Source organism: Pedobacter sp. NEAU-ZC8, assembly GCF_059278965.1.
The window spans coordinates 1-55,820 of record NZ_JCAJXC010000014.1 but is presented as its reverse complement, the minus strand read 5'-3'; the positions used below and the strand labels follow the sequence as shown (position 1 = coordinate 55,820).

Below are 55,820 nucleotides of genomic sequence, written 5' to 3'. Positions count from 1 at the left end.
ACAAAACCGGGCCATTTCGAACCGCGCATAGTGGAGACAGGGCTGGAAGGTACGGAAGGAATAGCCGTTAGCTCCGGACTTCAGCCGGGCGACAAAGTGGTCATATCAGGTGCCTATTTGCTATATAGCGAATACCTGCTCAAAAAGGGAAAAGATCCAATGGCCGCAGTTCACAAAAGTTAATTTAAATACAACAATAGTTAGAATCATGAAAAAACGAAATCACTTTGCACTATTATGCTTTATCACCATACTAGCTGCAGCATGCAGCAATAACAAGCCTTCAACAGCAAATCACCAGCACGCAGATGCAGCTCAAAAACCCGTAGTTGCGGAATCTAAAAATACAGCCTCTGCTGCGCTTACCTCGACAACGATCACCTTAAAAGATCCTAATCTGGATGCAGTTTACCAGCAATATCAGGTGTTAACAAAAGCCCTGGTGGTTGAGGATGTGAACACCGCCAAGACTGCTGCGCTGGCAATTGAAACTGGTGCCCGGGAAATTAAAGGCGGCGCTTTGATGGGCCGTGCCGCTGCAGAGATCAGTAGCACAAGCGATATAAAGGAGCAACGACTTGCATTTGCAAGGCTCAATGAAGACTTGATCAAGTTGTTAAAGGATACAGGTTTGGATCAAGGGAAACTTTATGTGGCACATTGCCCGATGGCGCTGGATGATCATGGGGCATCCTGGGTAAGTACGAGCAAAGAGATCAAAAATCCGTACTTCGGCGACAGTATGCTTACTTGTGGTTCAGTTACAGAAACGCTGTAGTTAACCCCTCACTTTATACCCGGGAATCACCAACGGGGGCACCCGTTCAATGTTATGGGACATCCTTTTGAAGCCATTGGTATACGAGGCGCAAGGAGCCTTTACGGTTAGGTTTCGTGTATCAACCACTTCAGCCGAATTCAAAAGCGTTAACTGGTTCTTAGTTGATTTCTGAAAAGATCTGCTCATACTGTTCTATAATGTTTTGCTTTTCTGTAGCCTTCTCCTTGTGTATCACGAAGATAACGCTATTTTGTTTATTAACATATACATCAAACTGACGAATAAAAGTTCTTCGTAAAACCTCTGTATATATTCTAAACCGTTTGTTGTTAGTGTTTACGGTTTCATTGGGTAGGTTGGCTGCCAAGAACCCCCAGGAGGCATTCTCAAACCGATAGATATATTCCTGAATAAAGCTTTCTACTTTTGGAAATCGATTTTTTCGAATCTGTAACAATTTATATTCAAGGGATTTATCAAACATACATCTAACTAAATAGCGCCAGGTATTTACGACGCCTTTATGCAAGTACTTTTGGCTTAAGCTTGATTGCAAAATCGCAAGAGGCTCTAACTCAGATTAGCAAATTAGCGCGATCCATCCATTAAATTTTAAGTTGCGTCGTAATGGAAAGGAATCTTTCAATATTGTTAATTTTGAATTATCCAGGCTTTACAAATATTTCTACCTAATGGCCGCGATCCGAAAAATCATCCATATCGATATGGACGCCTTCTATGCTTCCGTAGAACAGCGCGACAACCCGGAACTCCGGGGTAAGCCGCTGGTGGTTGGTGGTTCACCACAGGGCAGGGGTGTGGTCGCTACAGCAAGTTATGAAGCCAGGAAGTATGGCATTCACTCGGCCATGCCTGCGCGTCAGGCCATACAACTTTGCCCGCACGCTGTCTTTGTGCGTCCCAGGTTTGAGGCCTACAAAGAAGTATCCAACAAAATAAGGGAGATCTTCCACCGCTATACCGACCTGATCGAACCCCTATCCCTGGACGAAGCCTATCTGGACGTCACGGAAGATAAACTTGGCATCGGCTCCGCTCTGGAAATCGCCGAACAGATCAAAAATGCCATCAAAGAAGAATTACAACTTACCGCATCTGCAGGGGTTTCTATAAACAAGTTTGTCGCTAAAATTGCATCTGATATCAATAAACCCGACGGACTAAAATTTATCGGACCCTCCGCTATTGAAGCTTTCATGGAGAAACTGCCTGTAGAGAAGTTCCATGGGGTAGGGAAGGTGACGGCGGAAAAGATGAAACAGATGGGCTTACATACCGGAGCTGACCTTAAGCGCCTGTCTGAAGAAACCCTGGTTTATCGCTTCGGGAAAACCGGGCACTTCTACTATAACATCGTACGGGGTATCGACAACCGCCCTGTGCAGCCACATCGTGAAACCAAGTCTCTGGCTGCGGAGGACACCTTCTCCTATGATCTTACAGAGATCACCGATATGGAGCTTAAGCTGGAGGAGCTTGCTGAAATTGTGCATGAACGCCTGAAGAAAAAGAATCTTTCGGGCAGAACTATCACCCTGAAAATCAAATACAGCGACTTCAAACAGATCACCCGGAACCGTTCGTTTGCTCAGCCTGTGGGTGATCTAAAGACCATTGTGGATACTGCAAAAAGCCTGTTGATGAGTACTGAACCCATGGGTCACAAGATTCGTCTGCTCGGCATTTCACTGTCCAACTTCGGTGAAGCGCAGCCAAAACAAAAAGCCAGCAAATACACGGGACAGCTGAGTTTATTTTAGCGGGACATTGGCTAGAGCAGTTTCGGATAGAACGCACACCAAACGCACACCAAACGCACATCACACGCACACCGACCCCACAGAACCTGTGCGTTCGATGTGCGTGTGATCTCTTTTTAACCATGCTTAGATCAGGGTTTTTCCCGAAGCGAATTTGATTTTGTTTTCTGGCTTAAGCCGCTGCATTTCAGAAGGGCCGGGTTATAGTGGAGTGGCCACAATAAATTTAAGTTAACCCCTTGATTTATAAAATGTATTCTGCTACCTTTGCAGTCCCTTTATTAGGGGTAAAGTTTTTAAAACACTTAATAGAAAACAAAAAACAATGCCAACCATTCAACAATTAGTTAGAAAAGGTAGAGTAGCACTGGAGTTCAAGAGTAAGTCTCCAGCGTTGGACAGCTGTCCACAGCGAAGAGGTGTATGTACACGTGTATATACCACTACCCCTAAAAAACCAAACTCAGCAATGCGTAAAGTTGCCCGTGTACGCTTAACCAACGGAAAAGAGGTTAACGCCTATATCCCTGGGGAAGGTCACAACTTACAGGAGCACTCCATTGTATTGATCCGTGGTGGTCGTGTTAAAGATTTACCAGGTGTACGTTACCACATCATCCGTGGTGCATTAGATACATCAGGTGTAGCTGGTCGTAACCAACGTCGTTCGAAATATGGTACTAAGCGTCCTAAACCAGGACAAGTAGCTGCGGCACCAACAAAAGGTAAAAAGAAATAATTAGGAGGAAAGAAAAATGAGAAAGTCAAAACCAAAAAAGAGAATTATCCTTCCTGATCCGAAATTTAACGATGTTATGGTGACCAGGTTTGTAAATAATATGATGTACGATGGAAAGAAATCCATCGCTTATGATATTTTTTATAACGCTGTAGAACTTGCTGAAAAAAGAGCAGGTGAAAACGGTCTTGAAGTATGGAAACGTGCTTTAACCAATGTAATGCCTGCAGTAGAGGTTAAGTCACGCCGTGTAGGTGGTGCTAACTTCCAGGTTCCAACCGAGGTTAGACCTGACCGTAAAATTGCTTTAGGTATGAAATGGTTAATTTCTTACGCACGTAAACGTGGCGAGAAAACCATGAAAGAAAAATTAGCAGGTGAGATCGTTTCAGCAGCTAAAGGTGAAGGTGCTGCAGTTAAGAAAAAAGAAGATACGCATAAAATGGCTGAGGCTAACAAAGCGTTCTCTCACTTCCGTTTCTAATATTAGATTCATAATATAATGTCAAGAGATTTAAAATACACAAGAAATATTGGTATTGCGGCTCACATTGATGCGGGTAAAACCACAACAACGGAGCGTATCCTTTATTATGCTGGGGTAAACCACAAAATTGGTGAGGTTCACGAAGGTGCATCTACCATGGACTGGATGGTACAAGAAGCGGAACGTGGGATAACCATCACATCTGCTGCGACTACTGTATTCTGGCCTTACAGAGGAAACAAATACCAGGTAAACGTTATTGATACCCCGGGACACGTGGATTTTACCGTAGAGGTAAACCGTTCATTACGTGTACTAGACGGATTGGTATTCTTGTTCTCCGCTGTTGATGGTGTTGAGCCTCAATCGGAGACCAACTGGCGTTTAGCAAACAACTATGCAGTACCACGTATTGGTTTCGTTAACAAAATGGACCGTTCTGGTGCTGACTTCTTAAAAGTTGTTAAGCAGGTAAAAGAAATGTTGGGTAGCCACGCTGTGCCTTTGCAATTGCCAATCGGTGCTGAGGATAGCTTCAAAGGTGTTGTTGATTTGATCAATAACCGTGGTATCGTTTGGAACGAGCATGATAAAGGTATGACCTTTACTGAAGTGCCAATTCCTGATGATATGGTTGAAGAGGTTGCACAATGGAGAGAGAATTTATTAGAAGCGGTTGCTGATTATGATGAGTCATTAATGGAGAAATTCTTTGATGATCCTAATTCAATCACGGAGCGCGAAATTCTTGATGCTTTGCGTGCGGCTACTTTAGATGCTAAAATCGTTCCTATGGTTTGTGGTTCATCTTTCAAAAACAAAGGTGTTCAAACCATGTTGGATCTGGTAATGGAACTATTGCCTTCGCCAATGGATGTTGAAGGTATCCAAGGTACTAACCCGAACACTGGTGAAGAGGTAACTCGTCAACCAGACATCAACGAGCCATTTGCAGCTTTAGCGTTTAAAATTGCGACTGACCCATTCGTAGGTCGTCTATGTTTTATCCGTGTATACTCAGGTAACTTAGAGGCTGGTTCATACGTGTACAATGCACGTTCTGAAAACAAAGAGCGTATCTCACGTATCTTCCAGATGCACGCAAACAAGCAAAACCCAATCCCTAATGTAGGTGCTGGTGATATTGCTGCGGTTGTAGGTTTCAAAGACATCAAAACTGGTGATACCCTTTGCGATGAGAAAAACCCAATCATCCTGGAATCTATGGACTTCCCTGAGCCGGTTATCGGTTTAGCGATTGAGCCTAAAACTCAGGCTGACGTTGATAAACTTGGTATGGGGTTAGCTAAATTGGCTGAAGAAGATCCTACCTTCCGTGTACAAACTGACGAGGAAACTGGTCAAACTGTAATCTCTGGTATGGGTGAGCTTCACTTAGATATCCTTATTGACCGCTTAAGACGTGAGTTTAAAGTAGAGGTTAACCAAGGTGCGCCACAGGTTGCTTACAAAGAAGCAATCACTGGTACTACTCAACACCGTGAGACGTATAAAAAACAAACTGGTGGTCGTGGTAAGTTCGCGGATATCCAGGTTGTTATTTCTCCAATCGATCCTGATTACGAAAAAGGTGGTTTACAATTCGTAAACGAAATTGTTGGTGGTTCAATTCCTCGTGAATTCATCCCTTCCGTTGAAAAAGGTTTTGCAGCTGCTATGTCGAATGGTGTGCTTGCAGGCTTCCCGCTTCCTGATATGAAAGTTCGTTTGATCGATGGTTCATTCCACGCAGTCGATTCAGATGCTTTATCTTTCGAGATTGCAGCTCGTTCTGCTTTCCGTGAGGCATTGCCTAAATGTAAGCCTGTATTGATGGAGCCAATCATGAAAATCGAAGTGTTAACTCCAGAAGAAAACATGGGTGATGTAATGGGTGACTTAAACCGTCGTCGTGGCCAGCTGCAAGGTATGGACACTCGTAACGGTTCTCAAGTAATCAAAGCGCTTGTGCCACTTTCTGAGATGTTCGGTTATGTAACGCAGTTACGTACCATCACTTCAGGTCGTGCAACATCTACCATGGAGTTTGATCACTACGAACCAGCTCCTAGAAACGTTCAGGATGAAGTAATTGCTAAATCAAAAGGCAAGGTTAAATCCGGAGAATAATAAAAAACAACCGGCCGACTGTTATTAATAGCTCTAACAGCCGGCCTTAATTAAATATATCATGAGCCAAAGAATCAGAATTAAATTGAAATCTTACGATTACAATTTGGTAGATAAATCTGCTGAAAAGATCGTTAAGACTGTAAAGCCTACAGGTGCAGTAGTTAGTGGTCCAATTCCATTGCCTACAGAAAAGAAAATCTTTACTGTTTTGCGTTCACCACACGTGAACAAAAAAGCAAGAGAGCAATTCCAATTGTGCGCTTACAAACGTTTGTTAGATATTTATAGCTCCAACTCAAAAACAGTTGACGCTTTAATGAAACTTGAATTGCCTAGCGGTGTTGAAGTTGAAATCAAAGTTTAATTGATATAGATACTTAATAAAAGAAAAAGGTCCTGGCATTTGCCGGGACCTTTTTCTTTTTATCGTTTTGTGGTTATCGCTTAGCTGCCAGCCTGGTTTAATATCCGCGGCTTTTGTATTCGTCCAGCTTGTTGCGCTCATCCTGTAGTTCACGCGCCAGCTTTTTCTCTTTTTCATTTGCCTTAACCTTGTAGCTCTGGTATTCGGCGGAGATCTCTTCGTAAAGGCTGCTCCGGTATTTGGCTTCATGCAGCAGCTTCGCAGAGCGTACGATGATGATGATCAGCGCCAGTGCAAGCACCAGGATGATGGTCCAGACCATCGTATTGTAGCTGCCCTTGGAAAAGGGGATACCCATAAAGGTAATCTCATCCAACTTTTGATTAGAGCTGTTCAATGCGTTCTCTTTTCCGCTAAGTTGTACTTTGAGGTCGGCAATGGCTTTCTGCTGTTCGGCAATTTGATTTTTTAGCGCTGGCAGCTGCCGGCGCTCATTACGCAGGGTGTCGTTCACACTTTTCCAGAATGAACTTAGCCGGACAGGATTCACGACTTTAAAGCCATTTAGATTTTTGCTTTTCGACAGGATGCTTTGGTATTGCCCGCGAAGGCTTGGGTCAGCATTGACCGAGTCTTTTGCAGCCTGCTGTGCAGCAGCGTGGTTCGTGTTTAATGCAAAAAACAATACGGCGGTTAGTAGGTGTATAAATTTTCTCATAGAGTCTGATTGTTCTAATTTAACATTAATATTTTAATTTTATTGTGTTTGGGGCTCAGATGTTATCTTTGCGCCGATGTCAATCCTTCTATTCACCCTTGTAATACTGCTCGGCGCTTTTCTGGCGGGCCTGGTCGGATCGCTGACCGGACTGGGTGGTGGGGTGATCATTATCCCGCTGTTAACGCTTGTGCTGGGGGTGGATATACACTATGCAATTGGTGCCTCTATCGTGTCGGTTATTGCGACCTCTTCGGGCTCTGCGGCGGCATACGTAAAGGAAGGCATCACCAATATCCGCATTGGAATGTTCCTGGAGATTGCGACAACCATCAGTGCGATCTTTGGTGCCGTGATTACGGTCTATATCAATCCAAACTATATATCAGTCATCTTTGGGGGCATCCTGTTGTTTTCCGCGGTGATGATGTTGCGGAAGAAGGTGGACCACTCCGACACGGATACGTCGGGGAAACTGGCGAACTTCTTTAAGCTGAATGGGAGTTATCCAACAGCAACCGGTGAGCAGCCTTATGCGGTGCACAACGTCGCTGGTGGTTTTCTGATGATGGCGGTTGCGGGTGTGGCATCGGGATTGCTGGGCATTGGCTCTGGTGCCTTGAAGGTGCTGGCGATGGACAACATCATGAGAATTCCATTTAAGGTTTCTACAACGACCAGTAACTTTATGATGGGGGTAACTGCAGCAGCAAGTGCGGTGGTTTACTTACACCGGGGGCAGATTGATCCCGGAATCGCCATGCCGGTTTGCCTTGGTGTGCTGATCGGTGCAAGGGCAGGATCCAAGATCCTGATTAAATCCAGACCGGAAAAGTTGAAGATGCTGTTTGCAGCAGTGGTAACTTTCCTGGCATTACAAATGATCTATAACGGGCTAAAAGGATAATGGCGGAAGCGGATAAGAAACATATGCTGAAGGACCGCGATATGCAGTTGATCATGGGCAATCTGCTTAGGGCAGGTGTGGTGCTCTCGATGACGGTGGTGTTTATTGGTGGCGTGATCTATCTAATGGGTTATGGAAAGCTACAAGCCGACTATAGCGAGTTCGTGATGGATGAAGCAGGCTTCTTTTCACTGGCCAGTATTTGGACCGGTATGTTGGAAATGAATGGTAAAGCGATCATTCAGCTGGGCATTCTGCTGTTGATCTTTACACCAATTTCCAGGGTCATTCTTGCTGTTTTCAGCTTCCTTTTAGAGCGCGACTACCTTTATGTGCTCATCGGCCTGATCATTTTGAGCATCATTTTGTTCAGTTTGAGCAATAAGCTGGCGGGCTAAACCGGGCTAAGTGCTTCAATCGCAACTTAGTTAATCGCCGGACGCAACTTCCTGAGAATAATGGTACTTATTTAAAAAATAAATAAGCTAACTGTTTGAAAATTAATAATACTTTCGTATTTTTGCCCTCCCTTAAATGGGAATTATATCCACCTTGAACGAAGCCCTACTGCTTCGATGGGTGTTAAACTTTAAAAAAGAAAATGTCAGGTATTATTGGAAAAAAAGTAGGAATGACCAGCATTTTCGATGCCGAAGGAAGAAACATTCCTTGTACGGTAATCGAAGCTGGGCCTTGTGTGGTAACACAGGTAAAGACCGTAGAGAACGACGGTTACGTTTCAGTTCAGTTAGGTTTCGACGAAGCCAAAGCTAAAAACACTACCCAGCCTCTGAAAGGCCACTTTGCGAAAGCAAACACCACCCCAAAACGTAAATTAGTAGAATTTGATCCATTCGAAGAGGCTGTTGCTCTTGGAGATACGGTTGATGTTACTATTTTCAGCGAGGGTGATTTTGTTGATGTAGTGGGTACTTCAAAAGGTAAAGGTTTCCAGGGTGTTGTAAAACGTCATGGTTTCGGTGGTGTAGGTGGACAGACTCACGGTCAGCACAACAGAATGCGTGCACCGGGTTCATTGGGTGCTGCATCTTATCCAGCTCGTGTATTTAAAGGTATGCGTATGGCGGGAAGAATGGGTGGCGACAGAGTAAAGGTTCAGAACTTACAAGTTTTGAAAGTTTATGCTGATCAAAATCTAGTTGTAGTTAGTGGTTCCGTACCAGGAGCTAAAGGTTCTTACGTAATCTTAGATAAGTAAGCAGATGGAAGTTAAAGTATTAAACATTTCAGGACAAGAAACAGGTGCCACAGTGCAACTTCCTGAGTCAGTTTTTGGCATATCACCTGTTGATCATGCTATTTATTTAGATGTAAAGCAATATTTGGCAAATCAGCGCCAGGGAACGCACAAGTCTAAACAACGTAATGAGATTGCAGGTTCTACCCGTAAGCTATACAAACAAAAAGGTACTGGTGGTGCTCGTGCCGGTAGTATTAAATCACCTTTATTTAATGGTGGTGGTCGTGTGTTTGGTCCTCAGCCACGTGATTACAGTTTTAAATTGAACAAGAAATTAAAATCTCTTGCTCGTAAGTCAGCATTGTCTTACAAAGCACAGGACAACAATGTTGTTGTATTGGAAGATTTTACTTTTGATACGATCAAGACTAAAAACTACATCAACTTGGTTAACGCGTTAAGCTTGACTAATGAAAAAACCTTGCTGGTTTTACCTTCACAGAACACTAATATTTATTTATCAAGCAGAAACATTCAGAAAGTGAAAGTTACTACTGCTGATCAGTTGAATACTTATGATGTATTAAACTGCGGCAAGCTTTTGTTAACTGCGGATTCTGTTAAAACATTGGAGGAGGCATTTGCCAAGTAATATGGAATTATTAAAGAAACCAATATTAACCGAAAAAGCTTCTGCATTAACAGAAAAGTCTAACCGCTTTACTTTTAAAGTAGAACACAAAGCAAACAAACTGCAGATTAAAGCAGCTATAGAGAAAATGTACGGTGTTAACGTTTTAGCCATCAATACCATGGTTGTTAACGGAAAACTAAAGTCCAGAAACACTAAAGGCGGTTTAGTTTCGGGTCGTAGCCCAAAATACAAGAAAGCAGTTGTAACGTTGAAAGACGGTGAAACAATTGATTATTACTCGAATATTTAATTAGAATTGAATAATTTATAACTATGGGCTTAAGAAAATTTAAACCAGTTACTCCGGGTACCCGCTTTAGAGTAGGTGCCAGCTTTTCGGAGATTACAGCAACCAAGCCCGAAAAATCATTGGTTGTATCTTCTAAAAAATCGGGAGGACGTAATAACACAGGAAAGATGACTATGCGCTATTTAGGTGGTGGTCACAAGAAATCTTACCGTTTGATTGACTTCAAACGTGATAAGTTTGATATTCCTGCAACAGTAGCTACTGTTGAGTACGATCCGAACCGTACCGCACGTATTGCATTATTACACTACGTAGATGGTGAGAAGCGTTACATTATTGCACCTGAGGGATTGCAAGTAGGACAAACAGTAGTTTCGGGAGAAACAGCTACTCCAGAGGTAGGGAACACATTGAAGTTGGCCAGTATTCCATTGGGATCTATTGTGCACAACGTAGAGATTCACCCAGGCCGTGGAGCACAGTTAGCACGTAGTGCAGGTGCTTATGCACAATTAGCTGCACGTGATGGTAAATATGCAACCTTGAAGATGCCTTCAGGAGAGACCAGATTAATTTTGGTTACCTGTTTAGCAACAATTGGCGCTGTTTCCAACTCTGATCATGCAAATGAAGTATTAGGTAAGGCAGGCCGCAAACGTTGGTTAGGTATTCGTCCTAGAACACGTCCGGTAGCCATGAACCCTGTCGATCACCCAATGGGTGGTGGTGAAGGTCGTTCATCAGGAGGTCAGCCTCGTTCAAGAAATGGTATGTATGCCAAAGGCTTCAAGACCCGTACACTTAAAAAATACTCAAATCGTTTCATCGTAGAGAAAAGGAAAAAATAATGGCTCGTTCAATTAAAAAAGGACCTTATATTGACCACAACGTAGAGAGAAAAGTAGTCTCTATGAATGATACAGGCAAAAGGACTGTAATCAAAACTTGGTCACGCAGATCAATGATCTCACCAGATTTCGTGGGTCATACATTTGCAGTACACAACGGTAACAAATTTATACCGGTATACGTAACAGAAAACATGGTTGGTCACAAACTGGGAGAGTTTGCTCCGACCAGAACATTTAGGGGTCACTCTGAAAAAAGAAAATAATTAAGAGATGGAAGCAGTAGCGAAATTAAACAATTGTCCAACCTCACCGCGTAAAATGCGTTTGGTTGTAGATCTTATCAGAGGCGAGCGTGTAGAGAAAGCATTACATATTTTGAAATTTACCAATAAAGAAGCAGCACAAAAAGTTGAGAAACTTTTGTTATCCGCTATCAAAAACTGGGAAACTAAAAATGAAGGTTCTCGTCCTGAAGAAAACCAACTATATGTTAAAACCATCATGGTTGGTGGTGGCCGTCAGCTTAAACGCTTAAGACCGGCACCTCAAGGCCGCGGTTTCAGAATTCGCAAGCGTTCTAACCACGTAACTTTGATAGTAGATAGTAAAATCGTTGAAACTCAAACTAATTAACAGAAATGGGACAAAAAGCACATCCAATAGGTAACAGGTTAGGAATCATCAAAGGTTGGGATTCTAACTGGTTCGGTGGCAACAACTATGCTGATAAATTAGTTGAGGACGAAAAAATAAGAAAATACCTTTCTGCACGTATCGCTAAAGGCGGCGTGGCGAAAGTTGTTATCGAGCGTACATTAAAGCGCATCACTGTTACCATTCACACTGCCCGTCCGGGTATTGTAATTGGTAAAGCAGGACAAGAGGTTGACAAGATTAAAGAAGAGCTGAAACAACTTACTAAAAAAGAGATTCAGATCAACATTTTCGAGATCAAACGTCCTGAGTTAGATGCACAATTAGTGGCAGAAGGCGTTGCTAAGCAATTAGAGGCAAGGATCTCTTTCCGTAGAGCAATGAAATCTACCATCGCATCAACGATGCGTATGGGCGCTGAAGGTATCAAGATCATGACTTCAGGTCGTTTAGGTGGTGCAGAGATGGCACGTAGCGAGCAGTACAAAGAAGGAAGAATTCCTTTGCATACTTTCCGTGCGGACATTGACTATGCACTAGCTGAAGCTTTGACTACTTATGGTAAAATAGGTGTTAAAGTTTGGATCTGCAAAGGTGAAGTTTACGGTAAACGTGATCTTTCTCCAAACATCGGTTCGACCAGCAATGCACCTGGTAAAGGTGGCAGACCTGAAGGCGCATTCGGTGGCGGCAGAGACAGAGACAACAGAGGCGGTGGCGAAAGACGTAACGATAACCGCGGTGGTGGTAATCGTGGCGGAAGAGGCCCGGGTCAAGGTGGTCCTGGAGCAGGAAGAGATAACAGAGGCGGAAACACTCCTAACAGAGGTCCTCGTAAATAATTAGTTAACAAATCGTTTTACGATAATATTAAGATAAAATGTTACAGCCAAAAAGAACGAAGTTCAGAAAGATGCAAAAAGGCAGAATGAAAGGTTTAGCTACACGTGGAGCTGAACTATCATTCGGATCTTTCGGGATCAAATCTCTAGAGTCGACCTGGATCACCAGCCGTCAGATAGAGGCAGCCCGTATCGCGGTAACTCGTTTCATGAAACGTGAAGGCCAGGTGTGGATTAGAATTTTCCCGGACAAACCGGTAACTAAGAAACCTGCTGAAGTACGTATGGGTAAAGGTAAAGGTGCTCCTGAATACTGGGTAGCTGTTGTTAGACCCGGACGTATTATTTTTGAAGCAGAAGGTGTACCTTTGGAAGTTGCCAAAGAAGCCATGAGATTAGCCGCTCAGAAATTACCAATCCAGACAAAATTTGTAGTACGTAGAGATTACGTAGAAGCATAAAAAAGTATTGGGTTGCATGTTGTAAGTAACTTGTTATTATAACCTCTAGACCCAACACATTAAAATTAATAAAATGAAGAACTCAGAAATCACAGGGCTTTCACAGGAAGAACTAGTAGCCAGGATTGCAGAAGAAAAAGAAAACTTAGTTAAGTTAAAATTTGCGCATACTATTTCGGCTATCGAAAATCCTTCCCGCATCACAAAGGTAAGAAGGAATATTGCCCAATTAAATACTGAACTGACTAAGCGCAAGGCTGTGTCTGCTAGTGAAACTAAATAACTTTAGAGTCGAAATGGAAAGACAATTAAGAAAAACAAGAACCGGGTTAGTGGTAAGCAACAAGATGGATAAATCTGTTGTGGTAGCAGTAGAACGTAAAGTGAAACACCCGATCTATGGTAAGTTCGTAAAGAAAACTACCAAATTTATGGCTCATGACGAGAAAAACGATTGCGGTATTGGTGATACAGTACTGATCATGGAGACTCGTCCGCTGAGTAAAAACAAGAACTGGAGATTAGTGGAAATTTTAGAAAGGGCTAAATAACATGGTACAACAGGAATCAAGATTAAACGTAGCCGATAATAGCGGCGCAAAAGAAGTATTGGTTATCCGTGTACTTGGTGGTACTGGAAAGCGATATGCTTCTATTGGTGACAAGATCGTTGTTACCGTGAAAAGCGCATTACCTTCTGGAAACATTAAGAAAGGAACAGTTTCTAAAGCAGTTGTTGTAAGAACAAAGAAAGAGATCAGACGTAAAGATGGTTCTTACATCCGTTTCGACGACAATGCAGCAGTATTATTGAATGCACAAGATGAGCCGCGCGGTACTCGTATTTTCGGCCCGGTAGCGAGAGAACTGCGTGAAAAACAATTCATGAAAATTGTATCATTAGCACCGGAGGTATTATAATATGAAAAATAAAGTAACGACACCAAAAATAAAGATCCGTAAAGGAGATTTAGTAAAGGTTATAGCCGGCGATTCAAAAGGCCAGCAAGGTAATGTACTAGCGGTACAAACTGATAAAAACAGAGTATTGGTAGAAGGCATTAACCTTGTTTCAAAACATACAAAACCAAATGCTGCTACTCCAAATGGTGGTATCATTAAAAAAGAAGCTGCTCTTCACATTTCTAACGTGATGTTGGTTGATCCAAAATCTGGTGAAACAACCCGCGTTGGCAGAAAGCTAAACGCTGATGGGAAATTAGTTAGGGTTGCTAAAAAATCAGGAGAGGAGATCAAATAATGGCTTACGTACCAAGATTAAAAAGTAAATATAAAGAGGAAATTGTAAATAATCTTAAAGATAAGTTTAATTACAAGAGCGTAATGCAGGTTCCTAAATTAGAGAAGATCGCTATCAACCAGGGTGTTGGACGTTTCTCTGTAACTGACAAGAAGATTATGGACAGCTCTATTTTAGAGATGACTACCATTTCTGGTCAGCAGGCTGTAGGTGCGAAATCTAAAAAAGATATCTCAAACTTTAAATTACGTAAAGGTATGCCAGTAGGTGTACGTGTAACTTTACGTGATAACAACATGTATGAGTTTTTAGATCGTTTAATTTCCGTAGCTTTGCCACGTATCCGTGATTTCAAAGGTATCAATGATAAAGGCTTTGATGGTAAAGGCAATTACACTTTAGGTGTAACTGAGCAAATCATCTTCCCTGAGATCAACATCGACAAGATCAACAAGATCTTGGGTATGGATATTACGTTTGTAACTACCGCTACCAACGACGTTGAAGCAATGGAACTTTTAAAACAATTTGGACTACCATTTAAAAATCAAAACCCAACAAATCAGTAATGGCAAGAGAAGGTGTAAAAGCACGCGAAGTTAAGCGCCAAAGATTGGTAGCTAAATACGCAGACAAACGTGCAGAATTAAAAGCTGCAGGTGATTACGAAGGACTTGATAAGTTACCTAAAAACTCCTCAGCAGTTCGTTTGCACAACCGTTGTAAATTAACTGGCCGCCCACGTGGTTACATGCGTACCTTTGGTATTTCCAGGGTTACGTTCCGCGAAATGGCATTAGCTGGTAAGATTCCGGGAGTAAGAAAAGCGAGCTGGTAGAAATACCCAGTATACATTAGAAGATCTGCTTATGCAGGACTTCTAATGTATTTGCGTTAAAAAGAATATTAACCGATGGAAGGTCGTCCCGAATGGATCGGGAAGGAAACCGCTGTCACAATCATATCAAAATGAATACAGATCCAATAGCAGATTATCTTACAAGAGTAAGAAATGCCATTAAGGCAAATCACAGAATTGTAGAGATTCCTGCATCGAACCTTAAAAAGGAAATGACAAAAGTACTTTTTGACAAAGGTTACATTGCCAACTACAAATTCGAGGACACTACTGCACAAGGCATCATTAAAATTGCTTTGAAGTACAACCCGATTACTAAAGTTCCTGCAATCCGCACGTTGATGCGCATTAGCAAACCAGGTTTAAGGCAATATGCTGGCGTAGGGAATATGCCAAGAGTATTAAACGGTTTAGGTATCGCAATCTTGTCTACTTCTAAAGGAGTGATGACAGATAAAGAAGCAGCTAAACTTAACATTGGTGGCGAAGTTTTGTGTCACGTTTATTAATTAAAGGAGGATAACAAAATGTCAAGAATAGGAAAAGCCCCAATTAATGTTCCTGCTGGAGTAACGATTACCGTATCTAAAGATAACGTTGTAACCGTTGCAGGTCCAAAAGGACAGTTAACCCAAGCAGTTGATTCAGATATCACTGTAAGTTTAGAAGACAATGTACTTACTGTACTACGTCCGACTGAGCAAAAGAGACACAAAGCATTGCACGGCTTATACCGTTCATTGTTGAATAATATGGTTATCGGTGTTACAGAAGGATACAAGCTACAACAGGAATTGGTTGGTGTGGGTTACCGTGCAACCAATACAGGAAATACCCTGGATCTTGTTTTAGGATTCTCTCACCACTATGTGTTCCAGTTACCAGAAGAGATTAAAGTAACAACATCTTCGGAAAAAGGACAGACTCCTAAGATCATTTTAGAGAGTATCGACAAACAACTTATTGGTCAGGTAGCAGCAAAAATCCGCTCATTACGTGCACCAGAGCCATATAAAGGTAAAGGTATCAAGTTTGTAGGCGAAGTGTTAAGAAGAAAAGCAGGTAAATCAGCTTCTAAAAAATAATCATCATGGCAGGAAAAAAATTATCTCGTAGAGATCGTATAAAAAAAGGAATCAGAAAAAGACTTACCGGTTCTGAAAGCCGTCCACGTTTATCAGTTTACAGAAGCAATAAAGGGATTTATGCTCAAATTATTAACGACGTAACCGGAAATACATTAGTTTCAGCATCTTCTTTATCGAAAGATTTTACTGGTACTGGTACCAAAATGGAGCAATCTATTGCTGTAGGTAAATCAATCGCAGAGAAAGCTATCGCAGCTGGCGTAAAACAAGTTGTTTTCGATAGAAATGGCTATTTATACCACGGTCGTGTTAAATCATTGGCTGACGGTGCCCGTGAAGCTGGTTTAGAATTTTAATCTGATAAATAGAGAAGAATGTCAACTATCAATATAAAAAGAGTTAAGACTAGCGAGATCGAGTTAAAAGATCGTTTAGTTAGTATACAACGTGTTGCCAAAGTGACCAAAGGTGGTCGTACCTTCAGCTTTTCCGCTATCGTAGTGGTAGGTGATGAGAACGGTATCGTAGGTTACGGTCTTGGTAAAGCGAAAGAGGTTACCGAAGCAATTGCAAAAGGTATCGATGACGCTAAAAAGAACCTGGTAAAAGTTCCATTGTTGAACGGAACCGTTCCTCATGAGCAAATCGGTAAATTTTCAGGTGGTTTTGTTTTAATCAAACCAGCTGCAGTAGGTACCGGAGTTATTGCTGGTGGTGCGATGCGTGCAGTACTGGAGAGTGCTGGTGTACACAACGTACTTGCAAAATCAAAAGGTTCATCTAACCCACACAACGTGGTAAAAGCAACAGTAGATGCTTTGACCAAAATGCGTGATGCTTATACTGTCGCTCAGCAACGTGGTGTTGATTTAAACAAAGTTTTTAACGGATAACATTATGGCTAGGATTAAAATAACCCAGATAAAAAGCGTTATCGATAGAAGCGAACGCCAAAAGAGAACTATGCAGGCATTAGGTTTAACTAAAATGAACCAGTCTGTAGAAGTTGAAGCGAACAATGCAATTATCGGCATGGTACGTAAAGTAAACCACCTGGTTGCAATCGAGCAAATCTAATTTAATGGCGGTTGCAAATGCGGAATATAATTCTACATTTGCAACCTCTGTCTATTTTTTAACCGTTGTCCCTGATTAGTGAAAGCGAAGGGCAACACAATGAGTTTCTAAAAATGAACTTAAGTAATTTAAAACCTGCATCAGGTTCAATCAAAAGCAGCAAAAGAATTGGTCGTGGTACTGGTTCAGGTCGTGGTGGAACATCTACCCGTGGTCATAAAGGTGCTGGTTCCCGTTCAGGTCACAAAAACAAAATCGGATTTGAAGGTGGTCAAATGCCTTTACAACGTCGTGTTCCTAAAGTTGGTTTCAAATCGATCAACCGTGTAGAATATGTTGGCGTTAACTTAGACGTTATCCAGGCGCTTGCTGAAAAATTCAATTTAACTACCATCACATTTGCTGATTTCCAGGCTCATGGTTTAGCATCTAAAAATGATCTAGTGAAAGTATTGGGTCGTGGCGAGGTTACATCGAAAATAGAAGTTAAAGCCCATGCTTTTTCTGCAACTGCACAAAAGGCTATTGAAGCTGTTGGTGGCTCAATTGAAAAACTGTAATTAATGAAGAAGCTGTTTACTACTTTAAGTAATATCTGGAAAATAGAAGAATTGAGAGAGCGTATCGTTTTTACGCTCATCATTCTTTTGGTCTATAGATTTGTATCACATGTGGTTCTTCCGGGTGTCGATGCAACCGCATTAGACACGAATGAACAATCTGGCCTGTTAGGTTTGATAGACATGTTTGCCGGTGGATCTTTCTCCCGCGTATCTATTTTAGCCCTTGGTGTAATGCCATATATTTCAGCGTCTATTGTAGTTCAGTTACTCGGTATTGCTGTACCTTCTTTCCAGAAAATGCAGAAAGAAGGCGAGAGCGGCAGAAATAAGCTTAACCAAATTACCAGATATCTGACTGTTGCTATCACCGCTGTTCAGGCAGTTGGTTACATCAAAACGCAGGTGCCTGTTGAAGCAATTCTGATCGACCGTACGTTATTCTACGTGCTGTCTACGTTTGTTTTAGCTGCAGGAACCTTGTTCGTGATGTGGCTTGGTGAGAAAATCACAGATAAAGGTATCGGAAATGGTGTTTCACTAATCATCATGGTTGGTATCATCGCACGTTTGCCAATGGCCCTACAACAGGAGATCAGCTCCAGGTTTGTGGGTGATGGCGGTTTAATCGGACTTGTACTTGAAATCGTTGCTTTATTTGCAGTGGTGATGTTCACCATCCTGATCGTTCAGGGTGTACGTAAAGTGCCTGTTCAGTATGCAAAACGTATTGTTGGTAACAGACAATTTGGTGGTGTAAGACAGTATATCCCTTTAAAGGTTAATGCTGCTGGTGTTATGCCGATCATCTTTGCTCAGGCCTTGATGTTCATTCCGATGACGCTCACCTCATTTTTTCCTTCATTGCAAAACACCTGGTTAATCCAGTTCAGTGATTATACTTCACTTACGTACTGCTTAACTTTCGCGTTCTTAATCATTGCCTTTACTTTCTTCTATACTGCTATCACCGTAAATCCTACGCAAATGGCTGATGATATGAAGAAGAACGGCGGGTTTATTCCAAGCGTTAAACCAGGACTTGCAACTTCATCTTTTATAGATGATGTTATTTCTAAGATCACTTTCCCAGGCTCTATTTTCCTGGCGATCATTGCGATCCTTCCTGCGATTGCGGTTAAATTCGGTATCAAATCTGAGTTTGCGCATTTCTATGGTGGTACTTCGCTTTTGATTCTTGTTGGTGTGGTATTAGATACCCTTCAGCAAATTGAAAGTTATTTATTGATGCGTCATTATGATGGATTGATGAAAACCGGTAGAGTGACCGGCCGCACAGGGATTCCTGCTGCAACCGGAAGTAATGCCGTGATATAAGTCATGTCAAAAATTTATTATAAATCGGCAGAGGAGATTGAGCTGATCCGGGAGAGTTCCATGTTGGTGTCGCAGACACTTGCAGAAGTGGCCAAAGTTATTGGCCCGGGAATCACGACCATGAGCTTAAACAAACTTGCCGAGACTTTTATTAAAGATCAGGGTGCCGTTCCGGCATTCCTGAACTATAATGGCTTCCCATATTCATTATGTATTTCTCCGAATGAACAGGTTGTACATGGCTTTCCGAGTGACTATGTTATTCAGGAAGGTGATCTGATCTCGGTAGACTGCGGTGTAATTAAGAACAACTATTTCGGGGACTCCGCTTACACTTTCGCCATTGGTGAGATTGATGCGGAGAAACAAAAGTTGGTTGATGTAACCAAAGCATGCCTGGTAGCCGGTGTGGAGAAAGCAGTATCCGGTTCCCGGATCGGGGATGTGGGATATGCCATTCAAAAGATTGCTGAAGATAACGGTTTTGGTGTAGTAAGGGAATTGGTAGGACATGGGGTAGGCGTTAAGCTACATGAAAAACCAGAGGTACCGAACTATGGCCAGAGAGGCCGCGGGATTAAGTTAGAAGAAGGTATGGTGATTGCCATCGAGCCTATGATTAATGCCGGCACAGCGGGTGTTAAATTTTGGTCAGACGGCTGGACTGTAACGAGTAAGGATAATAAACCATCTGCACATTTCGAACATACGATCGCGGTTAAAAAGGGGAAAGCAGATGTTTTGTCGACGTTTACGTTGATTGAAGAAGTTTTAGAGAAAAAGCATAAATAATTAAATTATTTTAATTAATTTTGCAACCCTGTTTAATAGCAGCTAATTAAGTAAAAATCAATAATATATGGCTAAACAAGCCTCAATTGAACAAGACGGAGTAATAAGGGAAGCATTATCGAATGCAATGTTCCGGGTAGAACTGGAGAATGGGCATGAGATTATCGCTCACATTTCTGGTAAGATGCGGATGCACTACATCAAGATATTACCAGGGGATAAAGTTAAATTAGAGATGTCGCCTTACGACTTATCGAAGGGCAGGATTACTTATAGATATAAATAAAATGAAAGTTAGGTCATCAATTAAAAAGCGTAGCGCTGATTGCAAAATTATACGTCGTAAGGGGAAACTTTACGTTATCAACAAAAAGAACCCTAAGTTCAAGCAGCGTCAAGGTTAAGAAATTATTTAAGTGTGATTGGATTGGATGTACAGGTTATTCAATCTGTCATTTAATCAAATAATCAAACATTTAGTACAAATATGGCAAGGATATCAGGTATTGATTTACCAAGAAACAAAAGAGGCGAAATTGGTCTAACGTACATCTTCGGTGTAGGTAGATCTACTGCTCAACGTATTTTAACGGAAGCAGGTATCGATTTTAGCAAAAAAGTACAAGACTGGTCTGATGAAGAGTTATCAGCGATTCGTACGATCATCAACGACGGAATTAAAGTTGAAGGTGCTTTACGTTCAGAGGTTCAATTGAACATCAAACGTTTAATGGATATCGGTTGCTACCGTGGCTTACGTCATAGAAAAGGTTTGCCGGTTCGTGGACAACGTACGAAAAACAACTCCAGAACTCGTAAAGGCAAGAGAAAAACAGTTGCTAACAAGAAAAAAGCTACTAAATAAAATTAGTATCAAACAATAATTATGGCTAAGAGTAAAAAAGTAACTAAAAAGCGTATTGTTGTAATTGAGCCTGTTGGTCAGGCACACATCAATGCGACTTTTAACAATATCATTGTTACCCTAACAAACAACAACGGTCAGACCATTTCATGGTCGTCTGCAGGTAAAATGGGCTTCAAAGGTTCTAAAAAGAACACCCCATATGCAGCAGGTCAAGCGGCTTCAGACTGTGGTAAGGTAGCATATGATTTAGGTTTACGTAAGGTTGAAGTATTTGTAAAAGGTCCTGGATCTGGTCGTGAATCAGCAATCAGAACTTTACAAGTTGCAGGTATCGAAGTGACTTCGATTAAAGACATCACCCCGCTTCCACACAATGGTTGCCGTCCACCTAAGAAAAGAAGAGTTTAATTTATAATTTTTAAAGCTAAGAGTCTGCAGCTACAGGTTGCACGATACTTTAAAACAAAGCACAATGGCAAGATATACAGGACCAAAGTCCAAAATCGCGCGTAAATTCAGAGAGCCAATTTTCGGCCCTGATAAAGTTTTAGACAGAAAAAACTATCCTCCTGGCCAACATGGCGTTTCTAAAAGAAGAGGAAAACAATCTGAATATGCTGTTCAGTTAATGGAAAAACAAAAAGTGAAATACACTTACGGTGTATTGGAGCGTCAGTTCCGTAACTTGTTTACCAAAGCATCTTCACGTCAGGGTATTACCGGTGACAACTTATTACAATTATTAGAAGCTCGTTTAGATAATACCGTATATAGATTAGGTATTGCTACAACCCGTTCAGCTGCCCGCCAGTTAGTTAGCCATAAACACGTAACAGTGAACGGTGAAGTGGTAAACATTCCTTCTTATCAATTGAAAGCCGGTGATGTAATTGCTGTTCGTGAGAAATCAAAGACATTAGAATCCATCACTAATTCTGTTGCTGGAAGAGTAATCAATAAATTCAATTGGTTAGACTGGAATGCAAGTGAATTGTCTGGAAAGTTTTTAGCTTATCCAAATCGTGATGAGATCCCAGAAAACATCAAAGAAAACCTTATAGTAGAGTTGTACTCTAAGTAATGAATTGATTCTAACTGCCCTTTATCCAAAGGGCGGTTAGTTTTTTTTGCGTTACAATTTTTAACAAACGATCTAAAAACATTATAAATGGCAATTTTAGCATTTCAGAAACCCGATAAGGTAATCATGCAGAAATCTACTGATTTCGATGGCATATTTGAATTTCGTCCTTTAGAGCCCGGTTTCGGTGTAACAATTGGTAATGCCCTTAGAAGAATTTTACTTTCTTCCTTGGAAGGTTATGCAATTACAAGTATCCGTTTTTCTGGTGTTTCTCACGAATTTTCTACCATCAAAGGTGTTGTAGAAGACTTGACTGAAATCATCCTGAATTTAAAACAAGTTCGTTTTAAGAAAGTTGGTGACACTGGTGATTCTGAAAAAGTATTCATCATTGTAAATGGTCAGGATCAGTTTCTTGCAGGAGACATTACTAAATTCTCAAACAACTTTGAGGTTTTAAACCCGGATTTTGTGATTTGCAATATGGAAAAAACAGTGACTTTAGAGGTGGAATTAACCATCAATAAAGGCCGCGGTTATGTTCCTGCTGAAGAAAATAAAGTAAGTGATGCTGTTGTTGGTGTGATCGCGATTGACTCGATCTTTACACCAATGAAAAATGTTAAGTACACGATTGAAAACTATCGTGTTGAACAAAAAACAGATTACGAAAAATTAATCCTTGAGATTTCTACCGACGGATCTATTCATCCTGAAGAGGCATTGAAAGAATCTGCGAAGATTTTAATCCAACACTTTATGCTGTTCTCTGATGAGAACCTGGTATTGGAGTCGCAGGCTAAAGAAGAGACTAAAGAAGTTGATGAGGAAATCTTACACATGCGTAAGATCCTTAAAACGGAATTGGTTGATCTTGATCTTTCTGTACGTGCATTAAACTGCTTAAAAGCAGCTGACATCCGTACCTTGGCTGATCTAGTGTCTTACGACGTTGCTGATATGTTAAAGTTCAGAAACTTCGGTAAAAAATCCCTGACTGAAATCCAGGAACTGGTTAAATCTAAGAGCTTATCTTTTGGAATGAACCTGTCTAAATTCAAGTTAGACGAAGAATAATAACAAATATAACTATTGTTAATCGTGCATAATTCCCTCGCAAAGAGACGGTATGCACTGAATAAAATCAAAAATGAGACACGGTAAAAAAATTAACCATTTAGGAAGAACAGATTCACATCGTAAGGCGATGTTGGCTAACATGGCTTCATCATTAATCAAGCACAAAAGAATTACCACGACTTTAGCGAAAGCAAAAGCATTGCGTATGTACGTTGAGCCGATGATTACTAAATCTAAAACCGATACTACACACTCTCGTCGTATTGTTTTTAGCTACTTACAAGATAAAGAAACTGTAACTGAATTGTTCCGTGACGTAGCTGCTAAGGTTGCTAACCGTCCGGGTGGTTACACCAGAATTATCAAATTAAACAATCGTTTAGGTGATAATGCGGAGATGGCATTGATCGAATTGGTTGACTACAACGAAGTATACGGTAAAGATACTGACGCTGCAGAGAAGAAAACTACCCGTCGTGGTAGAAGCAGAAGCAAAAAAGCTGATGCACCTGCTGCTGAAGCGACTACTGCTACTGAAGCAACCACCGAAGCGCCTGTTGAAGAAGCTGCTGCACCTGCTGAAGGTGAAGAAGCTAAAGAAGCATAAGCCTTTCATAAGGATAAAAGAAGCCCTGTTGATTTTTTCAGCAGGGCTTTTTTCATAATTCAATTTTAACTTTTGCATATGAATGCATCTAATCAGCCGGAGGTCTTTTTAGAAAAGGTAAAAGAAGCCTTGGCTTCTGGTTCCTTTCTGAAAGTTACACTTTCGAATTATACTGGTGCTGAACCCGAGCTAAAGAATATTTATCTGCGCTTGGTTGAAATCAAGCGGCAGCCTAAACTTTCTTTTACTTTCCGGTATAAGACCAGGGATATCGTCAAGAATTTTGACCTGCCAGAAGGGGAGGTCATGTTAGGGAAATATGTTCAGGAGGAGTTTAGCGCAGCGACGCTATTTAGCACTACTGCCGACTGGTCCTTACAACGTAAAGGTGATGGATGGTCCATTAAGCAGCTTGCGCCATCAATGACCAAGCCCGAGGGTAGTCTCTCCCATGATAAAACGAAAGCGCGTAAGATTACGAGTACGGGTAAGCAATATCTAGTTGATCTTGGGCTAACCGATGCCTCGGGTACGGTGTTTAAGAATGCTCAGGACAAATACAAGCAGATCAATCAGTATATCGAAATATTAAGTCCTTTGATTGCTTCGCTTCCGGCAGGAAGTATTAAAAAGGTGGCTGATATGGGTTCCGGGAAAGGGTACCTCACCTTTGCGCTTTATGATTATCTGGTTAATACCCTTAAGCAAGACGTACAGGTTACCGGCGTAGAGTTTAGGGAAGATATGGTTGGCTTATGCAATCAGATCGCCAGCAATGCTGGATTTACGGGCCTGGACTTTGCACAAGGCACCATTGATGCCTATGACACCGCAGGTGTGGACATGTTAATTGCACTACATGCCTGTGATACCGCCACCGACGATGCCATTTACAAAGGGATCCAGGCGGGTGCCCAGCTGATTGTTACTGCCCCCTGCTGCCACAAGCAGATCAGGAAGGAGATCGTCAAGGGCAAACAGCCAAACGCACTGGACTTTATTACCCAGCATGGTATTTTCCTGGAACGACAGGCTGAGATGGTGACCGACGGTCTCCGCGCTTTGATCATGGAGTATTTTGGTTACCAGACCAGGATCATGCAATTCATTTCTGATCAGCATACACCGAAAAACGTGCTGATCATTGGCGTGCGTAAACCTATCGCGGAAGCGCGTAAAGTTGAAATCCTGGAGCAGATCAGGTCCACTAAAGCATTCTTCGGAATAGGTTACCATCATCTGGAAAAACTCAGCGGGCTTAGTGGTTAATATGTCAATTTGGCATTTTGACAGCTGGTCATGCAGCGTAATATCGGTCGCTATTTACCTCAGTCTTTGCCATTAACTGCCAAATTACAATTGGCACAACCCTTGTTTAAAGGGAAATATCGAATTAGTAAAACATTAAAATAATAATAAAATGGGAAAAATTATTGGTATAGACTTAGGAACAACAAATTCTTGCGTAGCCGTAATGGAGGGTAACGAGCCTGTAGTTATAGCCAACAGTGAGGGTAAGCGTACAACACCATCTATCGTTGCATTTGCAGAGAATGGTGAGCGTAAAGTTGGTGAGCCGGCTAAACGTCAGGCGATCACTAACCCTACAAAAACGATCTCTTCTATCAAACGTTTCATGGGTAGCAGCTTTGCTGAAGTGAGCAAGGAAGCTGGTCGTGTACCTTATAGCGTAGTTAAAGGTGACAACAACACACCACGTGTGGAAATTGATGACCGTAAATATACGCCGCAAGAACTTTCTGCGATGATCTTGCAGAAAATGAAAAAAACAGCAGAAGACTTTTTAGGTCAGGAAGTTACAGAAGCAGTTATTACTGTTCCTGCATATTTTAACGATGCACAACGTCAGGCTACTAAAGAAGCTGGCGAAATTGCTGGTTTAACTGTTAAACGTATCATCAACGAGCCTACTGCAGCTGCTTTGGCTTACGGTCTGGATAAAGCACACAAAGACATGAAAATTGTCGTGTTTGACTGTGGTGGTGGTACGCATGACGTTTCCGTATTGGAATTAGGAGACGGTGTATTTGAAGTAAAATCTACTGACGGTGATACACACCTGGGTGGAGATGACTTTGACCACATCATTATCGAGTGGTTAGCTGCTGAATTCAAAAACGAGAATGGTATGGACCTTCACCAGGATCCAATGGCCTTACAACGTTTGAAAGAAGCTGCTGAGAAAGCTAAAATCGAGTTATCAAGCACAACTTCTACAGAGATCAACTTGCCTTACATTACTGCTGATGCAACTGGTCCTAAACACTTGGTAAGAACTTTAAGCCGTGCTAAATTCGAGCAATTGGCTTCAGATCTAATTAACCGTACTATTGAACCATGTAAATCTGCATTGAGAAATGCTGGTTTAAAAACTTCTGATATCGATGAGATTATCTTAGTAGGTGGTTCTACCCGTATCCCTGCCATCCAGGATGCTGTTAAAGCTTTCTTTGGTAAAGAGCCTTCTAAAGGTGTAAACCCTGACGAGGTTGTAGCTATTGGTGCTGCTATCCAAGGTGGTGTATTAACCGGTGAGGTTAAAGATGTATTATTATTAGATGTTACCCCACTTTCTTTAGGTATCGAAACTATGGGTGGTGTAATGACTAAATTAATTGAAGCTAATACAACCATTCCATCTAAAAAAGCAGAGACTTTCTCTACAGCTGCTGATAACCAACCATCTGTTGAAATCCACATTTTACAAGGTGAGCGTCCTATGGCTGCTCAGAACCGTACAATTGGACGTTTCATTCTAGACGGTATTCCACCAGCACCTCGTGGTGTGCCTCAAATCGAAGTTGCTTTTGACATCGATGCAAACGGTATCTTACATGTAAGTGCGAAAGATAAAGCTACTGGTAAAGAGCAAAAGATCCGTATCGAAGCATCTTCTGGTTTAACTGATGAAGAAATCAAGAGAATGAAAGAAGAAGCGGAGAAAAACGCTGACGCAGATAGAGCTGCTAAAGAAGAAGCAGAAAAAATCAATGCTGCTGATGCTTTAATCTTCTCTACAGAGAAACAACTGAAAGAATTCGGTGATAAGATCTCTGCGGAAAAGAAAGCTCCAATCGAAGAAGGTCTGACAAAATTGAAAGAAGCTCATGCTTCAAGAAACTTTGCTGACATCGATACTGCACAAGCTGCTTTACAAGCTGCATGGAACGAAGCATCTGAAGAAATGTACAAAGCTGGTGCTGATGGATCACAGCCACAACAAGGCGGTCCTCAGGCTGGTGAGCAAGCTCCAAGCGGAGATAACGTTACTGATGTAGACTTCGAAGAAGTAAAAGACGACAAGAAATAATCTTGTTCTAATATAAAGGAAAAGGCTGCCCAAAAGGCAGCCTTTTTTATGCAGGAAGCTTTGCTGATAAGTAGTGCTTCTTGCTGATTAGTACTACTTAAGGATTATCAAAGCTTGAAAACGCCCGTTTAAAGTGCTGAACAAATAAGAAGGCCTCTTTGCATACGCTAAGAGGCCTTCTTGATGGCAGATTTATTTTACGTAATTTATTTTATGCCCAAAGGTTTTCAGGGTATGTACCATCTTTTACAAGTTGGTCAATACTTTCCTGTACAATCGGCTTATCTTCTTTATAGGTAACACCGAACCACTGGCTGCTTGTAGGGATCACCTTAACCACTGCTTTATTGGTTCTGATCAGATGGTCACCCACCAAAGGAATAAAGAACTCCGCTTTAGGGTTATCTTTGTTAGCGTGTGCAAACTCTTTAAACAGTTCTAAGCTGATGTTAAAGATTTCTGGTGTAAAGCCCCAGAAGTTCATAGAAACGCGCGTATCGAACTCTAATGGATGTTTGTGGTCATTTTCTTCGTAAACAATAACATCAAACTCTTTGTAAACGTTTGTACGTTCAACAATCTCTTCCAGGTTACCAGCGGCATCAACTTTACAAACACCACGGGATACCGATCCGTGTTCAGATAAAGTTTTACCAATTTCGTAGCCGATCATGGAGAATGTGCTGCCGTTTGCTTCCTTTGTTAAGAAGTCGTTCATCTTTTGGAAGGCATCCAAACCATAGAAATCATCCGCATTGATCACCGCAAATGGTTCTTTAACCACGTGTCTTGCAGCAAGTACCGCATGAGCAGTACCCCAAGGTTTTGCACGTTCGATCTCTAATTCAACACCGTACTGTTTGATGTCGAAGTTTTGAAACACATAGTCAGTCTCAATTTTGCCATTTAACTTAGGTTCAAAGATGGATTTGAAGTTATCTACAAATTCCTCTTTGATGATGAATACAACCTTGCCAAATCCGGCTTTGATTGCATCATGAATAGAATAGTCAATAATGGTTTCGCCGTTCGGGCCAAATCCATCAATTTGTTTCATGCTTCCATAGCGGCTTGCCATCCCGGCAGCTAAAATCAGTAAAGTAGGTTTCATAATAGTTTATATAAACAAATGGAATATTTTTCTTGTTAAGTTTAACGGTTTATGCCGTTTGAACAATAATATAAATTAAGGCTAAATTGTTTGCCTATCTTGAATATTTAAAGTCGTGGTTATTGGTAATGTTTAGTAACGCGTGATAGATCAAGCTGATCACATTATCCACATCTTCCTTGTGAATCATTTCCACGGTCGTATGCATGTAGCGCAATGGCAGTGAAATCAATGCCGATGGCACACCGCCATTGGAGTAAGCAAAAGCATCCGTGTCTGTTCCGGTAGACCTTGAAGAAGCCTGGCGTTGGAACGGGATGTTATTCTGCTGTGCCGTTTCAATCAATAGCCTGTTCAGGTTGGTTTGTACGGCAGGTGCATAAGACACCACAGGGCCCTTTCCGCAGGCAAGGTCGCCCTGAGTAATCTTGTTGATCATTGGGGTAGAAGTGTCATGCGTTACATCGGTGATGATGGCCACGTTTGGCTTTATGCGATGTGCAATCATTTCTGCGCCACGAAGGCCAATCTCTTCCTGTACCGAGTTCACGATATACAAGCCAAAAGGAAGTTCGTTCTTGTTCTCATGTAGCAAGCGTGCAACCTCGGCGATCATAAAACCACCTGCACGGTTATCCAGTGCACGACCAACGTAGTAACGGTCGTTAAGCACCATGAACTCATCTTCGTAGGTGATCACACAGCCCACATGAATACCTAAAGCTTCAACCTCTTCTTTAGTGGTACATCCGCAATCCAGAAAGATATTTTTCAAGGCTGGTGCTTCTTCTTTTTCGCCATTGCGGGTATGAATTGCTGGCCAGCCAAATACAGCCTTTACCAAACCTTTATCCGTATGGATATTAACGCGCTTGGAAGGTGCGATCTGATGATCTGAACCTCCGTTACGGATCACGTAAATTAAGCCGTCTGAGGTGATGTAATTCACAAACCAGGAGATCTCGTCAGCATGTGCTTCGATAACTACCTTGAACTCCGCATCCGGATTGATCACACCTACTGCGGTACCGTAGTTGTCGATGAAGCTATCGTGGATGTAAGGCTTAAGATAATCCAGCCATAATTTCTGGCCTGGATATTCAAAGCCCGTCGGAGAGGGGTTGTTAATATATGTTTCAAAGAAACGTACAGATTGCTCCGTAACTACGGGAACATGTTTTTTTTCTTCTTCTTGTTCTGACATGGTTAAACTTGTTTTAATTATGATATATCGAGGCGGTAATTATTGCCTCTTTTACTTACAATTTAAGGTTCTTAAAATGCTAGGCCAGTTCAGGCTGCTGTCGCTGTTTATAAAAGTAATAGATCAGGATGTTGGTGCTAATCACTAAACCCGAGCCGAGGCAAAACATTGGCCAGTGCCCCAGATCCCAAAGCCATAAGCCCGCTGCCGAGCCCACCGATGCACCCACAAAGCTCACGGACATAAACACGGTGTTTAGCCGGTTACGAGCCTCCGGAATCAAAGCATAGATCCTGGTCTGGTTCGTTACATGGATCGCCTGCTGACCAATATCCAGCAGTATAATCCCGGCAACGAATAGGAACAGATGACTCTGCGTAAAATAGAAGGCAATGATGCTGATTAATTGTAGCACCAGCCCGATCAACAGATTCCTTCTTGGGTCACGGGCGTCACTTAACTTACCTACCAGCGGGGCAGCAAGTGCACCTGCTGCACCAGCAATGCCGAACAAACCAATCTGCAAAGATTGGAAATTGAAAGGCGGACTCGCCAGATACAACACCATCGTGGTCCAGAATGCACTTAGTGTCGCAAAAGCAAGGAAGTTAATTAAAGAGGTTTCTCTTAATACAGGCTGCGTTTTGATGTATCCGAACATGGATCCCATCAGCTGTCTATAGTTCCCTTTGAAGCCTGGTAAACTTGCAGGAAAGCGTTTAGCCATCAGCAGGACCAGCAATAGGCATATGCCGGCAGCAATCAGGAACATGGAACGCCAGCCCCAGAGGTATCCAATGGTGCCGCTAACGGACCTGGAGCCCAGGATTCCAATCAGCAAACCGCTCATGATAATACCAATGGTGTGTCCGCGGTTTTCATCTGAAGATAGGTTTGCAGCCATGGGTAGGATAAGCTGTGGCACAATAGAACTGGCGCCGATGAGTACGCAGGCCACCTGCAACACACCGAAAGAATGAGAAAATCCTGCCAGTAGTAAAGATAGAATGGCCAGTCCGGTAATCACCAGGATCTGTTTCTTACGTTCGAACATATCACCAAGTGGTACCAGCAGCAACAGCCCGATCGCATAACCTGCCTGGGTAAGGTAGGTCGCTCGGCCTGCAACACTCTCCGAAATATGAAACTCTCTTGCGATCAGGATAATGAGCGGTTGGCAATAGTAAATGTTTGCTACAATCAGACCCGTACAAAAGGCCATTAGCAGTACGTCTGCACGACTTAACTTCATTTATAATGGTATGTTCCCGTGTTTTTTTCTTGGGTTGTTTACAACTTTGTTTTCCAGCATCTTAAACGCTTTAATTAGCTTGTTACGCGTCTGCGAAGGTTCAATCACCTCATCAACAAATCCACGTTCTGCAGCCCGGTAAGGGTTCGCGAAAATCTCTGCATACAGCTGCTCCTTTTCCTGCAATTTCTGTTCCGGGTTTTCAGCCGTACTGATTTCTTTCTTGAAGATGATCTCTGCAGCACCTTTTGCCCCCATAACTGCGATTTCAGCACTCGGCCAGGCATAGTTCAGGTCCGCACCAATATGTTTGGAATTCATCACATCGTAGGCGCCGCCATAAGCTTTACGGGTAATGACCGTAATCCGCGGAACGGTTGCTTCGCTAAATGCATATAATAGTTTCGCGCCATTGCTGATGATGCCGTTCCATTCCTGATCAGTACCCGGTAGGAAGCCAGGAACATCCTCCAATACCAGCAGGGGAATGTTGAAGCAATCGCAAAACCGCACAAAACGTGCAGCCTTAATCGAGGCGTGGTTATCCAGAACCCCTGCAAGGTACGCCGGCTGGTTGCCTACGATGCCGATGCTTCTGCCCGCAAGGCGTGCAAAGCCGACCACAATATTCTCCGCAAAATCTTTATGTACTTCCAGAAAGCTGTCTGCATCTGCAATGGAGGCAATTACCTCGCGCATGTCGTAAGGCTGACTGGAGCTTTCTGGTAAAAGGCTGTTCAGCGCTGGTCTGCTTTCATCTTCTGGCGTATATGGCAACTGTGTAGGGATCTCCTCACAGTTCTGCGGCATATAGCTCAGCAGCTTTCTGATATGGTTAATGGCGTCCAGCTCGTTCACGCAGGAGAAATGCGTTACACCAGATTTGGTTGCATGCGTAGACGCGCCGCCCAGTTCTTCGGATGTAACCTGTTCGTGTGTCACCGTTTTCACCACATTAGGGCCGGTAACAAACATGTAAGATGTGTTCTCCACCATAAGCACAAAATCGGTGATGGCAGGAGAATATACTGCACCTCCCGCGCAGGGACCCATGATTGCGGAAAGCTGAGGAACCACACCCGAGGCCTGTACGTTCTTGTAGAAGATATCAGCATAGCCGCCCAAAGACACTACGCCTTCCTGAATTCTGGCACCTCCACTATCGTTCAAGCCAATCAAAGGTGCGCCATTCTTCATGGCCATATCCATTACCTTACAGATCTTCTCCGCATGGGTCTCTGAAAGGGAACCACCAAAAACGGTGAAATCCTGCGAGAACACGTAAACCAGGCGACCCGCTATAGTACCATAACCGGTCACCACACCATCCCCATAGTACTTTTCTTTCTCCATGCCGAAGTCAGTGCTACGGTGGGTCACCAACATGCCAATTTCTTCAAAGGAATTTTCATCCAGCAAGAAATGTAGTCGTTCCCGGGCAGTCAGTTTACCTTTTTTATGCTGACTGGCAATTCTGGCCTCACCACCAGCTGCCATGGCCTGTTGTACTTTATCCTTTAATAGCGCTAACTTATTTTCCATTTCCAAAATATACTATTCAGGCTAAATTACATTTAAAGCTCAATTTTACCCTATAACTGTGTTGTTTTGATTATAATTTTGTGAAGTTCCCAAATGCAATCAGCGTTAATTACAAATTTTTTACATGACTGATGATGTAAATTATCATTGGGGTATTATTTTTGGACGAGAATAAAAAATATTCAGCTTAAAATGTCCAGAAAGAAGTACCAGTTTTTTGTAGCAATCATTTTTCTAAGCGTGTTCTGCGCGAAGATGGTGATCTCCGCTGCACCTGTATTTCTGCAGAAAATGGACAAGGAGTTGGTCAACTCTGTAATCATGCAGGTTGAATTGGAACATGGATCAGACAATGAAACCGGTAAGACGGTGAAGTATGTGGATTTTAAGATCATCAACCATACTTACAACACTTACATTCCTGTGGTTTATGATTTCATGTTAACCAATAGCTTTCTAAAACATTCCAAGCGATATGTAAATCCATATCATCCTTCGGTGCCTACACCGCCACCGAACTTTTCATAACAATAACTAATCCGCTGTAATCACGGCGCGAACATCTAGTTTAATTTCCATTAAAGATCTTGGTTATACCTGTGCATCAGGTGCATTTAATTTCTTTGAATAATATTGTTTATGAAAAATGAGAAATCAACCCTATCAGGGTTGGGATTAAAAAAGTACTTTCTTAAAAAGAATTTAAAACACGATTTACCGGCGAGTATCGTTGTTTTCTTAGTAGCCTTGCCATTATGTTTAGGTATTGCTATGGCGTCAGGTGCGCCACTCTTCGCCGGATTAATCACGGGTATTGTCGGTGGTATCGTCGTAGGTGCCCTTAGCGGTTCTCAGCTTAGCGTAAGTGGACCAGCAGCTGGTTTAACGGTGATTGTATTAGGTGCAATTGCCAGTCTCGGCAGCTACCAGACCTTTATCCTTGCAGTAATGCTTGCCGGGGTAATGCAGTTTGCCTTAGGTCTCGCTAAAGCGGGCACCATTGGTAACTACTTCCCTTCCAGCGTAATTGAAGGTATGCTTGCCGCGATCGGTATCATACTGATCTTGAAACAACTCCCACATGCTTTAGGCGTCGATTCAGACTTCCCAGGAGACGAGGCTTTCGTCCAAAACGATCAGCAGAATACTTTTTCCGCACTTGAAAACGCTTTAGGGCAGTTTAGTGTTGCTGCCATTGTCATCAGTGTACTTTCTATCGCTGTATTATTGATCTGGCCGAAATTCAAGAAATTAGCCCTTGTGCCTGCGCCCCTTGTGGTTGTAATCATCGGTATTGTGTTAACAATCGTATTCAGTAACACTGGCCTTGCATTGAGACCAGATCAAATGGTTTCTATTCCTATCGTTAATGGATGGAACGAGTTTACCGGCTTGTTTACCACGCCCGATTTTTCCCAGATCACCAATAAAAATGTTTGGATCGTAGCAGGTACCATCGCTATTGTCGCAAGTTTGGAAACCCTGTTAAGTATTGAAGCGATTGATAAGATCGACCCGATCAAACGTGTATCACCAACCAACCGTGAGTTGATGGCACAGGGTGCTGGTAACATGGTGAGTGGATTTCTAGGTGGCTTACCGATGACTTCCGTTATTGTACGTAGCTCGGCAAACGTTGGTGCTGGTGGACGGACCAAAATGTCTGCAATCTTCCACGGTACCTGGCTATTACTTTCGCTCCTGTTTATACCATTTGTGATCAACCTTATTCCGCTTGCCTGTCTTGCAGCAGTGCTGATCGTAACGGGATATAAACTGGCCAGGGTAGACCTGTTCAAACACATGTACCACAAAGGCTGGGACCAATTCGTGCCATTTGCGGTAACGGTGCTGGCGGTAATCTTTACCGACCTGTTAAAAGGTGTTGCATTGGGTATGGTAGTATCTATTTTCTACCTGCTACGTACCAATATGCGTAACTCTTTCTTTTACAGAATCACACATGATGACAAAAAGAAGAACATCAGGATCAAACTTGCAGAGGAAGTATCCTTCCTGAACAAGGCTGCAATCCAGGTGATGCTAACGAAGATACCGAAAGAGACCAATGTCGTCATTGATGGAACCAATGCCCGTTATATCGATCCTGACGTATTGGAGATCATCAATAACTTCAAACACAACGCCTATACAAAAGGAATCATTGTTCAATTGGAGAACATCAAAAAGAATTATACCGTGCCAAAGATAGACACCCGTGTAATGGAAGATATCAACAACTAATTATAACCTAAAACAACCATAAAAAATAATTCATATGTGCGCATTACATGAAGAACAACACGCTCAAATTACATACGAAAGCTTATTAGCAGGTAATAAAGAATGGGTAGCAAAAACCCTTGAAGAAAATCCTGATTTCTTCAACAAGCTTGCTAAAGGCCAAAAACCACCTGTATTATGGATCGGCTGCTCAGATAGCCGTGTGCCGGCAAACCAGATCACGAATACCAATCCTGGCGACATCTTCGTATTGAGAAACATCGCTAACGTTGTTGTACACACCGATATGAGCATGCTTAGCGTGCTGGATTATGCTGTGAACGTATTAGGCGTAGAACACGTGATTGTATGTGGTCACTACGGCTGTGGTGGGGTAGAAGCTGCTTTAGGTAATAAGCAGTTCGGTATTATTGATAACTGGCTACGTGCTATCAAAGATACTTACCGTTTACACCATGATGAGATGGAAAGTATTACCGATCATAAAGAAAGATGCAACAGACTCGTGGAACTAAATGTTGCAGAAAGTGTGTATAACCTTTCAAAAACATCTATCGTTCAGAACAAGTGGGCTAACGGTGCAAAGCTTAGCGTTCATGGCTGGGTGTACAGCATTGAAACCGGCTTAATTACGGACCTTGGATTAAGCTCAGCCGGACCGGACAACCTTTCCCCGGTATTCAGGGTGAGTGAAGCACCAAAAGTTGCACAGTAAGCCGCGACTTTTGAATCAATACTGTTTTTAGTTTAATAATGAAAAAGCTCCTGGTATTTCCAGGAGCTTTTCATTTAGGCGAAATTTCAAGGTAAATACCGCTTAGTCTTCTGCTAAGAATGGATAGCGGTAGTCTTTCGCTGGTGCAAATGTTTCTTTGATCGCACGTGGAGATACCCAACGCAGCAAGTTGATCATTGATCCCGCCTTGTCGTTTGTACCTGAACCCCTTGCACCACCAAATGGCTGTTGACCAACCACAGCGCCGGTACATTTATCATTGATATAGAAGTTACCAGCAGCATTACGAAGTCCTATGGATGCTTTTTCAATAGAGTAGCGATCTTGTGCAATGATTGATCCTGTTAAAGCATAGATGGAAGTAGTGTCAATGATTTTGATCACTTCATCAAAATCTGCATCCTCGTATGCATAAACGGTCAATACCGGACCGAATAGCTCCTCACACATGGTCACGTATCTAGGGTCTTTAACCACAATTACTGTAGGCTCAATAAAGTAACCTTTAGATTTGTCGTAACCACCACCGGCAATAATTTCCAATGCTGGATCTTCCTTAGCTGCGTCGATGTATTTAGCCAGTTTATCGAACGAGTTCTCGTCGATCACTGCATTGATGAAATTGCTGAAATCTTCCGTTCCACCCATTTTGAAGGTCGCCAGATCACGAACCATAAGTTCTTTAATCTGCGGCCAAACGCTTTGCGCAACATAAACCCTTGAAGCTGCAGAACATTTCTGTCCCTGATATTCAAATGCGCCTCTTACAATGGCAGTCGCTGATGCTTCCACATCTGCAGAACCATGAACCAGAATAAAGTCCTTTCCACCAGTTTCACCAACAATACGTGGATAAGTTTTGTATTTGTGAATGTTTGTACCAATGGTTTTCCAGATGTCCTGGAATACGCCTGTTGATCCGGTGAAGTGGATACCGGCGAAATCTGCATGGTTGAAGATCACATCTCCCGCAACCGGACCAGATACATAGATCAGGTTGATTACACCATCAGGTAAACCAGCTTCTTTGAAGATCTCCATCAACAGGTTGGCAGCATAGATCTGCGTATTTGCAGGTTTCCAAACCACAACGTTACCCATCATGGCTACAGAAGTCGGTAAGTTACCAGCAATTGCAGTAAAGTTGAAAGGAGTCAAAGCGAATACAAACCCTTCTAAGGGGCGTTGTTCAACCCTGTTCCAGGTACCTTTGCTGGATACCGGAGGCTGTTGCTTGTAGATATCCGACATGTAGCTTACGTTGAAACGTAAGAAATCGATCAGCTCACAGGCAGAATCAATCTCCGCCTGGTAGGCGTTTTTGGATTGACCCAGCATGGTTGCTGCGTTCAGTTTATAACGGTAAGGACCAGCAATCAGGTCAGCCGCTTTCAGGAAGATCGAAGCGCGGTGTTCCCAGGCCAGGTTCTCCCAATCCGCTTTTGCAGCCAAGGCTGCATCAATGGCTTGCTGCACATGGCTGCTATCACCTTTACTGTATTTCGCTAATATATGTTGATGATCATGTGGAGGGGTTACATTCCCTTTTTGATCAGTATGTACGGCCTTGCCACCAATATGCATTGGTATATCAAGCTGCTTTGAACGTGCTTCAGCGATCGCTGCCTTTAGCAACTGACGCTCTTTGCTGCCTGGTGCATACTCTAATATGGTTTCGTTGACAGGGGTAGGTACGTTAAAAAATCCTTTAAGCATAGTTTAATGTTAATGTTTATACAAATATACGGATTTTTCAAAGCCAATCGTGGCTGGAGGCAAGCCTGGACGTCATGCGCTGGTAAACCATTTAATATTTGTTATTTTTGAATGCAGGCATGATAAAATACATACGACCATTACTCTTTCCCTTCGCAATCTTGTACGGCATTATCGTGATTATACGAAATAAGTGTTATGACTGGGGCATCTTTAAAAGCCGCCAATTTGACTTGCCAGTGATATGCGTCGGTAACCTCGCCGTTGGCGGAAGCGGTAAAACGCCTGTAACCGAATACCTTGTGCGACTGCTAAGCCAGTACAGGGTTGCAATCCTCAGTCGCGGTTATGGCCGGGAAACCAAAGGTTTTATCCTGGCGGATGCTGCTGCAACAGCCAAAAGCATCGGTGATGAACCCCTGCAGTATTACCAGAAATTTCCGCAGGTTACTGTCGCCGTGTGCGAGGACCGCATCACCGGAATCGAACGACTACAGGCGGACCATGACCTGATCATCCTTGATGACGCTTTTCAACACCGGAAAGTAAAACCTGGTTATTCTATTTTGTTGTTCGAATATGAAAAGATGCGCAGACCGCAATGGCTGCTGCCAACGGGCGATCTTAGGGAGCCTTTCCCAGGCTACAAAAGAGCAGAACAGATTTTAATCACCAAAAGTCCGATAATTGTTGATGAACCTACGAAGCAGCAGATTAAGCGCAAATTCAACGCCCTGAATCCTGAAAAGATCGCTTATGCGAGTATTCAATACAACAGTTTACAACCGGTATATGCAACTACCCCGGAAAAAACGACGATAGGGCCGGCTCAAACCGTATTTCTCTTAACGGGGATCGCCAATACAAAACCTTTGTTGCAATACCTGGAGGGCGAATACCGGCAGGTCATACAACATACTTATCCCGATCATCATAAGTTCAGCACGTCGGAAATCAAGTCCCTGGTGCAGGCATTTAATTCCTGTCCGGATAGAGAAAAACTGATCATAACAACAGAAAAGGATGCCCAGCGTTTATTAGATGCAAGTATCAAAGATTTACTACTAAATTTGCCTGTATTTTTTCTGCCAATAAAGGTGGATATTCATGCAGCCGACCAACTAAAATTTAATCAAGAGATTCTAACATATGTATCAAAGCATACAAGAGACCGTTCAATACATCAAGCAAAGAACAAGTAATTTCGAACCGGAAATAGGCATCGTACTCGGTACAGGTCTTGGCGGTTTGGTGACAGAAATTGAAGTGGCGTTTAGTTTGATGTATTCCAACATACCAAACTTCCCCATCTCCACCTTGGAGTTCCACTCCGGAAAACTCATCTTCGGCACACTGAATGGCAAGAAAGTAGTTGCAATGCAAGGCCGTCTGCACTACTATGAAGGTTATTCCATGCAACAGATCACTTTCCCGATTAGAGTAATGAAAGCCCTGGGCATACAGTGGCTTTTTGTATCTAACGCTGCAGGCTCCCTAAACCCAGCGTTCAAGAAAGGTGACCTCATGGTCATTAACGACCACATCAACCTTCAGCCAGAAAGCCCGCTGCGTGGCCGCAATGATGCGGACATGGGGCCGCGTTTCCCGGATATGAGTGCGCCCTACAATAAAGACCTTATCGGGAAAGCATTGGAGATTGCAAAAGCGAATGACATCACCTGTCATCAGGGGGTATACGTGTCTGTAACCGGGCCAAACCTGGAAACCAGAGCAGAATACAAGTACCTAAGGATTATTGGTGGCGACGCTGTTGGTATGAGTACCGTACCGGAAGTTATCGTTGCCAATCACATGTCGGTGCCGGTATTCGCAATTTCCGTACTCACCGATGAAGGATTCCCGGAAGACCTTCAGCCAACAAGCCTGGAAGATATCATTGAGACGGCAAAACATGCCGAACCTAAAATGACGCACATATTAAGTCAGTTAATCTCTGCATTATAATGTTTAAAACCCCATTACTCCTGGTTTTACTTACCTGTTTTTGTGCATTCGGTGCTGCAGCACAGGATCTTAAAACTACTGTTACCGATAATAAAGAACTGGATTCACTAAGGAACAAACTGGAGAATGCGGGAGATTCGGTGGTATTCACCTCTAAATATGTTCGCTTTACGACCCTACGGTTAACCAGAGACAGCATCCAGACGCTGCCACTGGATACCAGTTTGCGTGGTTTTCAGAATTACAGCCAGCTCTATCAGCCGCGCCGACCGACGATAAACCTCGGTAACCTCGGACTAGCGGCAAGGGACATGCTTTTTTCCCCAACCAAAACCATAGGCTTTGATCCGGGTTTTCATGCCCTGGATTATTATGCCATGACCCACGATGATGTGATCTATTACCAGGCCCGGTCACCATTCAGCAATCTGTATTACGTGAGTGGCGGACAAGCGGAACAGGTGTTCAAAGCGACGCATTCACAGAACATCAAACCTAATTGGAACTTTGGTGCCAACTATAATCGTATCGGTGCAAACGGCCTCTATGCCCGGCAGCGTGGTGATCACTTAAATGGGGTGTTTTTCACTTGGTACCAATCGCCCAGCAAGCGTTACAACCTTTGGGCCAATGCGGTGTTCAACACACTCAAAGCACAGGAAAATGGTTCCGTTCAAAACGACAACATTTTCACCAGTGAGGAGAATGCATTCTCCAGAGAGGCAGAGAACATCCGATTAAGCAGTGCCAGACAGCTGTGGCGCCAAAAGTCATACATGCTGAAACAGAACTATTTCGTTGGGCGGATAGATACTCTACAACAGGAGATTACCGCCAAAGTATTGCCAACGAACAAGATCTCACATACATTGGTGTATGAAACCAAATCGTTCAACTTTACCAAAAATGAAGCGGATGATAATACCGTACTGGCGCCCGGGATCCTGGATGCCAACTATACCAATGACTCCACCATGGTTACGCACCTGCAGAATGAGTTTATTTATAGCTTCTTTCTACGCGGAAAGGGCAGTACCATCATCAAGAACGAGCTTAAGCTGAATGTTGGCCTTCGAAACGACATCTATAACTACGAACAGTTCCGCGCCAACTCCCAGACAGAAACCGGCGTCAGGGAATATAAAAGCAATGTGAATAATACCACGTTGCTGGGATCACTTGGCTACCGTTTCAGCAATCGTATTGACCTGAATGTAGACGTACAGCAGATCTTTCAAGGCAGGCAGATCGGGGATTTTCTATATGAGGCAAAAAGTAACGTGCTGTTGAGCAATAACATCGGCCGCATTGAACTGGGTGCTTATATGCAGAATAAATCACCGGAACAAATTTACATTCAGCATATCGGAAACCACGATGAGTGGAGAAACCAAAGTTTTGATCGCACCAAGATCATCAACCTATCTTTCAACTACCTGAATGACAGGTTGCGGCTTGAAGCCGGTGCGCAGTACTATCTGGTGAACGACTACCTGTATTTTGCGCCTAAGAGCGCGGAAGAGGCGCTGGCAATCAGACCAATGCAAAACCCGGATGCCATCAGCCTGCTTAAACTCACCTTGGGTAAAAAGTTCGTGTTCGGTAAATTCAACTTTGAAACCTATGTAGTGTACCAAAAAACCGATCAGCAGAACATCCTGAGAACACCGGAGGTCTATACTTTCAACACCTTTTTCTTCAACCAGACATTCTTCAAAGTGCTTCGTACCAACCTGGGTTTCGACGTAAGATACAACACACCCTTCCAGTCTTACTCTTACTCCCCATCAACCAGTCAGTTTTACCTGGGTAATGGCGGTCAGCTGAATACCGAGCCGGTTGTGGATGTATGGTTAAGGGCAAGCTTGCGCAAGGCAAATATCTTTGTGAAGTACGACTACGCCAATCAGGGTTTGTTCTCCAAAGGCTTTTACACCACCAGCCGGTATCCGATGCCAGACAGCATGCTGAAGTTTGGCGTAAGCTGGAACTTCTACGATTAACATGCCTGTTTAAGGGAGCTGCAGGTGCTATTTAATTCCATTTACATGGGAATCAATTGATTTTACTAAATTTGACATTTAAACATACAAATATGAGCAAAGCGATAATAAAGACAGCAAAAGGCGACATGACTGTTGAATTTTATGATAACGATGCGCCGAACACCGTAGCTAACTTTAAGAAATTAGCTAGTGAAGGATTTTACGATGGTGTAACATTCCACCGCGTGATCCCTGATTTCGTAATTCAAGGTGGTTGCCCGAACTCTAAAGACCCAGCAAAAGCACACCTTGCAGGTACTGGTGGCCCGGGTTACAAAATAGATTGCGAATTGACTGGCGAAAATCAGTATCACGATCGTGGCGTATTGTCTATGGCTCACGCTGGAAGAAACACTGGCGGTTCTCAGTTCTTCATCTGCCACAGCAGAAACAATACAGCTCACCTGGATAGAAACCACACTTGCTTCGGTAAAGTGGTAGAAAACGTTGATATCGTTGATGACATCAAAGCAGGCGACAAGATTTTAACAATTGAAGTTATTGAAGGTTAATTCTTCGCTTCTATAAAATTATATAATATGAATTTAAGAGGAATTGTTGCGGTTTCAGGGAGACCGGGATTATTTAAGCTTGTTGGTCAGAATAAGGCAGGATATGTATTGGAAAGCCTTGATGCCCAGAAAGTGAAAATTGTTGCTAATATTTCGAACACCAAATTAGCTTCATTGGAAGACATCACCGTTTATGGTGAGGATGATGACATCAAACTTAGCGATGTACTTGCAAAAATTGCAGCACAGGCGGACAATGTACCAGATACCAAAGCAGATGCAGCAAAGTTGAAATCTTTCTTCCTTGAAGTTGCACCAAATCACGATCAGGAGAAGGTATATGTTTCTGATATGAAGAAGATCATCAGCTGGTACAACATCCTTAAAGATCAGCCTTTATTTACAGAAGAAGCGCCGGAATTAGATCCTCAGCAGGAAGCAGTAAAAGCAGACCTTGAAAAGAAGTCTAAAGCAGCAGCTGCAGCAGCGGTAAAACCTGCTAACGCAAAAGCGCCAAGCAAGACTAGTCAGCCTGCTAAAAAGGTAAGTATGACCTCTAAAAAAGGTGTATAATTAAAGCCATTATAAGGAAAGCCGGATCAATGATCCGGCTTTTTTTTGTGTTTTCTATAAAAAATACCAGATAACCACGAAGGCTATTACTGAAATGATGATCGCCAGCCAGTAACTGCCCCGGTTCGCACTGGTATCGCTTTTATAATTGTACTTTCTTTTAAAATCTCCAAATTGCATATTTACTCCTTTCTTTTACGATGTAGAAAAGCTCGATTTTCCACATGCCATAATCACTATTCATGATGATAGGGCTCACCCTTCAGGATACTGAATGCCCGGTATAACTGTTCAATAAAAAACAGGCGCACCATCTGATGTGAAAACGTCATCTCCGACAAGCTCAGACTTGAGTTTGCACGCTTGTAGACAGATTCATCGAAACCGTAGGGCCCGCCAATTACAAATACCAGATGCTGAACACTCCCGATCATCTGTTTGTTCAGATAATTTGAAAATGATACCGAGGTGTATTTCCGGCCTTTCTCGTCCAGCAGTACCACCACATCCAGGTTGCTGACCTGCTTCAAAATGCTTTCCGCTTCCTTGCTTTTCTGCTGTGCTTCTGTTAGGTTTTTAGTGTTCTTTAACTCCGGGATCACCACCATATTGAAGGTGATATAATGTTTTAAGCGGTTCAGGTATTTCTCCATGCCCTCGATCAAATATCTATCCTCCGTTTTTCCCACCACCAGTAACGTAATCTTCATCCTTTATTCCTCATTTTCTATGTATCCTGACCAGGAGATCACCGGATTACATATATTTATAATTTTCAGCTTTAATCCAAAGATATGGTAAAAACAAAAGATAGCATTTTATTGGCCTACCAAAATGCTGCGGCAGCGCAGTCGTCCATCATAAAAACACTTAAAGAGAACCTGAATAAAGTATCGCTGTCGCGCTTGGGTGTTTTTCTGCTGGAGATCCTGCTTGTGGCCTTGATCATCAGTTTCGGTTTTAGTATGGTGTACACGATCCTGATGATCATACCTGTCTTTTTGTTTGTGGCGCTGGTTAAAAAGCAAACCAGATTACAGCGCGAGCTCGGTTATGCCAACCAGCTGCTGTGGGTATATGAAAATGAGATCCAGCTTATTGAACACCGGAAAAACGGGTATCAGGATGGTGAAATCTACGAGGATGAAAACCATCCTTATGTTTCTGACCTGGATATCTTTGGACCGGCATCATTATATGTATTGACCAATCGCTGCAGCAGCAGGGAAGGCATGGACCAGCTTGCAGCAAAGTTGCATACCGCCAGCAGCCGCGAGACCATCCTTGCCCGTCAGCAGGCCATCCGGGAGGTTCAAAGTCATATGGAAGCCACCTACCACTTCCGTGCGGAGCTGAAAAGCCACGGACCGGATCAACTGGCAATGATCAAAGATAAACTCTCCCGGCAGTTGCCAGAGGAGCTTAAATTCACGCACAAACCTTTCCTGCGGTTATATACCCGTATTGCACCTTTCTTGAGTATTGGAACATTATTACTCGGCAGTTTTGTTGGCGGCTGGACCTGGGACCTGCTGGCCGCTGTAGCCATTTTCAACTTTGCCTTCAACTACTTACACCTCAAATCCATCAGTGCTGTATATGACGGTTTCAGCGGCAGCGCCGAAGTATTGAGCTCCTTTGCGAACGTCATCCGGTGGATGGAAGATATCCAGTGGAAAAGCCCCTACATTCTGGACCTTTTCAAACAGGAACATCCGGAGACAAAGGGCAGTGAACAGATTAAACAGCTTGCCGGGATCATCCAGGCCTTTGATGCCAGGCTGAACATGATTGTTGGTGCAGTCTTAAACATTTTCTTTGTATGGGACCTGCGCTGTTCTGTACGCCTGGATCAATGGCATCAAACCGCATCCAATGACCTGGTACATGGGTTACAGCGTATCAGTGACTTTGAAGAGCTGATCTCCTTTGCAACCTTAACGCAGAACCATCCGGAATGGATATTCCCGGAGATCCTGCCGGAATTTGGGTTAAACACCAGCAGCATGGGACATCCATTAATTCCGGAAGACAAACGTATTCCCAATGATTATGCACTGGAGCAGGGCCCGACGGTAGACATCGTGACCGGGTCGAATATGGCCGGTAAGAGCACCTTTCTACGTACCGTGGGGATCAACATGGTGCTGGCATTCGCTGGTGCACCTGTCTGCGCGAAAAGCTTCCAGAGCTCCATCTTCTCCCTGGTTACCTACATGCGGATCAAAGATTCCCTGAATGACCAGACCTCCACCTTTAAAGCGGAGTTGAACCGCTTGAAAATGATTCTGGAGATGGTATCGAAAGTACCCGATTCCTTGGTGCTTATTGATGAGATGCTTCGGGGAACGAACAGCAAGGATAAATACCAAGGCTCAAAAGCTTTCATCGAGCGACTGATCGCACAGCATACACCCGCTTTATTCGCCACCCATGACCTTCAACTCTCCGAGATGGAGCAAGATTATCCGCAACAGCTGCGGAACTACCACTTCGATATTCAACTTAGCGAGGGCGAGATGAACTTCGACTATAAACTTAAACATGGTGCCTGCCGTACCTTCAATGCCGCGATCCTCTTAAAGCAAATTGGCTTGCGCATGTAATTGCTAGGAGCAGCCTGTAAAGCATAAAAAAACCTCCTGTGTTTAGCAGGAGGTTTTTTTGTTATCTGTAAGTTGATACGATCTTATGCACCAACTTGTTTTCTGATGATGTTTAGTGCGCCACCAGCTTTGAACCACTCAATTTGCTGAGAGTTGTAGCTGTGGTTTACAGAAATCTCGTCTTTAGTACCATCAGCGTGGTTTAACACCACTGTTAATGGAACGTTAGGCGTAAATTCCGTTAAACCAACAATATCAATTACATCGTCTTCAAGAATTCTGTCGTAATCTTCTTTGTTCACGAAGGTTAAAGCCAACATACCTTGTTTCTTAAGGTTGGTTTCGTGAATCCTTGCGAATGATTTTACAAGAACCGCTCTAACACCCAAGTGACGAGGCTCCATCGCTGCGTGCTCCCGGCTAGATCCTTCACCGTAGTTTTCATCACCAACAACGACAGAACCAATGCCTTGTGCTTTGTACGCACGTGCAGTAGCTGGTACCGGGCCGTACTCGCCAGTTAACTGGTTCTTAACGGTATCCGTTTTTTCGTTGTAGTTGTTCACTGCACCGATAAGCATGTTGTTAGAAATGTTATCTAAGTGACCACGGAATTTCAACCATGGACCAGCCATAGAAATATGGTCAGTAGTACATTTTCCTTTAGCCTTGATCAACAGTCTTAAGCCAGTAAGGTTGGTACCTTCCCATGCTGGGAATGGATCCAACAGCTGTAAACGGTGAGAGGTAGGAGATACCGCAACCTGCACGTGACTTCCGTCAGCAGCTGGTTCCTGGTAACCGGCATCTTCAACCGCGAAACCACGGATCGGCAATTCGAAACCTGAAGGTGGATCAAGTTTCACCTGCTCGCCTTTATCGTTAGTTAAAGTATCTGTTAGTGGGTTAAAGCCAAGATCTCCGGCAATTGCCATTGCAGTTACCAGTTCAGGAGAACCTACAAAAGCAAAAGTGTTCGGGTTACCATCAGCACGTTTCGCGAAGTTCCTGTTGAAAGAGTGAACGATGGTGTTTTTCTCTTGTTTCTCAGAACCTACACGATCCCACATACCGATACATGGACCACATGCATTGGTGAAGATCTTTGCACCAATGTTTTTGAAAGTATCCAGGTAACCATCACGCTCTACCGTGTAACGGATTTGCTCGGAACCTGGGTTAATGCAATATTGAGCAGCAGTTTTCAAGCCTTTTTCTTCAACTTGTTTTGCTACGCTCACCGCACGCGAAATATCTTCGTAAGAAGAGTTGGTACATGAACCAATCAAACCTACTTCGATTTTCATTGGCCAGCCGTTTTCTGCAGCTACCTCTTTCATTTTAGAAATCGGCGTAGCCAAATCCGGAGTGAAAGGACCGTTCAGGTAAGGCTCAAGCTCAGAAAGGTTGATCTCGATCAGTTGATCAAAATACTGCTCTGGATTAGCGTAAACTTCAGGGTCACCGGTAAGGTGTTCTTTGATGGCATTTGCCGCATCAGCGATGTCTGCGCGGTTTGTTGCACGTAGGTAACGCTCCATGCTATCATCGTAACCGAAAGTAGAAGTGGTTGCACCAACTTCAGCACCCATGTTACAAATGGTACCTTTACCAGTACAGCTTAGGTTTTCTGCACCTTCGCCAAAATATTCGATAATTGCTCCGGTACCACCTTTTACAGTAAGGATACCAGCAACTTTTAAGATTACATCTTTAGGGGCAGTCCAGCCGCTTAATTTACCAGTTAATTTAACACCAACCAGTTTAGGGAATTTAAGCTCCCAAGGTAAGCCAGCCATAACGTCGCAGGCATCAGCACCACCAACACCAATTGCGATCATACCTAAACCACCCGCATTAACGGTGTGCGAATCGGTACCGATCATTAAACCACCTGGGAAAGCATAGTTTTCCAATACCACCTGGTGAATAATACCAGCACCTGGTTTCCAGAAGCCGATACCATATTTATTTGAAACTGAAGCAAGAAAATCAAATACCTCTTTACTTTCTGTATTTGCAGCAGGTAAATCGAACTCTGCACCATCTTTCGCAGTGATCAGGTGATCACAGTGAACCGTTGATGGAACAGCAACTTTAGGCCTGCCAGCCTGCATAAATTGCAATAATGCCATTTGTGCAGTTGCATCCTGCATTGCAACCCTGTCCGGAGCGAAATCTACATAATCAGTACCTCTTACGAAAGCCTTATCTGTATTCTGTTCCCATAAGTGGGTGTATAAAATTTTCTCTGAGAGCGTTAAAGGTCTGCCGACAACTTTACGAGCCGCTTCGATGCGCGGACCAAAGTTAGCATACACCTTTTTTATCATTTCTATGTCGAATGCCATTGAACTATTGGTTAAAAGGTAATAAGTCTAAATAATTGAGCGAATTTACAAAAAAAAGAAACCAGGGGCGATCATCTTTAAATCATTATATTATTTATAAATGTTCTAAATTGACCGCTATATAACAATTCAATGTGGATTAGGTTTGCTTCAAACCCAAACCAAGTTTGCCGCCCAGATTACCGGGGCCTTGACAGGGGGTTAACAAGGGGTTGACAGGGCCTTGACAAGGCTAGCGACAGCTCAACTCCATGTCAAGCCCTTGTTAAAGGCAGGTATACGCCTTATAAGGTCCTGAACTCGTATCCCTTAAACTTCAAATCAGCTATACTACGTGGAAGTGCATACTTTAAACGGTCAAATGCTTTTAAACTATCGTGAAAAACGATGATCGATCCGTTCTCCACATACTTATTAACATTGTGGTAACAACCTTCGGGGGAGAGCTGCAGATCAAAGTCGCCGCTGAGTACATCCCACATCACGATGTTCATGTCTGGATACCTTTCACGGATCAGGCGTACCTGTGATTTTTTGATCCTTCCGTACGGTGGACGGAAAAGCCTTGAGGCGGTTAGCTTTTGGCATTGCTCGAAATTCTCCAGGTATGTTGCATCATCGGTTTTCCAGCCTTTAAGGTGGTTGAAGGTGTGATTGCCCACTTTATGCCCCTCCTCCAGGAGTTGTTGAAATAAATGCGGATGTTTACGTATGTTGTCGCCAATACAAAAGAAGGTAGCCTTAACTTGCTGATCTCTTAAAGTTTTTAAAACAAATTCTGTAACATCGGGTATAGGTCCGTCGTCAAAGGTTAAATAAATTGCTTTTTCAGCGCGGGACTTGTGCCAGGTAAGTGAAGGATAATACCATTTCAGCAGCAGGGGGGATTTTACCAGATACATATCCAAAAGTACTAAAAACTGCTTGCTGCAGTTGGATTTGAAAGGGTAATTTGGCGTTTAACAAAATTGAAAATAATAAAGTATGAAAATTTTTACCAATCATGGTTTGTTCTCCCGGTTAGGCTGTCTTGTGGCGGCGGGCTGCATCAGCATGTGCTTCAGTGCTACCGCCCAGGCCCAGGAAGTGATCACCATCAAACAGGCCGTAGAAAGGATGCTTCAAAATAATATCAACGTCAAACAAAGCGCTCTTGATGTTGCCACAGCTGATGTAAACCTTAGCCAGTCGCGTGCAGCACTGTTCCCAACCTTAAACGCAGGGGCTTCCAGCGACCTGAGTTTTGGTCGTTCACTGGATCAAACAACCTTCCAGATCCGTAACCAGGCGTTGTCGGTAACCAATGGACGCTTGTCAACCGGTGTGGATTTGTTCGGAGGTCTGGTGAAGATGAATCAGATCCGCCAGAATAAGATCTTATTGGAGGCAGGTAAAAGTGCTTTGGAACGTACTAAAAATGATCTGGTCCTACAGGTGGTAACCTCATACTTTCAGGTTGTCTTTAATGATGATTTGTTGAAGGCTTCCCAGGAACAGCTTATTGTAGCCCAGCAGACTTTAGAGCGTGAAAATGCTTTGATGGATGCCGGAAATAAAACGATGGCTGATATCTCTCAAGCGAAGGCGCAAGTAGCCACTGCAGAGCTAAATGTTACCAACGCACAGAATCAGCTGACGATCTCTTACCTTACCTTGGCTCAGCTGATGGAAATGCAGGCCGACAATGCCAACTTTAAGGTGGTTGCGCCAACGATCGAAGACATCAACTACGCACAAAAAAGCTACAATGTAAACGAGGTGTTTACAGAGGCACTAACACGCTACCCGAATATTAAACAGGCACAACTGAACCGTCAGGCGGCAGAGGTTGGTGTAAAGGTCGCCAAAGGTTTCCAGTATCCGACCTTATCGCTTAATGCAGGACTTGGTTCATCTTATTCTTACGTGTTTGATGATGATGACAACCAACCTTTTTCGGATCAGATCAATCAACGTTTCAACCAGTTTGTAGGGTTAAGCTTACAGATCCCGATATTCAACGGATTAACCGCAAAATCGAATGTTAAGCGTGCGAAGATCCAGTACCAGGGTTTTATCAATCAGGAACAACTGGAAAAAAACAACCTGAACAAAGTTATCGCACAGGCGGTTGCCGATCTGCGTGCTGCGGATGCCCGCTATGGTTCAACGGAGAAAACCTTTAATGCCCAAAATGATGCCTTTATGGTTATTGAGGAACGCTATAATGTAGGCCTTGTAAACTCGCTGGACTATAACACCGCAAGAACTAACCGCAATCGTGCAGAGATTGACTTCATTCAGGCAAAATACGACCTGCTATTCCGTTCTAAAGTCATAGATTTTTATCTTGGCAAAGAAATAACCTTCTAATCCTTAATCAGCATATAAAAGCCATTTTTAAAACAGCAAACAAACGAACAAAATGAAATTAAAACACATACTTATTGCAGTTGGAGGATTGATAGTCTTGCTGCTTATACTGAAAGTTACCGGTGTAATCGGAGGAGAGAAGATCGAGCAGATTACCGTTGACAAAGCTGCCGACCGCACGGTTGTAGAAACCGTAACGGCGAGTGGTAAAATACAGCCTGAAACTGAGGTGAAGTTAAGCTCGGAGGTTTCTGGAGAGGTAACGGAACTACTGGTTAAAGAAGGTGACATCGTTAAAAAAGGTCAACTGTTATGTAAGGTTCGTCCGGACGTGTTGAAATCTGGTTATGACCGCGCTCGTGCATCCTATAGCTCACAAAAAGCTGCAGTTGCGGCTTCTGAGCAACAACTGAAGCAAACACAAGCCAACTTCGTAAACGCTGAAGCAACATACAAACGTAATGTGGAGCTATACAAGAAAAAAGTGATTTCGCAGGCGGAATTTGATTCTGCTAAGGCGGCATTCTTAACTGCACAAACCAACCTGGAAGCGGCAAAACAAAACCTGGTAGGTGCGAGGTTTGGCTTGGAGCAGTCTGGAGCAAACGTACAGGAGGCTAGTGCCAACCTGGCGAAAGCAACGATCTACGCACCAGTTGATGGTGTGATCTCTAAATTGTCCGTAGAGCTGGGCGACCGTATTCTTGGTACTGCACAATTTGCAGGTACGGAGATCATGCGTATCTCTAACCTGAACTCCATGGAAGTAAACGTGGATGTGAATGAGAACGACATCAACCGTGTAAACGTAGGGGACAGTGCAATGATTGAGGTCGACGCTTTTGCAGACCGTAAGTTCAAAGGTATTGTTACCGAGATTGCAAGTTCTTCTAAAGATGTGGGTACAACCACAACTTCGGTAGACCAGGTAACCAACTTTGTAGTGAAGATCAGAATTCTTGCGGAGTCTTATACCGATGTTAAAGGTGGTGCCAAAGATTTGCCTTCACCATTCCGCCCGGGTTTGTCGGCAACAGTAGACATCATGAGTGAATCTGTTAAAGGACTGTCCGTTCCGATTCAGGCAGTATATACCGGAGATAAGAGCAAAGCCGGAGCAGGTGCTGAAGTTAAAGATGCGCCACCTGCTGCAGAAGGCTCATCAGATAAACAGAAGTCGAAACTGGAGGATAAAAGCATTAAGCAATATGTGTTCGCGTTTGAGAATGGCACCGTCAAACAAGTGGAGGTTACCACCGGCATTCAGAACGACCAGTTCATCATTGTGAAGTCTGGCCTTAAAGCAGGAACAGAAGTGGTGAGCGGTCCGTATTCTGCAATTCAGAACCGTTTGAAAGATGGAATGAAGGTAGAAAAGACCACTAAAGATCAGCTCTTTGCTGCACCAGGCAAAAAGTAAGAAGCTCCTAATCATAATATTTGAGTAAATTGTCCCGGTTTTAAAAAGAACCGGGATTTTTTATTTACAGACTATGCTGGCAAAAGTTGCTATGATTGGTGGGGGTAGCTGGGCTACGGCTATCATTAAAATGCTCTCAAATAATATCAAAGAAAAAGAGATCTTTTGGTGGATGCGCAACACGGATGCTATCGAGCACATCAAGAAATATCATCACAATCCGAACTACCTGAGTGCTGCGGAAGTGAATATTCCTTCCACAAACATCTCCGATAACATCTGCGAAATTATCCATGCTGCAAACTACATCATCCTGAATGTGCCTGCAGCTTTCCTTAAGGATACGCTGAAAGATGTAAAGCCCGAAGATTTTAAAGGCAAAAAGATCATATCCGCGATCAAAGGTATCGTACCGGATGAGAATCAGATCATAGCAGAGTTTCTGCACGAGAAATTCGAAGTGCCTTTAGAAGATATTTTGGTGATCAGCGGACCTTGTCATGCAGAAGAAGTTGCCCTGGAGAAGTTATCCTACATTACCATCGCTTCGATTGATGTTGAGGCTGCGACTTACTTCGCTTCGCTGTTAAATACCCGTTATCTGAAAACCAATGTCTCCGATGATATCTTCGGAACTGAATATGCTGCAGTGTTGAAAAATATTTATGCTGTTGCCAGTGGCATCTGCCATGGGGTAGGGTATGGCGACAATTTCCAGGCGGTACTAATTTCAAATGCCATCAGAGAGATCAACCGTTTCGTGAATGCGGTTCACCCAATCAGCAGGGATATTAAGGAGTCAGCATATCTGGGCGATCTGCTGGTAACGGCCTACTCTCAATTTAGCCGCAACCGTACCTTCGGAAACATGATTGGGAAAGGCTATACCGTTAAATCCGCACAACTGGAGATGAACATGATCGCTGAAGGTTACTATGCAGCTAGCTGTATGCACGTGATCAATAAAAAGTATAAAGTGGACATGCCCATCAGTCGTGCCGTATATGCGGTGTTGTATGAAAAACATGCGCCGCAAATGGAGATGGCGCTGCTTACGGAGCAGCTAAGCTAAACACCACATTGAAGTTCAGGTGTTTACCGCAGGTCATTTGAGTATAAAATAGACTACTCGTTCAGTAGGATAAAATTGCAAATAGCTATATTTGCGCACATTTCTGGTGGATACCAGAGATAGGTTTTACTTAGCTTATTTTATATGAAAATTAAACTTTACCTGTTCATTCTACTCTGCTGCAGTGTGGGCTTGTCGGCCCAGGCGCAAGTGATCCGCGGGGAAGTCCGCGACAGTAGTCAGACCATTACCGGTGCTACGGTTTCCGTAGTCGGGCAACAGCTACGCATTGGAACAGATGCGAATGGCAGATATGAAATCAAACTACCCGCTCCAGGTACCTATCAGGTAACCGTAAGTTACATCGGCTACCAGACCCAACAAAAAAGCGTTACCGTTGCTGCAGAGGAACTGAAGCAGCTGGACTTTGACCTGATCAATGCCGGTGGAAATAACCTCGAAAATGTGGTGGTACTGGGTTCCCGTAGTGCACCACGCTCGCGCATGGATACTCCGGTTCCGGTGGATGTGGTGGATATTCAGAAACTGACCGCGAATGTGGCGCAGGTATCGGTAAACCAGATCCTGAATTTCGTGGCCCCTTCCTTTACTTCTAACGTGATGAGCTTAACCGATGCAACGGATCACATCGACCCTGCATCCCTGCGTGGTCTTGGTCCAGATCAGGTGTTAGTGCTGATCAACGGAAAAAGAAGACATACCACTTCCGTAATCAACATCAACGGAAGTTTGGGTAAAGGTTCCGTAGGTACGGATTTAAATGCCATTCCAACCGCTGCAATAAAAAGAATTGAGATACTGCGTGATGGTGCATCTGCACAGTACGGGTCCGACGCGATCGCGGGCGTTATCAACATCATCCTGAATTCTGATGTGAATAAACTTAATGCCAGCGTATCCGGTGGTGGTTTTGCGGGCAAACATTCCGACGGACTGGATGGAGAAACCGTACAGGCCAACGTTAACTATGGTGTTGCACTAAATGATAAAGGCGGTTTTCTGAACCTTTCAGGTTCCTTCGATTTTCGTGATTTTGCTTCCAGAACAACACCTTACCGTGGTGTGATCTTCACGGATTTTAACAATCCGGAGTTATATCCTAATCCAACAGGTGTGGATATCACCGATGAGGAGTTGGTAAGAAGAGGCCTTGACCGTGGCGACTTCGTGCCGAATATCGGTCAGTCCAAAAACCGTGGTGGTTCCTTATTTTTCAACAGTATTATTCCGGTAGCGGAAGAAGCGGAGATCTATGCCTTCGGTGGTTTGAACTACCGTAATGGTACCTCTACTGCATTTTACCGTACCCCACGTCAGCTTACACAGAACAATGCAACCATTTACCCGAATGGTTTCCTTCCGGAGATTAACACCAATAACCTGGATCAGTCTTTTGCAGTGGGTATCCGCGGTAATTTAGGGGAGTGGAAAGCAGACTTCAGTAATAGCTTTGGCCGCAATGCGGTGGAATTTGCGACCCGGAATACACTGAATGCCTCTATGCTGAACTCGTCTCCAACATCATTCGAGTCTGGCGGTTATGACTTTACACAGAACACTACCAACCTGGACTTCTCGAGATTTTTTGAAGGCCCATTAAGTGGTATCAACGTTGCTTTTGGTTTTGAAAATCGTTTTGAGAAGTACAAGATCAATCCGGGGGAAGAAGCTTCCTATGTGAATTATGGTAATGCCATCAATGCAGGAACACCGGAGAACCCGGTTTATATTCCCTCGCCAACAGGTAATATTCCAACCCGCTTTGCGGCAAACGGATCACCTTATGCTGGTGGTGCACAGGGGTTCCCAGGCATCAGTGCAGATAACTTAACCAACGAAACGCGTACTTCTATAGCAGGTTATGCAGATGTTGAGGTCAATGTTACCGACAAATTCCTGGTAGATGGAGCGGTGCGGTTTGAGAACTATTCTGACTTTGGTTCTACCTTGAATGGAAAGCTGGCTGCCCGATACAAGTTTTCTGATGCATTCTTATTGCGTGGTGCAGTGAACACCGGTTTCAGAGCACCATCTTTACACCAGCGTTATTTTAACTCTACTTCAACCGTGTTTATTGACGGTGCCTTTGTGGAGTCTGGTACTTTCGCGAACGACAGCCGTGTAGCACAGCTTTTGGGTATTCCAAAGTTGAAAGAGGAAACCTCAGATAGTTATAGCCTTGGTTTCACCAGCAACCTGGGTAAGTTCAAGATCACAGTGGATGGTTACCTGGTAAACATCAACGACCGAGTGATTTATACTGGTCAGTTTAGCGGAAGCAATGCGCCGGATGCCACACCACAGGATAGAGAGCTTTATGATCTATTGCGTTTAGCCAATGCGACTACTGCGAGGTTCTTCGCCAATGCCGTTGATACCAGAACTATGGGTATTGATGCGGTATTCAGTTACAGTACACCGCTGGGTAATGGTATTTTCAGGGCAGATCTTGCAAATACATTCACCAAGACCGAGATCGTAGGTGATGTACACGCTTCACCGCTGTTGGTTGGTAAAGAGAGTACCTACCTGGATCAGGCAAGCCGAATTTTAATTGAGCGTGTTACGCCAAGAATTAAAACCAACCTGAGTTTGGATTACTCCTGGAACAAATGGAATGCATTTGTAAGGAACGTTTACTTTGGAGAGATTCAGCAGCCGACCAACGTGGAGGCTAACCGCCAAACCTTGCCAGGCCGCGTGGTAACGGATCTGGGGGCTGGTTATAACCTAACCAAAAACCTGAAGCTTACCGTTGGTGCAAACAACGTGTTTGATGTTTACCCAGCACAGCTGTTGTTAAGCAGTCAGGGGACTTCCGGTATTCTGTATCCAAATCAGGCACCGCAGTTTGGTTTCCTTGGAAGGTACGTATTTACCAGACTGGCGCTGAATTTCTAGACACTTCCAAACATACTGTTGAAAAGTATGTGCATAAAAAAAGGTACTGTTATAAATTGCAAACATTTTAGACAAAAAAGTATTTTTGTATTTCAAAGAAGTTCGACTATGGAACTATCTAGCGTAGTCTCAACTTTCGGGTTGGGACTACTTAGTTTATAGCCCTCAATGAACTCCGTATCATTCTTCCATAAAGTATAGATCAATATTAATAGCTTTCTTTGAATGGCAACTTGTCCAATCATCTTTGAGGGTTTGTTTTGATTGATTCTTGTATACATTTCTTTTAGACCAGGATTGAATCTGCAAGCGACCATTGCCGGGAAGTACAATGCATTTCTGATGTACCGATTGCCTTTTTTAGAGATTCTGGTCTTGCCTTTTATGGAGGTTCCTGATTCTCTTTGCACGACATCATAGCCTGAATAACTTACCAGTTGTTTAGCATTCCTGAAATGCTCAAATCCCATAGTTTCGGCCAGGATAGTAGCTATGGTAATCAAACCTACTCCCTTTATGGTGAGCAGCTTTGTTATTCTTTCTTTCAGGTTGCTGTCTGTTTCTATAAGCCTTTTTATCTCTTTTAACGTTTTTGCAATTTCTTTGTCGATATCTTCAATCAACTTTTTATTACTCTTGAGAATGAAGCTTTGAACATCGTGCGAAGCGTCCTTACTGTGCTTGATGTTGCCAAGGCTAGTTTTTTGTTCTTGTAGCTGAACATAATATCTGGTTAGATTCCTCAGCTGTAATAAGGCGGCAGGAGGTGGAGTCCAAAGCTTATGAGTCCGCTCTACTCCAAGCTGACTTAAGATCCTTGCATCAACAGCATCTGTCTTGGTCTTGATGTTTAAGCTCGAAAAGTAGTGTTTAGAGGTGTTAGGAAGCACCACATGAACCCTTTTCTTTACTTTATGTAAATGGTGTGCCAAATTTTCGTAATAAACACCCGTGGCTTCCATTAGAAACACAAGCTCTGGTCCGATGGCGATAGCGCCCTTGGCCCAGCGAAGCATTTGGTTAAAACCTTTAGTATCATTGCCAAAGGTTACTACTTTTGAGAACGCTAATTCGCCATTCTCTGCACGCTGACACAGACATACTGTAAATGTAGCTTGTGAGATATCTATCCCAACTGATTGTTTTGTAATAGCCATAATCAAGAATTTAGATCGTATCGACTTAATTCCCCTTCGTCTATCCTTTTGTTTTATCCAGGCTCCTAGTTATGGCCTTAAGTACTGTTCAGACTCCTGAGAATAAAATCGTGTCGTTCAACCTTTTTTACGGTATAACATATAGCCTACCTAGCCCGATCTGAACTGACACGAACAGCCAACACATTTTGCATAACAACAATATATTGACCTTTTTAAAATTCTCAGTAAA

At 43.1% G+C, this 55,820-nt stretch carries 63 protein-coding genes (1 of these 63 running past the window's edge); 53 read left to right on the top strand and 10 right to left on the bottom strand.

The genetic code is table 11. The annotated features are described in order from the left end of the window. The 7 genes from AC5WJX_RS12370 to rpsJ form a co-directional block, all read left to right on the top strand. A protein-coding gene (locus AC5WJX_RS12370) for an efflux RND transporter periplasmic adaptor subunit (protein ID WP_494484748.1) crosses the window boundary here: on the top strand, window positions 1-183 show its final stretch. It extends 1,023 nt beyond the left edge of the window; the window shows 183 of its 1,206 coding nt (coding positions 1,024-1,206); its start codon lies off the left edge, out of view; the stop codon is at window positions 181-183. A gap of 25 nt (window positions 184-208) precedes the next feature. Then, entirely contained in the window at window positions 209-778 is a 570-nt protein-coding gene (locus tag AC5WJX_RS12365) for a DUF3347 domain-containing protein (RefSeq protein WP_494484747.1), read from the top strand. A 695-nt stretch (window positions 779-1,473) separates the two neighbouring features. Next, window positions 1,474-2,562: a DNA polymerase IV gene (gene dinB, locus AC5WJX_RS12360; RefSeq protein ID WP_494484746.1), complete on the top strand. Its 1,089-nt coding sequence runs from the start codon at window positions 1,474-1,476 to the stop codon at window positions 2,560-2,562. Between the two features lie 325 nt (window positions 2,563-2,887). After that, complete coding sequence (rpsL, locus tag AC5WJX_RS12355) at window positions 2,888-3,301, top strand: 30S ribosomal protein S12 (protein WP_008244597.1); 414 nt, start codon at window positions 2,888-2,890, stop codon at window positions 3,299-3,301. A 16-nt stretch (window positions 3,302-3,317) separates the two neighbouring features. Then, complete coding sequence (rpsG, locus tag AC5WJX_RS12350) at window positions 3,318-3,785, top strand: 30S ribosomal protein S7 (RefSeq protein ID WP_440428083.1); 468 nt, start codon at window positions 3,318-3,320, stop codon at window positions 3,783-3,785. Between the two features lie 18 nt (window positions 3,786-3,803). Then, on the top strand, window positions 3,804-5,918 hold the full coding sequence (gene fusA / locus AC5WJX_RS12345; RefSeq protein ID WP_494484745.1) for an elongation factor G: 2,115 nt from the start codon (window positions 3,804-3,806) through the stop codon (window positions 5,916-5,918). A 61-nt stretch (window positions 5,919-5,979) separates the two neighbouring features. Beyond that, the gene (gene rpsJ / locus AC5WJX_RS12340; RefSeq protein ID WP_008244591.1) at window positions 5,980-6,285 is read left to right on the top strand and encodes a 30S ribosomal protein S10; all 306 of its coding nucleotides are present in this window, start codon (window positions 5,980-5,982) and stop codon (window positions 6,283-6,285) included. A 97-nt stretch (window positions 6,286-6,382) separates the two neighbouring features. Here the strand turns inward: rpsJ and AC5WJX_RS12335 are convergent, their stop codons facing one another. Continuing rightward, window positions 6,383-7,003 (bottom strand): hypothetical protein, encoded by a 621-nt coding sequence (locus AC5WJX_RS12335; RefSeq protein WP_494484744.1) that lies wholly within the window; start codon window positions 7,001-7,003, stop codon window positions 6,383-6,385. Between the two features lie 76 nt (window positions 7,004-7,079). Between AC5WJX_RS12335 and AC5WJX_RS12330 the strand changes: the two genes are divergently transcribed. The 33 genes from AC5WJX_RS12330 (at window position 7,080) to dnaK (ending at window position 26,808) form a co-directional block, all read left to right on the top strand. Further along, window positions 7,080-7,910 (top strand): sulfite exporter TauE/SafE family protein, encoded by an 831-nt coding sequence (locus AC5WJX_RS12330; protein ID WP_494484743.1) that lies wholly within the window; start codon window positions 7,080-7,082, stop codon window positions 7,908-7,910. Next, a complete protein-coding gene (locus AC5WJX_RS12325) occupies window positions 7,910-8,308 on the top strand; it encodes a DUF1634 domain-containing protein (RefSeq protein WP_494484742.1) in 399 nt (132 codons plus the stop codon). Before AC5WJX_RS12330 ends, AC5WJX_RS12325 begins: the two co-directional genes overlap by 1 nt. A 203-nt stretch (window positions 8,309-8,511) precedes the next feature. Further along, window positions 8,512-9,129 carry a 50S ribosomal protein L3 gene (gene rplC / locus AC5WJX_RS12320; protein ID WP_440428078.1) on the top strand — a complete coding sequence of 206 codons (618 nt, stop codon included), beginning with the start codon at window positions 8,512-8,514 and terminating at the stop codon, window positions 9,127-9,129. Window positions 9,130-9,133: 4 nt separating this feature from the next. Continuing rightward, window positions 9,134-9,763 (top strand): 50S ribosomal protein L4, encoded by a 630-nt coding sequence (gene rplD, locus AC5WJX_RS12315; protein WP_494484741.1) that lies wholly within the window; start codon window positions 9,134-9,136, stop codon window positions 9,761-9,763. A 1-nt stretch (window position 9,764) separates the two neighbouring features. After that, complete coding sequence (rplW, locus tag AC5WJX_RS12310; RefSeq protein WP_440428076.1) at window positions 9,765-10,055, top strand: 50S ribosomal protein L23; 291 nt, start codon at window positions 9,765-9,767, stop codon at window positions 10,053-10,055. Window positions 10,056-10,078: 23 nt separating this feature from the next. After that, window positions 10,079-10,903: a 50S ribosomal protein L2 gene (gene rplB / locus AC5WJX_RS12305; protein ID WP_494484740.1), complete on the top strand. Its 825-nt coding sequence runs from the start codon at window positions 10,079-10,081 to the stop codon at window positions 10,901-10,903. Beyond that, window positions 10,903-11,169: a 30S ribosomal protein S19 gene (rpsS, locus tag AC5WJX_RS12300; RefSeq protein ID WP_440428074.1), complete on the top strand. Its 267-nt coding sequence runs from the start codon at window positions 10,903-10,905 to the stop codon at window positions 11,167-11,169. The genes rplB and rpsS overlap by 1 nt, the downstream gene beginning before the upstream one ends. Window positions 11,170-11,176: 7 nt before the next feature. Continuing rightward, the gene (gene rplV, locus AC5WJX_RS12295; RefSeq protein WP_440428073.1) at window positions 11,177-11,539 is read left to right on the top strand and encodes a 50S ribosomal protein L22; all 363 of its coding nucleotides are present in this window, start codon (window positions 11,177-11,179) and stop codon (window positions 11,537-11,539) included. Between the two features lie 5 nt (window positions 11,540-11,544). Further along, a complete protein-coding gene (gene rpsC, locus AC5WJX_RS12290) occupies window positions 11,545-12,402 on the top strand; it encodes a 30S ribosomal protein S3 (RefSeq protein ID WP_440428072.1) in 858 nt (285 codons plus the stop codon). Between the two features lie 38 nt (window positions 12,403-12,440). Further along, window positions 12,441-12,863 carry a 50S ribosomal protein L16 gene (gene rplP / locus AC5WJX_RS12285; RefSeq protein ID WP_048907441.1) on the top strand — a complete coding sequence of 141 codons (423 nt, stop codon included), beginning with the start codon at window positions 12,441-12,443 and terminating at the stop codon, window positions 12,861-12,863. Between the two features lie 73 nt (window positions 12,864-12,936). Beyond that, window positions 12,937-13,146, top strand: a complete 210-nt coding sequence (rpmC, locus tag AC5WJX_RS12280) for a 50S ribosomal protein L29 (RefSeq protein WP_188626197.1) — start codon at window positions 12,937-12,939, stop codon at window positions 13,144-13,146. A gap of 13 nt (window positions 13,147-13,159) precedes the next feature. After that, entirely contained in the window at window positions 13,160-13,414 is a 255-nt protein-coding gene (rpsQ, locus tag AC5WJX_RS12275; protein ID WP_037442595.1) for a 30S ribosomal protein S17, read from the top strand. A 1-nt stretch (window position 13,415) separates the two neighbouring features. Further along, on the top strand, window positions 13,416-13,784 hold the full coding sequence (gene rplN / locus AC5WJX_RS12270; RefSeq protein WP_008244575.1) for a 50S ribosomal protein L14: 369 nt from the start codon (window positions 13,416-13,418) through the stop codon (window positions 13,782-13,784). A 1-nt stretch (window position 13,785) separates the two neighbouring features. Next, on the top strand, window positions 13,786-14,124 hold the full coding sequence (gene rplX / locus AC5WJX_RS12265; RefSeq protein ID WP_229663551.1) for a 50S ribosomal protein L24: 339 nt from the start codon (window positions 13,786-13,788) through the stop codon (window positions 14,122-14,124). Next, window positions 14,124-14,693, top strand: a complete 570-nt coding sequence (gene rplE / locus AC5WJX_RS12260) for a 50S ribosomal protein L5 (protein ID WP_440428071.1) — start codon at window positions 14,124-14,126, stop codon at window positions 14,691-14,693. The genes rplX and rplE overlap by 1 nt, the downstream gene beginning before the upstream one ends. Then, a complete protein-coding gene (gene rpsN, locus AC5WJX_RS12255; protein ID WP_440428070.1) occupies window positions 14,693-14,962 on the top strand; it encodes a 30S ribosomal protein S14 in 270 nt (89 codons plus the stop codon). Before rplE ends, rpsN begins: the two co-directional genes overlap by 1 nt. A 131-nt stretch (window positions 14,963-15,093) precedes the next feature. Continuing rightward, complete coding sequence (gene rpsH / locus AC5WJX_RS12250) at window positions 15,094-15,492, top strand: 30S ribosomal protein S8 (RefSeq protein ID WP_440428069.1); 399 nt, start codon at window positions 15,094-15,096, stop codon at window positions 15,490-15,492. An 18-nt stretch (window positions 15,493-15,510) separates the two neighbouring features. After that, complete coding sequence (gene rplF / locus AC5WJX_RS12245; RefSeq protein ID WP_440428068.1) at window positions 15,511-16,068, top strand: 50S ribosomal protein L6; 558 nt, start codon at window positions 15,511-15,513, stop codon at window positions 16,066-16,068. 5 nt (window positions 16,069-16,073) lie between these two features. Beyond that, window positions 16,074-16,427, top strand: coding sequence for a 50S ribosomal protein L18 (rplR, locus tag AC5WJX_RS12240; protein WP_440428067.1), 354 nt, complete (start codon window positions 16,074-16,076; stop codon window positions 16,425-16,427). A gap of 18 nt (window positions 16,428-16,445) precedes the next feature. Further along, window positions 16,446-16,964, top strand: coding sequence for a 30S ribosomal protein S5 (rpsE, locus tag AC5WJX_RS12235; protein WP_008244566.1), 519 nt, complete (start codon window positions 16,446-16,448; stop codon window positions 16,962-16,964). 4 nt (window positions 16,965-16,968) lie between these two features. Then, window positions 16,969-17,148 carry a 50S ribosomal protein L30 gene (gene rpmD / locus AC5WJX_RS12230; RefSeq protein ID WP_440428066.1) on the top strand — a complete coding sequence of 60 codons (180 nt, stop codon included), beginning with the start codon at window positions 16,969-16,971 and terminating at the stop codon, window positions 17,146-17,148. Between the two features lie 113 nt (window positions 17,149-17,261). Then, window positions 17,262-17,708 (top strand): 50S ribosomal protein L15, encoded by a 447-nt coding sequence (gene rplO, locus AC5WJX_RS12225; protein WP_440428065.1) that lies wholly within the window; start codon window positions 17,262-17,264, stop codon window positions 17,706-17,708. Window positions 17,709-17,711: 3 nt separating this feature from the next. Continuing rightward, window positions 17,712-19,046 carry a preprotein translocase subunit SecY gene (gene secY / locus AC5WJX_RS12220; protein ID WP_440428064.1) on the top strand — a complete coding sequence of 445 codons (1,335 nt, stop codon included), beginning with the start codon at window positions 17,712-17,714 and terminating at the stop codon, window positions 19,044-19,046. A gap of 3 nt (window positions 19,047-19,049) precedes the next feature. Continuing rightward, window positions 19,050-19,838 carry a type I methionyl aminopeptidase gene (gene map, locus AC5WJX_RS12215; RefSeq protein ID WP_440428063.1) on the top strand — a complete coding sequence of 263 codons (789 nt, stop codon included), beginning with the start codon at window positions 19,050-19,052 and terminating at the stop codon, window positions 19,836-19,838. A gap of 67 nt (window positions 19,839-19,905) precedes the next feature. After that, window positions 19,906-20,124 carry a translation initiation factor IF-1 gene (gene infA, locus AC5WJX_RS12210; RefSeq protein ID WP_008244555.1) on the top strand — a complete coding sequence of 73 codons (219 nt, stop codon included), beginning with the start codon at window positions 19,906-19,908 and terminating at the stop codon, window positions 20,122-20,124. A gap of 1 nt (window position 20,125) precedes the next feature. Further along, a complete protein-coding gene (ykgO, locus tag AC5WJX_RS12205) occupies window positions 20,126-20,242 on the top strand; it encodes a type B 50S ribosomal protein L36 (protein ID WP_082434884.1) in 117 nt (38 codons plus the stop codon). Between the two features lie 83 nt (window positions 20,243-20,325). Next, window positions 20,326-20,703 carry a 30S ribosomal protein S13 gene (gene rpsM, locus AC5WJX_RS12200; protein ID WP_068403475.1) on the top strand — a complete coding sequence of 126 codons (378 nt, stop codon included), beginning with the start codon at window positions 20,326-20,328 and terminating at the stop codon, window positions 20,701-20,703. A gap of 21 nt (window positions 20,704-20,724) precedes the next feature. After that, window positions 20,725-21,114: a 30S ribosomal protein S11 gene (gene rpsK / locus AC5WJX_RS12195; RefSeq protein ID WP_330145807.1), complete on the top strand. Its 390-nt coding sequence runs from the start codon at window positions 20,725-20,727 to the stop codon at window positions 21,112-21,114. A gap of 64 nt (window positions 21,115-21,178) precedes the next feature. Then, complete coding sequence (gene rpsD / locus AC5WJX_RS12190) at window positions 21,179-21,787, top strand: 30S ribosomal protein S4 (protein WP_440428062.1); 609 nt, start codon at window positions 21,179-21,181, stop codon at window positions 21,785-21,787. A gap of 87 nt (window positions 21,788-21,874) precedes the next feature. Continuing rightward, the gene (locus AC5WJX_RS12185; protein ID WP_440428061.1) at window positions 21,875-22,867 is read left to right on the top strand and encodes a DNA-directed RNA polymerase subunit alpha; all 993 of its coding nucleotides are present in this window, start codon (window positions 21,875-21,877) and stop codon (window positions 22,865-22,867) included. A 73-nt stretch (window positions 22,868-22,940) separates the two neighbouring features. Beyond that, on the top strand, window positions 22,941-23,477 hold the full coding sequence (gene rplQ / locus AC5WJX_RS12180; protein WP_494484739.1) for a 50S ribosomal protein L17: 537 nt from the start codon (window positions 22,941-22,943) through the stop codon (window positions 23,475-23,477). A 78-nt stretch (window positions 23,478-23,555) separates the two neighbouring features. Then, window positions 23,556-24,746: a class I SAM-dependent methyltransferase gene (locus tag AC5WJX_RS12175; protein WP_494484738.1), complete on the top strand. Its 1,191-nt coding sequence runs from the start codon at window positions 23,556-23,558 to the stop codon at window positions 24,744-24,746. A gap of 151 nt (window positions 24,747-24,897) precedes the next feature. After that, the gene (dnaK, locus tag AC5WJX_RS12170; RefSeq protein WP_440428058.1) at window positions 24,898-26,808 is read left to right on the top strand and encodes a molecular chaperone DnaK; all 1,911 of its coding nucleotides are present in this window, start codon (window positions 24,898-24,900) and stop codon (window positions 26,806-26,808) included. A gap of 211 nt (window positions 26,809-27,019) precedes the next feature. Here the strand turns inward: dnaK and AC5WJX_RS12165 are convergent, their stop codons facing one another. From AC5WJX_RS12165 to AC5WJX_RS12150, 4 genes are all read right to left on the bottom strand, one after another. Then, complete coding sequence (locus AC5WJX_RS12165) at window positions 27,020-27,919, bottom strand: sugar phosphate nucleotidyltransferase (RefSeq protein ID WP_494484737.1); 900 nt, start codon at window positions 27,917-27,919, stop codon at window positions 27,020-27,022. Between the two features lie 94 nt (window positions 27,920-28,013). Beyond that, window positions 28,014-29,123 (bottom strand): M42 family metallopeptidase, encoded by a 1,110-nt coding sequence (locus tag AC5WJX_RS12160; RefSeq protein WP_494484736.1) that lies wholly within the window; start codon window positions 29,121-29,123, stop codon window positions 28,014-28,016. A 79-nt stretch (window positions 29,124-29,202) separates the two neighbouring features. Next, complete coding sequence (locus AC5WJX_RS12155; RefSeq protein WP_440428055.1) at window positions 29,203-30,375, bottom strand: MFS transporter; 1,173 nt, start codon at window positions 30,373-30,375, stop codon at window positions 29,203-29,205. After that, the gene (locus tag AC5WJX_RS12150) at window positions 30,376-31,917 is read right to left on the bottom strand and encodes an acyl-CoA carboxylase subunit beta (RefSeq protein WP_494484735.1); all 1,542 of its coding nucleotides are present in this window, start codon (window positions 31,915-31,917) and stop codon (window positions 30,376-30,378) included. 192 nt (window positions 31,918-32,109) lie between these two features. On the opposite strand from AC5WJX_RS12150, the gene AC5WJX_RS12145 reads away from it, so the two are divergent. The 3 genes from AC5WJX_RS12145 (at window position 32,110) to AC5WJX_RS12135 (ending at window position 34,876) form a co-directional block, all read left to right on the top strand. Continuing rightward, the gene (locus AC5WJX_RS12145) at window positions 32,110-32,445 is read left to right on the top strand and encodes a hypothetical protein (RefSeq protein ID WP_494484734.1); all 336 of its coding nucleotides are present in this window, start codon (window positions 32,110-32,112) and stop codon (window positions 32,443-32,445) included. 111 nt (window positions 32,446-32,556) lie between these two features. Further along, the gene (locus AC5WJX_RS12140) at window positions 32,557-34,161 is read left to right on the top strand and encodes a SulP family inorganic anion transporter (RefSeq protein ID WP_494484733.1); all 1,605 of its coding nucleotides are present in this window, start codon (window positions 32,557-32,559) and stop codon (window positions 34,159-34,161) included. 34 nt (window positions 34,162-34,195) lie between these two features. Beyond that, complete coding sequence (locus AC5WJX_RS12135; protein WP_494484732.1) at window positions 34,196-34,876, top strand: carbonic anhydrase; 681 nt, start codon at window positions 34,196-34,198, stop codon at window positions 34,874-34,876. Window positions 34,877-34,978: 102 nt separating this feature from the next. Here AC5WJX_RS12135 and pruA read toward each other — a convergent pair whose 3' ends face one another. After that, window positions 34,979-36,613 carry an L-glutamate gamma-semialdehyde dehydrogenase gene (gene pruA / locus AC5WJX_RS12130; RefSeq protein WP_494484731.1) on the bottom strand — a complete coding sequence of 545 codons (1,635 nt, stop codon included), beginning with the start codon at window positions 36,611-36,613 and terminating at the stop codon, window positions 34,979-34,981. Between the two features lie 119 nt (window positions 36,614-36,732). Here pruA and lpxK point away from each other — a divergent pair, with 119 nt between their 5' ends. The 5 genes from lpxK (at window position 36,733) to AC5WJX_RS12105 (ending at window position 41,708) form a co-directional block, all read left to right on the top strand. Further along, entirely contained in the window at window positions 36,733-37,815 is a 1,083-nt protein-coding gene (lpxK, locus tag AC5WJX_RS12125) for a tetraacyldisaccharide 4'-kinase (protein ID WP_494484730.1), read from the top strand. Continuing rightward, window positions 37,763-38,578 carry a purine-nucleoside phosphorylase gene (locus AC5WJX_RS12120; protein WP_494484729.1) on the top strand — a complete coding sequence of 272 codons (816 nt, stop codon included), beginning with the start codon at window positions 37,763-37,765 and terminating at the stop codon, window positions 38,576-38,578. Before lpxK ends, AC5WJX_RS12120 begins: the two co-directional genes overlap by 53 nt. Further along, the gene (locus AC5WJX_RS12115; RefSeq protein WP_494484728.1) at window positions 38,578-40,581 is read left to right on the top strand and encodes a putative porin; all 2,004 of its coding nucleotides are present in this window, start codon (window positions 38,578-38,580) and stop codon (window positions 40,579-40,581) included. The genes AC5WJX_RS12120 and AC5WJX_RS12115 overlap by 1 nt, the downstream gene beginning before the upstream one ends. A gap of 92 nt (window positions 40,582-40,673) precedes the next feature. Further along, window positions 40,674-41,135 carry a peptidylprolyl isomerase gene (locus AC5WJX_RS12110; RefSeq protein ID WP_440428046.1) on the top strand — a complete coding sequence of 154 codons (462 nt, stop codon included), beginning with the start codon at window positions 40,674-40,676 and terminating at the stop codon, window positions 41,133-41,135. 27 nt (window positions 41,136-41,162) lie between these two features. Continuing rightward, a complete protein-coding gene (locus AC5WJX_RS12105; RefSeq protein WP_440428045.1) occupies window positions 41,163-41,708 on the top strand; it encodes a DUF5606 family protein in 546 nt (181 codons plus the stop codon). A gap of 236 nt (window positions 41,709-41,944) precedes the next feature. On the opposite strand, the gene rlmH is transcribed toward AC5WJX_RS12105, so the two are convergent. Next, complete coding sequence (gene rlmH / locus AC5WJX_RS12100; RefSeq protein ID WP_440428044.1) at window positions 41,945-42,418, bottom strand: 23S rRNA (pseudouridine(1915)-N(3))-methyltransferase RlmH; 474 nt, start codon at window positions 42,416-42,418, stop codon at window positions 41,945-41,947. A gap of 84 nt (window positions 42,419-42,502) precedes the next feature. On the opposite strand from rlmH, the gene AC5WJX_RS12095 reads away from it, so the two are divergent. Then, the gene (locus AC5WJX_RS12095) at window positions 42,503-44,314 is read left to right on the top strand and encodes a MutS-related protein (RefSeq protein ID WP_494484727.1); all 1,812 of its coding nucleotides are present in this window, start codon (window positions 42,503-42,505) and stop codon (window positions 44,312-44,314) included. Window positions 44,315-44,397: 83 nt separating this feature from the next. Here the strand turns inward: AC5WJX_RS12095 and AC5WJX_RS12090 are convergent, their stop codons facing one another. Beyond that, complete coding sequence (locus tag AC5WJX_RS12090) at window positions 44,398-46,665, bottom strand: aconitate hydratase (protein ID WP_494484726.1); 2,268 nt, start codon at window positions 46,663-46,665, stop codon at window positions 44,398-44,400. A 284-nt stretch (window positions 46,666-46,949) separates the two neighbouring features. Then, window positions 46,950-47,567 (bottom strand): polysaccharide deacetylase family protein, encoded by a 618-nt coding sequence (locus AC5WJX_RS12085; RefSeq protein WP_494484725.1) that lies wholly within the window; start codon window positions 47,565-47,567, stop codon window positions 46,950-46,952. A gap of 82 nt (window positions 47,568-47,649) precedes the next feature. Between AC5WJX_RS12085 and AC5WJX_RS12080 the strand changes: the two genes are divergently transcribed. From AC5WJX_RS12080 to AC5WJX_RS12065, 4 genes are all read left to right on the top strand, one after another. Next, a complete protein-coding gene (locus AC5WJX_RS12080; RefSeq protein ID WP_494484724.1) occupies window positions 47,650-49,017 on the top strand; it encodes a TolC family protein in 1,368 nt (455 codons plus the stop codon). A gap of 52 nt (window positions 49,018-49,069) precedes the next feature. Continuing rightward, window positions 49,070-50,437, top strand: a complete 1,368-nt coding sequence (locus tag AC5WJX_RS12075) for an efflux RND transporter periplasmic adaptor subunit (protein WP_494484723.1) — start codon at window positions 49,070-49,072, stop codon at window positions 50,435-50,437. Window positions 50,438-50,510: 73 nt separating this feature from the next. Further along, window positions 50,511-51,509 carry an NAD(P)H-dependent glycerol-3-phosphate dehydrogenase gene (locus tag AC5WJX_RS12070; RefSeq protein WP_440428038.1) on the top strand — a complete coding sequence of 333 codons (999 nt, stop codon included), beginning with the start codon at window positions 50,511-50,513 and terminating at the stop codon, window positions 51,507-51,509. A gap of 144 nt (window positions 51,510-51,653) precedes the next feature. Continuing rightward, window positions 51,654-54,431 (top strand): TonB-dependent receptor, encoded by a 2,778-nt coding sequence (locus AC5WJX_RS12065; protein WP_440428037.1) that lies wholly within the window; start codon window positions 51,654-51,656, stop codon window positions 54,429-54,431. Between the two features lie 92 nt (window positions 54,432-54,523). Here the strand turns inward: AC5WJX_RS12065 and AC5WJX_RS12060 are convergent, their stop codons facing one another. Then, window positions 54,524-55,588, bottom strand: a complete 1,065-nt coding sequence (locus AC5WJX_RS12060) for an IS110 family RNA-guided transposase (RefSeq protein ID WP_494483982.1) — start codon at window positions 55,586-55,588, stop codon at window positions 54,524-54,526. Between the last annotated feature and the right edge of the window lie 232 nt (window positions 55,589-55,820).

Excerpts from the sequence above, each read along its gene's own strand:
- AC5WJX_RS12135 (WP_494484732.1), top strand. The coding sequence starts at position 34,196 with ATGTGCGCATTACATGAAGAACAACACGCTCAAATTACATACGAAAGC.
- rplV (WP_440428073.1), top strand. The coding sequence starts at position 11,177 with ATGGAAGCAGTAGCGAAATTAAACAATTGTCCAACCTCACCGCGTAAA.
- rlmH (WP_440428044.1), bottom strand. The coding sequence starts at position 42,418 with ATGAAGATTACGTTACTGGTGGTGGGAAAAACGGAGGATAGATATTTG.
- dnaK (WP_440428058.1), top strand. The coding sequence starts at position 24,898 with ATGGGAAAAATTATTGGTATAGACTTAGGAACAACAAATTCTTGCGTA.
- AC5WJX_RS12095 (WP_494484727.1), top strand. The coding sequence starts at position 42,503 with ATGGTAAAAACAAAAGATAGCATTTTATTGGCCTACCAAAATGCTGCG.
- rplQ (WP_494484739.1), top strand. The coding sequence starts at position 22,941 with ATGAGACACGGTAAAAAAATTAACCATTTAGGAAGAACAGATTCACAT.
- AC5WJX_RS12155 (WP_440428055.1), bottom strand. The coding sequence starts at position 30,375 with ATGAAGTTAAGTCGTGCAGACGTACTGCTAATGGCCTTTTGTACGGGT.
- AC5WJX_RS12080 (WP_494484724.1), top strand. The coding sequence starts at position 47,650 with ATGAAAATTTTTACCAATCATGGTTTGTTCTCCCGGTTAGGCTGTCTT.
- AC5WJX_RS12335 (WP_494484744.1), bottom strand. The coding sequence starts at position 7,003 with ATGAGAAAATTTATACACCTACTAACCGCCGTATTGTTTTTTGCATTA.
- rpmC (WP_188626197.1), top strand. The coding sequence starts at position 12,937 with ATGAAGAACTCAGAAATCACAGGGCTTTCACAGGAAGAACTAGTAGCC.
- AC5WJX_RS12110 (WP_440428046.1), top strand. The coding sequence starts at position 40,674 with ATGAGCAAAGCGATAATAAAGACAGCAAAAGGCGACATGACTGTTGAA.
- rpsD (WP_440428062.1), top strand. The coding sequence starts at position 21,179 with ATGGCAAGATATACAGGACCAAAGTCCAAAATCGCGCGTAAATTCAGA.
- rpsL (WP_008244597.1), top strand. The coding sequence starts at position 2,888 with ATGCCAACCATTCAACAATTAGTTAGAAAAGGTAGAGTAGCACTGGAG.
- fusA (WP_494484745.1), top strand. The coding sequence starts at position 3,804 with ATGTCAAGAGATTTAAAATACACAAGAAATATTGGTATTGCGGCTCAC.
- pruA (WP_494484731.1), bottom strand. The coding sequence starts at position 36,613 with ATGCTTAAAGGATTTTTTAACGTACCTACCCCTGTCAACGAAACCATA.
- rplX (WP_229663551.1), top strand. The coding sequence starts at position 13,786 with ATGAAAAATAAAGTAACGACACCAAAAATAAAGATCCGTAAAGGAGAT.
- AC5WJX_RS12065 (WP_440428037.1), top strand. The coding sequence starts at position 51,654 with ATGAAAATTAAACTTTACCTGTTCATTCTACTCTGCTGCAGTGTGGGC.
- rplO (WP_440428065.1), top strand. The coding sequence starts at position 17,262 with ATGAACTTAAGTAATTTAAAACCTGCATCAGGTTCAATCAAAAGCAGC.
- rplN (WP_008244575.1), top strand. The coding sequence starts at position 13,416 with ATGGTACAACAGGAATCAAGATTAAACGTAGCCGATAATAGCGGCGCA.
- rpsM (WP_068403475.1), top strand. The coding sequence starts at position 20,326 with ATGGCAAGGATATCAGGTATTGATTTACCAAGAAACAAAAGAGGCGAA.
- rplF (WP_440428068.1), top strand. The coding sequence starts at position 15,511 with ATGTCAAGAATAGGAAAAGCCCCAATTAATGTTCCTGCTGGAGTAACG.
- rpsK (WP_330145807.1), top strand. The coding sequence starts at position 20,725 with ATGGCTAAGAGTAAAAAAGTAACTAAAAAGCGTATTGTTGTAATTGAG.
- rpsN (WP_440428070.1), top strand. The coding sequence starts at position 14,693 with ATGGCAAGAGAAGGTGTAAAAGCACGCGAAGTTAAGCGCCAAAGATTG.
- ykgO (WP_082434884.1), top strand. The coding sequence starts at position 20,126 with ATGAAAGTTAGGTCATCAATTAAAAAGCGTAGCGCTGATTGCAAAATT.
- rplB (WP_494484740.1), top strand. The coding sequence starts at position 10,079 with ATGGGCTTAAGAAAATTTAAACCAGTTACTCCGGGTACCCGCTTTAGA.
- AC5WJX_RS12330 (WP_494484743.1), top strand. The coding sequence starts at position 7,080 with ATGTCAATCCTTCTATTCACCCTTGTAATACTGCTCGGCGCTTTTCTG.
- rpsJ (WP_008244591.1), top strand. The coding sequence starts at position 5,980 with ATGAGCCAAAGAATCAGAATTAAATTGAAATCTTACGATTACAATTTG.
- AC5WJX_RS12085 (WP_494484725.1), bottom strand. The coding sequence starts at position 47,567 with ATGTATCTGGTAAAATCCCCCCTGCTGCTGAAATGGTATTATCCTTCA.
- AC5WJX_RS12120 (WP_494484729.1), top strand. The coding sequence starts at position 37,763 with ATGTATCAAAGCATACAAGAGACCGTTCAATACATCAAGCAAAGAACA.
- lpxK (WP_494484730.1), top strand. The coding sequence starts at position 36,733 with ATGATAAAATACATACGACCATTACTCTTTCCCTTCGCAATCTTGTAC.
- AC5WJX_RS12145 (WP_494484734.1), top strand. The coding sequence starts at position 32,110 with ATGTCCAGAAAGAAGTACCAGTTTTTTGTAGCAATCATTTTTCTAAGC.
- AC5WJX_RS12075 (WP_494484723.1), top strand. The coding sequence starts at position 49,070 with ATGAAATTAAAACACATACTTATTGCAGTTGGAGGATTGATAGTCTTG.
- rpsQ (WP_037442595.1), top strand. The coding sequence starts at position 13,160 with ATGGAAAGACAATTAAGAAAAACAAGAACCGGGTTAGTGGTAAGCAAC.
- rpsG (WP_440428083.1), top strand. The coding sequence starts at position 3,318 with ATGAGAAAGTCAAAACCAAAAAAGAGAATTATCCTTCCTGATCCGAAA.
- AC5WJX_RS12165 (WP_494484737.1), bottom strand. The coding sequence starts at position 27,919 with ATGAAACCTACTTTACTGATTTTAGCTGCCGGGATGGCAAGCCGCTAT.
- rplP (WP_048907441.1), top strand. The coding sequence starts at position 12,441 with ATGTTACAGCCAAAAAGAACGAAGTTCAGAAAGATGCAAAAAGGCAGA.
- dinB (WP_494484746.1), top strand. The coding sequence starts at position 1,474 with ATGGCCGCGATCCGAAAAATCATCCATATCGATATGGACGCCTTCTAT.
- rplC (WP_440428078.1), top strand. The coding sequence starts at position 8,512 with ATGTCAGGTATTATTGGAAAAAAAGTAGGAATGACCAGCATTTTCGAT.
- rpsH (WP_440428069.1), top strand. The coding sequence starts at position 15,094 with ATGAATACAGATCCAATAGCAGATTATCTTACAAGAGTAAGAAATGCC.
- rplR (WP_440428067.1), top strand. The coding sequence starts at position 16,074 with ATGGCAGGAAAAAAATTATCTCGTAGAGATCGTATAAAAAAAGGAATC.
- AC5WJX_RS12325 (WP_494484742.1), top strand. The coding sequence starts at position 7,910 with ATGGCGGAAGCGGATAAGAAACATATGCTGAAGGACCGCGATATGCAG.
- AC5WJX_RS12115 (WP_494484728.1), top strand. The coding sequence starts at position 38,578 with ATGTTTAAAACCCCATTACTCCTGGTTTTACTTACCTGTTTTTGTGCA.
- AC5WJX_RS12140 (WP_494484733.1), top strand. The coding sequence starts at position 32,557 with ATGAAAAATGAGAAATCAACCCTATCAGGGTTGGGATTAAAAAAGTAC.
- map (WP_440428063.1), top strand. The coding sequence starts at position 19,050 with ATGTCAAAAATTTATTATAAATCGGCAGAGGAGATTGAGCTGATCCGG.
- rpsE (WP_008244566.1), top strand. The coding sequence starts at position 16,446 with ATGTCAACTATCAATATAAAAAGAGTTAAGACTAGCGAGATCGAGTTA.
- AC5WJX_RS12150 (WP_494484735.1), bottom strand. The coding sequence starts at position 31,917 with ATGGAAAATAAGTTAGCGCTATTAAAGGATAAAGTACAACAGGCCATG.
- rpmD (WP_440428066.1), top strand. The coding sequence starts at position 16,969 with ATGGCTAGGATTAAAATAACCCAGATAAAAAGCGTTATCGATAGAAGC.
- AC5WJX_RS12105 (WP_440428045.1), top strand. The coding sequence starts at position 41,163 with ATGAATTTAAGAGGAATTGTTGCGGTTTCAGGGAGACCGGGATTATTT.
- AC5WJX_RS12365 (WP_494484747.1), top strand. The coding sequence starts at position 209 with ATGAAAAAACGAAATCACTTTGCACTATTATGCTTTATCACCATACTA.
- AC5WJX_RS12060 (WP_494483982.1), bottom strand. The coding sequence starts at position 55,588 with ATGGCTATTACAAAACAATCAGTTGGGATAGATATCTCACAAGCTACA.
- rplD (WP_494484741.1), top strand. The coding sequence starts at position 9,134 with ATGGAAGTTAAAGTATTAAACATTTCAGGACAAGAAACAGGTGCCACA.
- AC5WJX_RS12175 (WP_494484738.1), top strand. The coding sequence starts at position 23,556 with ATGAATGCATCTAATCAGCCGGAGGTCTTTTTAGAAAAGGTAAAAGAA.
- rplE (WP_440428071.1), top strand. The coding sequence starts at position 14,124 with ATGGCTTACGTACCAAGATTAAAAAGTAAATATAAAGAGGAAATTGTA.
- AC5WJX_RS12090 (WP_494484726.1), bottom strand. The coding sequence starts at position 46,665 with ATGGCATTCGACATAGAAATGATAAAAAAGGTGTATGCTAACTTTGGT.
- secY (WP_440428064.1), top strand. The coding sequence starts at position 17,712 with ATGAAGAAGCTGTTTACTACTTTAAGTAATATCTGGAAAATAGAAGAA.
- infA (WP_008244555.1), top strand. The coding sequence starts at position 19,906 with ATGGCTAAACAAGCCTCAATTGAACAAGACGGAGTAATAAGGGAAGCA.
- AC5WJX_RS12160 (WP_494484736.1), bottom strand. The coding sequence starts at position 29,123 with ATGTCAGAACAAGAAGAAGAAAAAAAACATGTTCCCGTAGTTACGGAG.
- rplW (WP_440428076.1), top strand. The coding sequence starts at position 9,765 with ATGGAATTATTAAAGAAACCAATATTAACCGAAAAAGCTTCTGCATTA.
- AC5WJX_RS12070 (WP_440428038.1), top strand. The coding sequence starts at position 50,511 with ATGCTGGCAAAAGTTGCTATGATTGGTGGGGGTAGCTGGGCTACGGCT.
- rpsS (WP_440428074.1), top strand. The coding sequence starts at position 10,903 with ATGGCTCGTTCAATTAAAAAAGGACCTTATATTGACCACAACGTAGAG.
- AC5WJX_RS12185 (WP_440428061.1), top strand. The coding sequence starts at position 21,875 with ATGGCAATTTTAGCATTTCAGAAACCCGATAAGGTAATCATGCAGAAA.
- rpsC (WP_440428072.1), top strand. The coding sequence starts at position 11,545 with ATGGGACAAAAAGCACATCCAATAGGTAACAGGTTAGGAATCATCAAA.